50 protein-coding genes and 1 CRISPR repeat array (2 of these 51 running past the window's edge) are annotated in these 57,671 nt (G+C 42.1%); of the genes, 40 read left to right on the plus strand and 10 right to left on the minus strand.

All coding sequences use genetic code 11. The features are described 5' to 3' along the window. The 6 genes from ade to IGI54_RS15040 all read left to right on the plus strand — a co-directional run. On the plus strand, positions 1–1,488 hold the 3' portion of the coding sequence (gene ade, locus IGI54_RS15015; RefSeq protein WP_430621697.1) for an adenine deaminase. The gene continues 252 nt to the left of window position 1, outside the view; only the last 1,488 of its 1,740 coding nucleotides appear in the window; the start codon falls outside the window, past its left edge; its stop codon occupies positions 1,486–1,488. A gap of 319 nt (positions 1,489–1,807) precedes the next feature. Next, positions 1,808–5,803 carry a type II CRISPR RNA-guided endonuclease Cas9 gene (gene cas9 / locus IGI54_RS15020; protein ID WP_430621698.1) on the plus strand — a complete coding sequence of 1,332 codons (3,996 nt, stop codon included), beginning with the start codon at positions 1,808–1,810 and terminating at the stop codon, positions 5,801–5,803. 2 nt (positions 5,804–5,805) lie between these two features. Then, positions 5,806–6,672, plus strand: a complete 867-nt coding sequence (gene cas1 / locus IGI54_RS15025; RefSeq protein ID WP_430621699.1) for a type II CRISPR-associated endonuclease Cas1 — start codon at positions 5,806–5,808, stop codon at positions 6,670–6,672. Further along, positions 6,669–7,010 (plus strand): CRISPR-associated endonuclease Cas2, encoded by a 342-nt coding sequence (gene cas2 / locus IGI54_RS15030; RefSeq protein WP_071862058.1) that lies wholly within the window; start codon positions 6,669–6,671, stop codon positions 7,008–7,010. The genes cas1 and cas2 overlap by 4 nt, the downstream gene beginning before the upstream one ends. Continuing rightward, complete coding sequence (gene csn2 / locus IGI54_RS15035; protein ID WP_430621700.1) at positions 7,000–7,662, plus strand: type II-A CRISPR-associated protein Csn2; 663 nt, start codon at positions 7,000–7,002, stop codon at positions 7,660–7,662. Before cas2 ends, csn2 begins: the two co-directional genes overlap by 11 nt. A gap of 119 nt (positions 7,663–7,781) precedes the next feature. After that, positions 7,782–9,268: a CRISPR direct-repeat array (repeat unit 36 nt; unit sequence GTTTTAGAGCTATGTTGTTTTGAATGCCTCCAAAAC). A gap of 198 nt (positions 9,269–9,466) precedes the next feature. Further along, positions 9,467–9,997 carry a 5' nucleotidase, NT5C type gene (locus tag IGI54_RS15040; protein ID WP_379947109.1) on the plus strand — a complete coding sequence of 177 codons (531 nt, stop codon included), beginning with the start codon at positions 9,467–9,469 and terminating at the stop codon, positions 9,995–9,997. 61 nt (positions 9,998–10,058) lie between these two features. On the opposite strand, the gene IGI54_RS15045 is transcribed toward IGI54_RS15040, so the two are convergent. Continuing rightward, positions 10,059–11,819, minus strand: a complete 1,761-nt coding sequence (locus IGI54_RS15045) for a Na/Pi cotransporter family protein (RefSeq protein WP_430621701.1) — start codon at positions 11,817–11,819, stop codon at positions 10,059–10,061. A gap of 333 nt (positions 11,820–12,152) precedes the next feature. Here IGI54_RS15045 and IGI54_RS15050 point away from each other — a divergent pair, with 333 nt between their 5' ends. From IGI54_RS15050 to IGI54_RS15090, 9 genes are all read left to right on the plus strand, one after another. Then, entirely contained in the window at positions 12,153–13,553 is a 1,401-nt protein-coding gene (locus IGI54_RS15050; RefSeq protein WP_430621702.1) for a glutamate decarboxylase, read from the plus strand. A gap of 19 nt (positions 13,554–13,572) precedes the next feature. Further along, positions 13,573–13,890, plus strand: a complete 318-nt coding sequence (locus tag IGI54_RS15055) for a sulfur reduction protein DsrE (RefSeq protein ID WP_430621703.1) — start codon at positions 13,573–13,575, stop codon at positions 13,888–13,890. A 637-nt stretch (positions 13,891–14,527) separates the two neighbouring features. After that, a complete protein-coding gene (locus tag IGI54_RS15060; protein WP_430621704.1) occupies positions 14,528–16,453 on the plus strand; it encodes a BglG family transcription antiterminator in 1,926 nt (641 codons plus the stop codon). Positions 16,454–16,457: 4 nt separating this feature from the next. After that, a complete protein-coding gene (locus IGI54_RS15065) occupies positions 16,458–16,784 on the plus strand; it encodes a PTS lactose/cellobiose transporter subunit IIA (RefSeq protein WP_430621705.1) in 327 nt (108 codons plus the stop codon). 28 nt (positions 16,785–16,812) lie between these two features. Continuing rightward, complete coding sequence (locus IGI54_RS15070) at positions 16,813–17,151, plus strand: PTS sugar transporter subunit IIB (protein WP_311901369.1); 339 nt, start codon at positions 16,813–16,815, stop codon at positions 17,149–17,151. 15 nt (positions 17,152–17,166) lie between these two features. Beyond that, positions 17,167–18,516 (plus strand): PTS sugar transporter subunit IIC, encoded by a 1,350-nt coding sequence (locus tag IGI54_RS15075; protein ID WP_311901368.1) that lies wholly within the window; start codon positions 17,167–17,169, stop codon positions 18,514–18,516. Positions 18,517–18,590: 74 nt separating this feature from the next. After that, complete coding sequence (locus tag IGI54_RS15080; protein WP_430621706.1) at positions 18,591–19,673, plus strand: aminopeptidase P family protein; 1,083 nt, start codon at positions 18,591–18,593, stop codon at positions 19,671–19,673. After that, positions 19,657–20,703, plus strand: coding sequence for a M42 family metallopeptidase (locus tag IGI54_RS15085; RefSeq protein ID WP_430621707.1), 1,047 nt, complete (start codon positions 19,657–19,659; stop codon positions 20,701–20,703). The genes IGI54_RS15080 and IGI54_RS15085 overlap by 17 nt, the downstream gene beginning before the upstream one ends. Further along, entirely contained in the window at positions 20,690–21,874 is a 1,185-nt protein-coding gene (locus IGI54_RS15090) for a MalY/PatB family protein (protein ID WP_430621708.1), read from the plus strand. The genes IGI54_RS15085 and IGI54_RS15090 overlap by 14 nt, the downstream gene beginning before the upstream one ends. A 30-nt stretch (positions 21,875–21,904) precedes the next feature. On the opposite strand, the gene IGI54_RS15095 is transcribed toward IGI54_RS15090, so the two are convergent. Then, positions 21,905–22,084: a hypothetical protein gene (locus IGI54_RS15095; protein ID WP_430621709.1), complete on the minus strand. Its 180-nt coding sequence runs from the start codon at positions 22,082–22,084 to the stop codon at positions 21,905–21,907. Between the two features lie 73 nt (positions 22,085–22,157). Here IGI54_RS15095 and IGI54_RS15100 point away from each other — a divergent pair, with 73 nt between their 5' ends. From IGI54_RS15100 to IGI54_RS15125, 6 genes are all read left to right on the plus strand, one after another. Further along, positions 22,158–22,325 carry a hypothetical protein gene (locus IGI54_RS15100; RefSeq protein WP_379947104.1) on the plus strand — a complete coding sequence of 56 codons (168 nt, stop codon included), beginning with the start codon at positions 22,158–22,160 and terminating at the stop codon, positions 22,323–22,325. A gap of 86 nt (positions 22,326–22,411) precedes the next feature. Beyond that, on the plus strand, positions 22,412–22,600 hold the full coding sequence (locus IGI54_RS15105; protein ID WP_071862051.1) for a CsbD family protein: 189 nt from the start codon (positions 22,412–22,414) through the stop codon (positions 22,598–22,600). A gap of 72 nt (positions 22,601–22,672) precedes the next feature. Then, positions 22,673–23,272 carry a short chain dehydrogenase gene (locus IGI54_RS15110; RefSeq protein WP_216430367.1) on the plus strand — a complete coding sequence of 200 codons (600 nt, stop codon included), beginning with the start codon at positions 22,673–22,675 and terminating at the stop codon, positions 23,270–23,272. Positions 23,273–23,405: 133 nt separating this feature from the next. Continuing rightward, entirely contained in the window at positions 23,406–23,783 is a 378-nt protein-coding gene (locus IGI54_RS15115; RefSeq protein WP_430621710.1) for a hypothetical protein, read from the plus strand. Between the two features lie 87 nt (positions 23,784–23,870). Then, positions 23,871–24,779: an AraC family transcriptional regulator gene (locus IGI54_RS15120; RefSeq protein ID WP_430621711.1), complete on the plus strand. Its 909-nt coding sequence runs from the start codon at positions 23,871–23,873 to the stop codon at positions 24,777–24,779. Between the two features lie 38 nt (positions 24,780–24,817). Continuing rightward, entirely contained in the window at positions 24,818–25,612 is a 795-nt protein-coding gene (locus IGI54_RS15125) for a Cof-type HAD-IIB family hydrolase (protein ID WP_430621712.1), read from the plus strand. A 31-nt stretch (positions 25,613–25,643) separates the two neighbouring features. Here the strand turns inward: IGI54_RS15125 and IGI54_RS15130 are convergent, their stop codons facing one another. Then, entirely contained in the window at positions 25,644–26,387 is a 744-nt protein-coding gene (locus IGI54_RS15130; protein ID WP_430621713.1) for an epoxyqueuosine reductase QueH, read from the minus strand. Between the two features lie 234 nt (positions 26,388–26,621). Here IGI54_RS15130 and IGI54_RS15135 point away from each other — a divergent pair, with 234 nt between their 5' ends. From IGI54_RS15135 to IGI54_RS15170, 8 genes are all read left to right on the plus strand, one after another. After that, entirely contained in the window at positions 26,622–27,353 is a 732-nt protein-coding gene (locus IGI54_RS15135) for a GntR family transcriptional regulator, LSA1692 subfamily (protein WP_071862045.1), read from the plus strand. Between the two features lie 11 nt (positions 27,354–27,364). Beyond that, a complete protein-coding gene (locus IGI54_RS15140; protein WP_430621714.1) occupies positions 27,365–28,669 on the plus strand; it encodes a Sapep family Mn(2+)-dependent dipeptidase in 1,305 nt (434 codons plus the stop codon). A 178-nt stretch (positions 28,670–28,847) separates the two neighbouring features. Beyond that, the gene (locus IGI54_RS15145) at positions 28,848–29,801 is read left to right on the plus strand and encodes a N(4)-(beta-N-acetylglucosaminyl)-L-asparaginase (RefSeq protein WP_430621715.1); all 954 of its coding nucleotides are present in this window, start codon (positions 28,848–28,850) and stop codon (positions 29,799–29,801) included. Positions 29,802–29,835: 34 nt separating this feature from the next. After that, positions 29,836–30,165: a PTS sugar transporter subunit IIB gene (locus IGI54_RS15150; protein WP_071862042.1), complete on the plus strand. Its 330-nt coding sequence runs from the start codon at positions 29,836–29,838 to the stop codon at positions 30,163–30,165. 26 nt (positions 30,166–30,191) lie between these two features. Beyond that, the gene (gene celB, locus IGI54_RS15155; RefSeq protein ID WP_071862041.1) at positions 30,192–31,547 is read left to right on the plus strand and encodes a PTS cellobiose transporter subunit IIC; all 1,356 of its coding nucleotides are present in this window, start codon (positions 30,192–30,194) and stop codon (positions 31,545–31,547) included. Between the two features lie 19 nt (positions 31,548–31,566). Beyond that, a complete protein-coding gene (locus tag IGI54_RS15160) occupies positions 31,567–31,890 on the plus strand; it encodes a PTS lactose/cellobiose transporter subunit IIA (protein WP_430621716.1) in 324 nt (107 codons plus the stop codon). A gap of 160 nt (positions 31,891–32,050) precedes the next feature. Then, a complete protein-coding gene (locus IGI54_RS15165) occupies positions 32,051–32,860 on the plus strand; it encodes an N-formylglutamate amidohydrolase (protein WP_430621717.1) in 810 nt (269 codons plus the stop codon). A 22-nt stretch (positions 32,861–32,882) separates the two neighbouring features. Then, positions 32,883–33,593, plus strand: coding sequence for a class I SAM-dependent methyltransferase (locus tag IGI54_RS15170; protein WP_430621718.1), 711 nt, complete (start codon positions 32,883–32,885; stop codon positions 33,591–33,593). A gap of 31 nt (positions 33,594–33,624) precedes the next feature. Here IGI54_RS15170 and IGI54_RS15175 read toward each other — a convergent pair whose 3' ends face one another. Then, positions 33,625–34,167: a helix-turn-helix domain-containing protein gene (locus tag IGI54_RS15175; RefSeq protein ID WP_313631081.1), complete on the minus strand. Its 543-nt coding sequence runs from the start codon at positions 34,165–34,167 to the stop codon at positions 33,625–33,627. 177 nt (positions 34,168–34,344) lie between these two features. Here IGI54_RS15175 and IGI54_RS15180 point away from each other — a divergent pair, with 177 nt between their 5' ends. Together IGI54_RS15180 and hypD are read left to right on the plus strand one after the other, a co-directional pair. Further along, the gene (locus IGI54_RS15180) at positions 34,345–35,124 is read left to right on the plus strand and encodes a glycyl-radical enzyme activating protein (RefSeq protein WP_430621719.1); all 780 of its coding nucleotides are present in this window, start codon (positions 34,345–34,347) and stop codon (positions 35,122–35,124) included. Between the two features lie 39 nt (positions 35,125–35,163). Next, positions 35,164–37,566 (plus strand): trans-4-hydroxy-L-proline dehydratase, encoded by a 2,403-nt coding sequence (hypD, locus tag IGI54_RS15185; protein ID WP_430621720.1) that lies wholly within the window; start codon positions 35,164–35,166, stop codon positions 37,564–37,566. 127 nt (positions 37,567–37,693) lie between these two features. On the opposite strand, the gene abc-f is transcribed toward hypD, so the two are convergent. Further along, positions 37,694–39,196 (minus strand): ribosomal protection-like ABC-F family protein, encoded by a 1,503-nt coding sequence (abc-f, locus tag IGI54_RS15190; RefSeq protein WP_430621721.1) that lies wholly within the window; start codon positions 39,194–39,196, stop codon positions 37,694–37,696. Between the two features lie 482 nt (positions 39,197–39,678). Here abc-f and IGI54_RS15195 point away from each other — a divergent pair, with 482 nt between their 5' ends. From IGI54_RS15195 to IGI54_RS15220, 6 genes are all read left to right on the plus strand, one after another. Then, a complete protein-coding gene (locus IGI54_RS15195) occupies positions 39,679–41,427 on the plus strand; it encodes a glycoside hydrolase family 13 protein (protein ID WP_430621722.1) in 1,749 nt (582 codons plus the stop codon). Between the two features lie 71 nt (positions 41,428–41,498). Beyond that, positions 41,499–41,870: a DUF1304 domain-containing protein gene (locus IGI54_RS15200; protein ID WP_071862032.1), complete on the plus strand. Its 372-nt coding sequence runs from the start codon at positions 41,499–41,501 to the stop codon at positions 41,868–41,870. A gap of 249 nt (positions 41,871–42,119) precedes the next feature. Continuing rightward, positions 42,120–44,747 carry a pyruvate, phosphate dikinase gene (gene ppdK, locus IGI54_RS15205; RefSeq protein ID WP_430621723.1) on the plus strand — a complete coding sequence of 876 codons (2,628 nt, stop codon included), beginning with the start codon at positions 42,120–42,122 and terminating at the stop codon, positions 44,745–44,747. 615 nt (positions 44,748–45,362) lie between these two features. Next, entirely contained in the window at positions 45,363–46,781 is a 1,419-nt protein-coding gene (gene pepV, locus IGI54_RS15210) for a dipeptidase PepV (RefSeq protein WP_430621724.1), read from the plus strand. A gap of 85 nt (positions 46,782–46,866) precedes the next feature. Next, positions 46,867–48,786 carry an OPT/YSL family transporter gene (locus tag IGI54_RS15215; RefSeq protein WP_216430349.1) on the plus strand — a complete coding sequence of 640 codons (1,920 nt, stop codon included), beginning with the start codon at positions 46,867–46,869 and terminating at the stop codon, positions 48,784–48,786. After that, positions 48,779–49,141: a PqqD family protein gene (locus IGI54_RS15220; protein ID WP_430621725.1), complete on the plus strand. Its 363-nt coding sequence runs from the start codon at positions 48,779–48,781 to the stop codon at positions 49,139–49,141. The genes IGI54_RS15215 and IGI54_RS15220 overlap by 8 nt, the downstream gene beginning before the upstream one ends. Before the next feature lie 124 nt (positions 49,142–49,265). Here IGI54_RS15220 and IGI54_RS15225 read toward each other — a convergent pair whose 3' ends face one another. Together IGI54_RS15225 and IGI54_RS15230 are read right to left on the minus strand one after the other, a co-directional pair. Continuing rightward, complete coding sequence (locus IGI54_RS15225) at positions 49,266–49,940, minus strand: response regulator (protein ID WP_430621726.1); 675 nt, start codon at positions 49,938–49,940, stop codon at positions 49,266–49,268. Continuing rightward, positions 49,937–51,475 (minus strand): Spo0B domain-containing protein, encoded by a 1,539-nt coding sequence (locus IGI54_RS15230; RefSeq protein ID WP_430621727.1) that lies wholly within the window; start codon positions 51,473–51,475, stop codon positions 49,937–49,939. The genes IGI54_RS15225 and IGI54_RS15230 overlap by 4 nt, the downstream gene beginning before the upstream one ends. Before the next feature lie 261 nt (positions 51,476–51,736). On the opposite strand from IGI54_RS15230, the gene IGI54_RS15235 reads away from it, so the two are divergent. Both IGI54_RS15235 and IGI54_RS15240 read left to right on the plus strand, forming a co-directional pair. Continuing rightward, positions 51,737–53,005: a 2-hydroxycarboxylate transporter family protein gene (locus IGI54_RS15235; protein ID WP_313631092.1), complete on the plus strand. Its 1,269-nt coding sequence runs from the start codon at positions 51,737–51,739 to the stop codon at positions 53,003–53,005. 20 nt (positions 53,006–53,025) lie between these two features. Next, positions 53,026–54,195, plus strand: a complete 1,170-nt coding sequence (locus IGI54_RS15240) for an NAD(P)-dependent malic enzyme (RefSeq protein ID WP_430621728.1) — start codon at positions 53,026–53,028, stop codon at positions 54,193–54,195. Positions 54,196–54,243: 48 nt separating this feature from the next. On the opposite strand, the gene IGI54_RS15245 is transcribed toward IGI54_RS15240, so the two are convergent. The 3 genes from IGI54_RS15245 to IGI54_RS15255 form a co-directional block, all read right to left on the minus strand. Further along, positions 54,244–54,570: a hypothetical protein gene (locus tag IGI54_RS15245; protein WP_430621729.1), complete on the minus strand. Its 327-nt coding sequence runs from the start codon at positions 54,568–54,570 to the stop codon at positions 54,244–54,246. 104 nt (positions 54,571–54,674) lie between these two features. Next, complete coding sequence (locus IGI54_RS15250) at positions 54,675–55,037, minus strand: hypothetical protein (RefSeq protein WP_216430343.1); 363 nt, start codon at positions 55,035–55,037, stop codon at positions 54,675–54,677. A gap of 67 nt (positions 55,038–55,104) precedes the next feature. Then, positions 55,105–55,392, minus strand: coding sequence for a zinc ribbon domain-containing protein (locus IGI54_RS15255; RefSeq protein ID WP_071862022.1), 288 nt, complete (start codon positions 55,390–55,392; stop codon positions 55,105–55,107). 160 nt (positions 55,393–55,552) lie between these two features. Between IGI54_RS15255 and IGI54_RS15260 the strand changes: the two genes are divergently transcribed. Further along, a protein-coding gene (locus tag IGI54_RS15260; protein WP_430621730.1) for a Xaa-Pro dipeptidyl-peptidase crosses the window boundary here: on the plus strand, positions 55,553–57,671 show its 5' portion. Its footprint extends 272 nt past the window's final position; 2,119 of the gene's 2,391 nt are visible here — the first part of the coding sequence; its start codon is at positions 55,553–55,555; its stop codon lies beyond the right edge, outside the window.

A 57,671-nucleotide genomic window follows, 5' to 3' on the forward strand; every position in this document is an offset into this window, starting at 1 on the left:
ACCCCAGAGGAATTCGGTCGTTTATTAGTACCCCATGGAACGACGACAGTCTTGGCCGATCCTCACGAGATCGTGAATGTCCTTGGCTTGAAAGGCTTGGATTATATGTTGGAGGCAGCAAAAGAAACGGTGCTGGATATTCGTTATATGATGCCTTCTTGCGTACCGGCGACTAATATGGAAAATGCAGGAGCGGTAGTGGAAGCCGTGGATATGCTGTCGGCTTTCGATCAAGGTGAAGTCGATGGCTTAGCAGAATTTATGAATTTTCCCGGCGTGATCCATGGCGATGAAGCGGTATTGGATAAATTATTAGCTGCTAAAGAGCGGGACATGCGGATCGATGGACATTCTCCGATGGTCTTTGCTAAAGAGCTGAATGCTTATGCGGCGGCGGGGATCAGCAACGATCACGAGTGCTCGACAGTAGCAGAATTAAAGGACCGTATTTCTCGGGGAATGTATGTATTTCTACGTGAAGGCTCGGTTACTCAAAATTTACGGACCTTGTTGAAGGGCGTGACGCCGATGAATTATCAGCGCTGCGTGCTGTCGGCGGATGATCTGCAGGCCAAAACAATTTTAGAGACGGGCCACCTTGATAACAGTATTCGCATTTCCATTGAAGAGGGTGTTTCACCGATACAAGCGATCCAAATGGCAACGATCAATGCCGCGCAATGCTGTCAATTGACTGATCGTGGGGCGGTTGCGCCTGGTTTACGGGCTGATTTAGTTATATTTTCTGATCTGTCTAAGCCTGAGATCGAAACGACCTATATTGCAGGTCAGCGAGTCGCTGAAACTGGCAGCTATCTTCCTGAAGTGAAGCGGGTCGCAACGAAAAATGTTCAATCTAGTGTCCACATCGATGCCTTTAATCAAGAACAATTAGGCTTGACCTTGACGAGCGCTAAAGCCCGTGCAATCCAAGTGATCCCACAAGAAGCTTTGACGAATGAAGCAATCGTTAATGTCCAACGTGATACCAACGATCAATTCGTCTTTGATCCGCAACAGGACGTCACTAAGATTGCGGTGGTGGAACGTCATCACAATACTGGCAATGTCTTTGTTGGATTATTGAAAGATTACGGCTTAAAAAAAGGAGCGATCGGCTTATCGATCGCTCATGATTCCCATAATTTAATCGTGACCGGGGCCAATGATGACGACATGGCGGCCGCCATCGCCGCCTTGAAGGAACAAGAAGGCGGTGTCGTACTGATCGAAGCCGGAAACGTTATCGGCAGAATGGCCTTACCGATCGCCGGTTTAATGAGCGATCTATCTGGTGAAGAAGTCGCGAAACAAGAAGCTGAGATCAATCGCTTGGCTCGTGAAGTCTTAGGTGTCTCAGAAAAAGTCGATCCTATCATGACCTTAGGTTTCATGTCACTGGCGGTGATTCCTAATTTGAAGATCACCGATATCGGTCTGGTGGATGTCAGTAAATTTGAGCTCGTGCCAGTGTCGGTGGCAGAATAAAAATAGCGGTGAAAAACTTCGTCTTGCACTTAAAAAATGTGAGATGAAGTTTTTTTTAGTGGTTAGAGCAAAGGAGGCTTATAATTGGTTTTATAAATATAAGAAATTTGTTACACTTTTAGTAAGCGGTTACGTTGTTGTTTAAAATTTAATTTTAAACACAAAAAAAGCGCCGAAACAGCGCCACTTTAAAAGTTGATTACGGACTAAGCCTTATTTTAACTCGCTATGTTGTTATGAATACTTCCAACAAATTCATTATAGCAAGAATTTTAAAAAAGGGAAAGTCTGAACTAAAAAATATTTGGGGAGGAAATAAATGAATAAAAATTACACCATTGGGTTGGATATTGGAACGGCATCGGTCGGATATGCAGTACAGTATGAAAACTATGACCTGGTAAAGAAAAAAATGAAAATTAAGGGCAATGGCACCAAAAAAGCAGTCAAAAAAAATTTTTGGGGTGTTCGTCTGTTTGATGCGGGAGATACCGCTGAGGGAACAAGACTGAAACGAACGACAAGACGCCGCTACACACGACGGCGGAATCGAATTCGCTATTTACAAGGAATTTTTCAAACAGAAATGGCGACGGTCGATCCAAATTTTTTCTACCGTTTAGATGATAGCTTTTTAGTTCCAGAGGAAAAACGAAATGAACGTCATCCGATCTTTGCGACATTGGAAGAAGAAGTTGCTTATCACCAACAGTTTCCAACTATTTATCATTTGCGGAAACATTTAGCTGATTCAACGGAGAAGGCTGATCTACGCCTTATTTATCTCGCATTGGCACATATAATTAAATACCGAGGCAACTTTTTGATTGAAGGCAAATTAAGTACTGAAAATTCTTCTGTGAAGGAGACCTTTAAAACATTTTTGCAGGCCTATAACCAAGCCTTTACAGTACAAGAAAATGGCAGTCTGATAAATCCTATCAACGAAACGATTGACATTGGTTCCCTTTTCCAAGAGCGGGCCTCTCGTCAGAGAAAAGCGGAAAACGTTTTAAAACTTTTCTCAAACGAAAAATCCTCCGGAACCTTTATGCAATTTTTAAAAATGATTGTGGGAAATCAAGGAAGTTTCAAAAAGGCATTTGGCTTAGAAGAAGATCTTAAATTGCAATTTTCCAAAGAAGAATACGAGGAACAACTAGAAAGTTTGTTAGCGATCGTGGGCGATGAGTACGGCGATGTTTTCGCTGCGGCTAAAAATGTTTACGACGCAGTAGAGTTGTCAGGGATCTTAACAGTGAAGGATCTGACGACGAAGGCAAAATTATCAGCGAGTTTGGTCAAAAGATATGAGGAGCACAAAGTCGATTTAGAGCAGCTGAAAAGCTTCGTCCGGGAAAAATTACCAGATAAATATTATGAAGTTTTTCGTGATAGCGAGAAGAACGGCTACGCGGGTTATATTGAGGGTGGGGTCACCCAGGCTGATTTTTATAAATACTTGAAAAAAATCCTCGATAAGGTAGAGGGCGCTGATTCGTTCTTAGCTAAAATAGAGCAAGAGGATTTTTTACGGAAACAACGTACCTTTGATAACGGGGTTATTCCTCATCAGATCCATTTAGAAGAGTTGTGCAGTATTATTCGCAAACAAAGCCGTTATTATCCATTTCTAGCGGAAAACCAAGAAAAAATTGAAAAGATTCTTACCTTCCGGATTCCTTACTATGTGGGACCGTTAGCAGACGGAGCAAGTCGCTTTGCTTGGTTAAGTCATAAAGAAGACGGTTCGATTACGCCGTGGAATTTTTCAGAAATGATTGATGAAGGAAAGTCAGCGACCGCCTTTATTGAAAGAATGACCAATTACGACAGCTATCTGCCGCAGGAAAAAGTCTTGCCAAAGCATAGTATGCTATATGAAAAATATATGGTTTTTAATGAATTGACAAAAGTTTCCTATATTGATGATCGTGGAGAGAGTCAATATTTTTCCAGCATTGAAAAACGTGAAATCGTGGATGAGTTATTCAAAAAGAATCGTAAAGTGAAATATGCGCAACTGGAAAACTTTTTAAAGAATCAATACATGATTGAAACCGCGGAAATTAAAGGAATCGAAAAAAGCTTTAACGCGAGTTATGGAACCTATCATGATCTGTTGAAAATCGGTGTTAGTCAATCGATGCTAGAAGACCCAGCGAATGAAGAGATGTTTGAAGAAATCGTTAAAATATTGACCGTTTTTGAAGATCGAAAGATGATTCAAGAACAGCTAAGCCCATATGAAGATTATTTTGAAGCAGGTGTGTTGAAAAAGTTAATCCGACGTCACTATACGGGGTGGGGGCGCCTGTCTAAAAAATTATTGACGGGCATTCGTGAAAAGCAGTCGAAGAAAACGATCTTGGATTATTTGATGCGCGATGATGATATGCCGAGAAATAAAAATCGGAATCTGATGCAATTAATCAACGACGATAGTTTGTCCTTTAAGCAAAGTATTGCGCAGCAGCAGGCAGAGGATCAGTCAGAAGACTTACATGAAATCGTGAAAGAGCTGGCAGGCAGTCCAGCGATTAAGAAGGGGATTTTGCAAAGCCTGAAAATCGTCGATGAAATCGTGGAGATCATGGGGTACCCGCCGACCAATATCGTCATAGAAATGGCTCGAGAAAATCAAACAACGGATGCTGGTCGGAAAAAATCACGTAGACGTCAAAAAGTTCTTGAAGACGCGATGAAAGAGTTTGGCAGCACGCTTTTAAAAGAATACCCACTGGAAAATGTGAATTTACGCAATGACCGGCTCTTCTTGTATTATTTGCAAAATGGCAAGGATATGTATACAGGAAATGAGCTCGACATTCATCACTTGTCAAATTATGACATCGATCATATTATTCCGCAAAGTTTTATCAAAGATGATTCCATTGATAATATGGTTTTAGTCAGTTCATCAGACAATCGCGGGAAGTCCGATACCGTCCCGAGCAAAGAGGTTGTAGAGCGAATGATTGGCTACTGGGAAAAATTAAAACGCTCTGGACTGATTACCCAACGAAAATTTGATAATTTGACGAAAGCGTTAAATGGAGGCTTGACGGAGGCGGACAAGGCTCACTTTATCAAGCGTCAGCTAGTAGAAACGCGTCAAATCACAAAACATGTTGCCCGAATCTTACATCAAAAATACAATTCTGGTGATGAAACGGTGACGCGAATCATTACATTGAAATCGCCATTAACTAGTCAATTTCGTCAAATCTATCAGCTCTATAAAATTCGTGAAGTCAATGAGTATCATCACGCTCACGATGCCTATCTGAATGGTGTAGTGGCGACGACGTTATTAAAGGTTTATCCAAGGTTGGAGCCGGAATTTGTTTACGGGGATTATCAAAAATTCGATCTCTTCAAAGAAAACAAGGCAACCGCTAAAAAGAATTTCTATAGTAATCTGATGCGCTTCTTCACGAGTGACCAACCGAAAGTAGATGAAAACGGAGAGATTCTCTGGGACCAGAAAAATATTTCAATGGTCAAAAAAGTGATGAACTATCGTCAAATGAACATTGTAAAGAAAACCGAGATCCAAACAGGCGGGTTTTCAAAAGAATCGATTCAGCCTAAAGGGGAGTCAGCAAAACTGATTGAAAGAAAAACCGGTTGGGATCCGAAGAAATATGGCGGTTTTGATAGTCCGAATATTGCCTATTCAGTTGTTATTACCTATGAAAAGGGGAAAACAAGGAAATTAGTTCAAGAGATTGTCGGAATTACGATTATGGAACGAAAACAATTCGAGACAGACGAAGTGGAATTTCTGGAGAAAAAAGGGTTCGTCAATCCCTCAATCGAAGTCAGATTGCCTAAATATGCGTTATATGAACTAGAAAACGGGCGTCGCCGCTTAATCGCCAGTGCGAGTGAAGCACAAAAGGGCAATCAGATGGTTTTACCGAATCATTTAATCGAACTGCTGTATCACGGAAAACACTGCAACGACTTAGATGGTAAGAGCTTGGCATACCTTACAGCTCATCGTGTCGATTTTCAAGAATTGTTTGAATACGTTAAACACTTTGCGGAGGTGTATACGTTAGCAGATAAAAATCTAACAAAACTCAGTGAACTATTTGAGCAGAACCAGGAAGCCGATATCAAGGTCATGGCTGAATCGTTTTTAAATCTAATGCAATTCAATGCGATGGGGGCGCCGGCAGATTTTAAATTCTTTGACACGACTATTCCTCGCAAACGGTATACCAGTATCAAAGAAATTTTAAAGGCAACGATTATCAGTCAATCAATTACCGGTTTGTATGAAACGCATCTGAAATTAGGTGAGTAACGATGGGCTGGCGAACGATCGTAGTAAATACCCATTCAAAATTGGCGTATAAAAATAATCATTTGGTTTATAAATCGGCTTCGCAAAATGAAATGATCCATCTTTCTGAAATCGATGTTTTATTATTAGAAACGACGGACATTTTAATTACGACGATGCTGATTAAACGCCTTGTAGACGAGAATATTTTGATTCTTTTTTGTGATGACAAGCGATTACCGATTGGAAAGCTACTGCCATTTTATGGTCGTCATGATAGCAGCTTACAATTAGGCCGGCAAATGAGCTGGACACTCGAACGAAAAGGGATCGTATGGACAGAAATCATCTCACAGAAGATTTTGAATCAATATCAATTTTTGTCAGAACTGGAATTTCAAGAAAAATCAGAGTCCTTGTTAACACTGCATAATAGTTTGGAGATTTTTGATCCCTCTAACCGGGAAGGGCACGCGGCTAGAATCTATTTCAATACGTTGTTCGGCAATGATTTTTCTCGCGATAAGGAAAATACTATCAATGCGGGGCTAAACTATGGCTATACGCTATTAATGAGTATCTTCGCGCGAGAAATCGTCAAATGCGGGTGTATGACCCAGTTTGGGCTGAAGCATGCCAATCAATTTAATGATTTCAATTTGGCTAGTGATTTGATGGAACCGTTTCGCCCGTTGGTTGATCAAATTGTTTATGAGCATCGAAACGCCGAGTTTAAAGTGATTAAACGATTTTTGTTTGAACTATTTACGAATCAATACACCTATAATTCCAAAGCGATGTTTTTGACGAATATCGCTAGTGATTATACAAAAAAAGTAATCAAGGTGTTGAACGAACAAACAGAAAGGATTCCGGAGTTTAGGATATGAGTTATCGTTATATGAGAATGATATTGATGTTTGACATGCCTACCGAGACAGCGGAAGAACGCAAAGCCTATCGTCATTTCCGAAAATTTCTATTGAGTGAAGGGTTCATTATGCACCAATTTTCAGTTTACAGTAAAATATTATTAAATGGTACGGCATCCAAAGCAATGGTGGCGAGATTGAAACAAAATAATCCTAAGAAAGGCTTGGTTACTTTGCTGACAGTGACCGAAAAACAGTTTTCACGGATGATTTATTTATGTGGGGAGTATGATGATTGTGTAGGGAATTCAGATGACAGAATTGTCTTTTTAGGTGATAATTATGATGAAGATTAATTTTGAGATGTTAGATCAGCCAATCGAATTAGCCGGTGCAACAATCTTAACGATTGAAGATACGAAAATTTTTGCCAGTCTAGCAAAACTTTTCTATCAATATCATGAGGAGTCAGAAATCCGACTATTTAATGATAATCAAAAATCATTAAAAGCGACGGAGCTTATGCTGATCACAGATGTATTAGGCTATGATATCAATGCGGCGTCAACGTTAAAACTTATTTATGCAGATCTAGAATTTCAATTGAACGAAAAGCCAGAAGTAAAATCCATGATTGATAAACTGACCGCAACGATTGGAGAAATGATTGGCTACGAATTGTTAGAGCATGAACTGGATTTAGAGTGTGACGAGATCACGATCATTGAGTTGTTTAAAGCATTAGGCATAAAAATTGAAACGACCAGTGATACAATCTTTGAAAAACTGGTTGAGATCATCCAAGTGTTCAAAAATTTAACCAAGAAGAAAATTTTAGTGTTAATTAATGTCTGTTCCTATTTAACAGTTGAAGAATTAACAGAGCTAAGTAATTATATTTCTCTTTATAACACCACGGTCCTTTTTTTAGAACCAAGAAAAGTTGAGGGATTCAAACAGTATGTTTTAGATGAAGATTATTTTCTCAGCGAAGTTTCGGAGGATTAAGTCTTGTCTCGTTCCTTGATAACAGAATAAGAAAAATAAATGAAGCATTCAAAGCTGAAATCTTGCTATGGATGAGTGGCGCGATTACGAAATCTTGAAAACCAAAACGGGTCTACGAGGTTTTAGAGCTATGTTGTTTTGAATGCCTCCAAAACGCAAAATCTTATACATTTTAGTCACTTTGCGTTTTAGAGCTATGTTGTTTTGAATGCCTCCAAAACAATAAAGACTGCTTCGCTCGTCATATATGTGTTTTAGAGCTATGTTGTTTTGAATGCCTCCAAAACCTGCTCTGACACGTCGTAGTCCCATTTGATGTTTTAGAGCTATGTTGTTTTGAATGCCTCCAAAACTCGAATGTGTGCGCTAATTGCGTGACTTCTGTTTTAGAGCTATGTTGTTTTGAATGCCTCCAAAACAAAAAGCGACTTGAATCCATATCGCTATAGGTTTTAGAGCTATGTTGTTTTGAATGCCTCCAAAACGCAGAAATTGAAACTTGAACCAGAGGTTGTGTTTTAGAGCTATGTTGTTTTGAATGCCTCCAAAACAATAATATTGCGTTTGATTTTTCAAGTACTGTTTTAGAGCTATGTTGTTTTGAATGCCTCCAAAACCGAAAACGAAAACACAATGCCCTATCATATGTTTTAGAGCTATGTTGTTTTGAATGCCTCCAAAACGATTCGTTTTCATTTTTGATTGAATCGACAGTTTTAGAGCTATGTTGTTTTGAATGCCTCCAAAACATTGTATTTAGATACGAAACCTCAATCGTTGTTTTAGAGCTATGTTGTTTTGAATGCCTCCAAAACCAAATGCCAGACGCTTTCATTTTGCGTCTGTTTTAGAGCTATGTTGTTTTGAATGCCTCCAAAACAAGCGACACCGCGAACGTTGACATACGTCGGTTTTAGAGCTATGTTGTTTTGAATGCCTCCAAAACCAAAACTTGCGCAATCGACAACGATGAGCAGTTTTAGAGCTATGTTGTTTTGAATGCCTCCAAAACTGTAGTGTCTCTGATAAGCTTAATCATAGCGTTTTAGAGCTATGTTGTTTTGAATGCCTCCAAAACGCTGAATAGCGACGGGACGAGACTTTAAACGTTTTAGAGCTATGTTGTTTTGAATGCCTCCAAAACTTGCCATCGATCGCCGGCATAGTCTGCAAGGTTTTAGAGCTATGTTGTTTTGAATGCCTCCAAAACTAAGATTTTCAAAGTCAAAGACATGTCATCGTTTTAGAGCTATGTTGTTTTGAATGCCTCCAAAACGGTGATCCTGAATCTCGTTAGCTGTCGTGAGTTTTAGAGCTATGTTGTTTTGAATGCCTCCAAAACAAGGTTCAAACGGAGCAATTAATTGCATGGGTTTTAGAGCTATGTTGTTTTGAATGCCTCCAAAACCATTCATGACCGGCTTGTTCCATTCCGAGAGTTTTAGAGCTATGTTGTTTTGAATGCCTCCAAAACTCTAAATTTAGTTCTAAACGGGTCATATTCGTTTTAGAGCTATGTTGTTTTGAATGCCTCCAAAACTCAAATCTTAATCCTTTAGAATCTTCTTCAGTTTTAGAGCTATGTTGTTTTGAATGCCTCCAAACCCCATTTCAATGTGACCGAACCACTAATTGCGTTTTAGAGCTATGTTGTTTTGAATGCTCATTAGTTTTAAAACCAGATATGAGAAATTGTTGACTAGCCAAACTCTATTATTCCCCCCATATTGACCTTCTCCCTCCGTTAAGCGAGAATAAACTTAAATAGAGTTATTGGAATTATTTTTTGAAAAGGAGTGTCGGTATGGCAAGAATTGCAGTGGACATGGATGAAGTGATCGCGGATTTTATCGCGAAGCAATTAGCACTTTTCAACCATGAGAATAAAACGACGTATACGAAAGCGGATTTAGCTGGTAAAAAATTACGGGAGATGCATCCGGAGCAAGCAGAATGGATTCGTGAGCTGGTAAGTGATCGCTCGTATTTTGCGGATCTGCCCGTGATTGAGGGAGCACGAGAGACCTTAAAAAAATTGGCTGAAAAGCATGAGATTTTTATTACGACAGCCGCGATGGAATTTCCTACATCATTTGACGCGAAGTATGCTTGGCTGAAAGAACATTTTGATTTTATTCCGGAGAGTCATTATGTTTTTTGCGGGGATAAATCGATTCTTTCGGCGGATTATTTGATTGACGATCATATGCGTCATTTGGAAAATTTCCAAGGTCAGGGGATTTTATTTGCATCGCAGCACAATCTTGACGAAACTTATCAGCCTAAAATGGCTAATTGGGCAGAGGTGTATTCGTATTTTCAGGAGAAGGAATAGTAGTTCCAGCAAAAAAATAAGCTCCGTCTTGTTTCGTAAAAGGAAACAAGGCGGAGTTTTTTTAATCGATTTCTGCGCCATCAAGGGTACTGGATGGGCTAGGATTGGCTTTTTGGTATTGGAAATTGGAAGTATCATACTTGAAGTTGTATTTATTTCCTAAGAAATATTTCGCGATATGCAACGTACGATCGCTGGAGCGTTCGAGGTTCGAGCTGATATCGATTAGTAGAACACCATCAGCGGCTCTTCCTTCGCCTTTGGTCATCAAGCGAATGTATTTTTTCCGTAGAAGTTCTACTAGCTGATTGATTTCTTCTTCGCGATCTAACATTTTTTGCGCCAACTCGATGTCGTCATTTTCTAAGACTTGCATCGCATCGCGAATATTTTTTAATACTTTGTCGAACAACAGCTCCAGGTGTTCATCGTGAAGTAAGAAGGTCTGACGGTTATTGCTAGTTTTGGTTTTATTTCGTTTATCTTTGGCCCGCTGCTTTTCTTCAAGGGCAATGGATTCTTCGACATAGCGAATGATATTCATAGAGTGATCGCCGATTCGTTCAAAGTCCTTCGTAAATTCCAGCAGCATTGCTTGCTCCTGACTTTCCAAGGGAGTCAGTTCGGTGGCGGAAATTTTTACGAGATATTCAGTTAATTCGATATCGCATTGGTTAATGGCATTTTCATATTGCAGCACATCTTCCCGCCATTCATCCTTTGTATCATTATAATACTTTCGGGCAGAACGGATGGAGGACAGGACATAGCTGCCCATTTGAATGACTTCGTTTTTGGCTTGTTCGATTGCCATGACCGATGAAGTATGGATGATCGGTTCGCTTAAAGTCACTGAGCGGATATTCAAATTTTTCTCGCTGCCTGGAATGATTTTTTTCACGATCATTTCGATCTGAGGAATAAACCAGAATTGGATCGCCAGATTGGAAATATTAAAGAGACCATGAGCAAAGGCGATCTGCATTGCTGGATTTAATCCTAATGAATCGGCGAACATCGTGACGACGCTGGTGAACGGCACGAGCAGTAGGGTAAAAATGACCGCTCCGACTAAGTTGAAGATGACGTGAGAAGTGGCGGTTCGCTTAGCTGCGATACTAGCGCCTAAGCAGGCGATAATGGCGGTAATCGTGGTTCCGATATTGTCCCCGAATAAAATCGGCAAAGCCGCGGTTAAGGTGATGCTTCCTTGCATATATAATTGCTGCAAAATTCCGATCGTTGCACTGGAGCTTTGCAGGACCATCGTTAATAAGGTCCCGATCCCAACACCTAGTACTGGATGGTGAGAGACGTTAATCATTACTTGGTTGAATTGCGGCAGATCTTTTAACGGATCCATAGCGGTACCCATTAATTTTAATCCGTAAAAAAGCGCGCCAAAACCAAATAAAATCTGACCGATGGATTGCAACGAAGTTCGTTTTGAAAAGAATAATAAAATCGCCCCCGTCCCGATGATCGGCAGAGCGTACTCGCTTAAGTTGAAACCAATGATGAAGGCGGTTACGGTGGTCCCAACATTGGCCCCCATAATGACACCGATGGCTTGACGCAAGGTCATGAAACCGGCGCTGACTAAGCCTACCGCTAAAACAGTTGTGCCTGAGCTACTTTGAATCAAACCGGTAACGATGATCCCGGCTAAAACGGCGCGAAAAGGCGTAGAGGTAAAACGGTTTAGAATTTCTCGTAAATGGTTCCCGGCTGCTTTTTGTAAGCCGTCACCTAAATATTTGATCCCAAAAAGGAAAATTCCCAAACCACCTAAGAAGGTGAAAAGCATTTCTTGATAAGACATGAGGCGTCCTCCGCTATATTTTTTTGCATACTACTATCAAAATAATGGATTCACAAGTAAAATAAAAGCTTTTTTTTAAAAAAGTCGAATTTTTTTTAGATTTTCTATTTCTTTTAAGTTCTGACGACAAAAAAACGAGGATTGTAAGGAGAAGGGAAGGAATTCTTTTGTATTTTTTAACGCTTTCAGCTACTCTTATAGTAGAAGCTTTCTCTACAGCTGAATCGCTTAACTGGTAGAGTGGTCGACATCATGAAGGGGTGATTTTCCCATGGCGAATAGAGCAAAGGCCGGTGAAAAGCAACTTCTTCAATCTAAATTAGGAGTGGTCGTATGCTTTATGGAAAGAAAAATCGTCGCGAGGCGGCTTATTTGGAACCGATCTTCGGCTCTAAAAATGAAGATGAAGTCCTACCTTCCTATCATTTAGGCGAGAATTCCATTGAACCGCGGATCGCCTATCAAATGATCAAGGATGATTTGATCGATGAGGGCAATTCACGGGAAAATTTGGCGACCTTTTGCCAGACCTTCATGGAACCGGAAGCCGTTCGATTAATGAGTGAAACGCTAGATAAAAATGTGATCGATAAATCGGAATACCCCCGAACTGCAGAGATGGAGAATCGCTGTGTCAATATTATCGCGGATCTGTGGCACGCATCGGAAAGTGAAAAATTTATCGGGACTTCGACGATCGGCTCATCTGAAGCCTGCATGCTAGGTGGAATGGCGATGAAATTCGCTTGGCGCAAGCAAGCGGAGAAGTTAGGCGTAGATATTCATAAAAAGAAACCGAATTTGATTATTTCTTCTGGTTATCAAGTCTGCTGGGAAAAATTTTGTGTTTATTGGGATATCGAGTTGCGGGAGATCCCAATGGACGCGGAAAATATGTCCTTGGATGTGGATCAGGCGATGGCGGCGGTGGATGAATATACCATCGGGATCGTGGGGATTCTTGGGATTACTTATACCGGACAGTACGACGACATCAAAAAACTGAATGACTTAGTTGAAAAACACAATCAAGAGACGGAATATAAAGTTTATATTCATGTAGACGCCGCGTCAGGAGGCTTATATACGCCTTTTGTCGAACCGGAACTGGAATGGGACTTCCAATTAAAAAATGTGATTTCTATCAATACTTCAGGTCATAAGTATGGCTTGGTCTACCCAGGAGTCGGCTGGGTCGTTTGGCGGGATGAGCAATTTTTGCCGAAGGAATTGGTCTTCAAGGTCAGCTATTTAGGTGGCGAGTTGCCAACGATGGCAATTAATTTTTCCCATAGTGCCGCACAATTGATTGGTCAATATTATAATTTCGTACGTTTCGGGTTTGAGGGCTACCAAAGTATCCACCAACGGACCCACGATGTGGCGCTGTATTTAGCCAAAGAATTGAAGGAATCGCGCTGTTTTGAGTTGATTAATGGCGGCGATCAGTTGCCTTTAGTTTGTTATAAATTGACCGCAGATGAAAATCGGGCATGGACCTTGTATGATTTGTCGGATCGTCTATTAATGAAGGGCTGGCAAGTGCCGTCGTATCCATTACCTAAAAATTTAGATAAGCAAGTGATTCAACGAATCGTTGTCCGCAGCGACTTTGGTATGAATATGGCCCATGATTTTATTGAAGATTTAAGGGTGGCCATCACGGAGCTGGACAACAGTCACTTAGTCTTCCATGAAGAGACAGAAATCAAAAATTACGGCTTTACGCACTAGAATAAAAGGAGGGATTTTTATGAAAATAGTGATCCATGTGGATGAGTTGGGAAAAATTTGCGAGGCACGCCACAACATTGAAAACCTACTATTGTCAGAGCCGGAGGCAAAGATCGTTTTATTGATGAACGGTGAAGCGATCCAAGGGTATCTATTGCCGCGAGTGATCAAATTTATGAAAGAGTACAGCAATATTTCTTATCAAGCCTGTCATCATTCGATGCGAAATTTTCATGTTCGTTCGAAGCAGCTGGCAGAAAGTGTCGAGGTGATCGATTCCGGGGTGATCCGCCTAGTCGAATTGCAAGAGCAAGGATATTCCTATATCAAATGCTAAAAAAAAGAGGTTGGGACAGAAGTGTTCAGCTTCAAGAAATAAGAAGGAATTTCCGAAAATTGCTCCTCAAATTTTTGTGAAATTTCGGCTTATTTCCGAAGAAGCTACTTCTGTCACACCGTTTATACGGAAATAGGAGCTGAGACAAATTAATGTCCCAGCTCCTTTTTTTTGTTTGCAAGTATCAGGTACTTTTTTTGTCTGAATAATTGCGAAAGGCGTAAAAGAAACAAATGACGCTAGAAAAATAAAGATAAAATTTGTGATCCCAAAGAACGGCCCACACTAAAAAAAGAATGCCAAAGAGGACAAAGACAACGACACTATTTGAGATTTTTTGCATCATACGATCGTCTCCTTTCAACTGAAACAGTTTTTATTTTTTAATAAAAAAATTAACTGATTTGATTATTTATAAGATAAGCATAGCATAAATTTAAGGGGAGGGAGGAAGAAGCAAAAAAGTATTTATTTGAACTAGGCTTTTTTATACAATAAGGATTAGATTGATGTTCTCAACGAGATAATTTCTACAGTTGGCGAGTATCTGCTTTTTTTTGCATTTTTTATAGGAAAAAGTTGCCATTTTAAGTAAAGGGCTTACATTGTATAGTTTACTTGTGAGCGGGAGGTAGTTATGCGACAAGAGAAAATCGTTGAATACTTATACGCGAAGAAGCGAGCGGTCGCACCACAGACTGTCGCCGCGGAGTTTCGAATATCTGAACGGACCTTAGTAAATGATATCAAATGGTTGAAAGAAATCGGCAATCAGGAAGGTTTCACAATTCAGCGCGTTCGCTCAGAAGGTTATCAATTAAAAATTAGTGATCGGCAGTTGTTTCATTCCTATTTGACACAGATCACACGCCAGGATCAAGTGGATCATTCAAATCCGCAAGAGAGAATCAAAAATATCGAGCTGCTCTTATTATTTCATGAAGACTATCTCACGATGCAGCAACTTGCTGAATGGCTGGAAGTCAGTCTTTCTACTATTAAAACAGATATCAAGCAGGTGGAAGTTTTTTGTGAAAGATATGAGCTGTTGTTATACAGTAAAGCGCATTATGGATTAAAGATTGTCGGAACGGAAAGTAAGAAACGGCAAGCGATTTTATATTTGATTCGCAATACGATCCATACACCGGTAGTGACAGAGAAATACAAAGAATTTGATTTTGTTTTTGACGAAACTGCATTACGCCATTTTTTGAAGGAGCGGCTTTTAAAGCACCAATTAAAAATCAGTGACATCGTATTTGAGAACATTGTTCAACACATTCGATTGCTGAGTTTTCGGATCTTGCAGAACAATACTTTAAATAGCGAAGAAGTGGCTGGGGCGTTTTCTAGTGATGATTATGACCTTTTCACAGAAGAATTAGTCAGCTATTTAGAAGCGACCTATCGAGTAAGCTTTTCTTTGGCAGAAAAAAATTACTTAGAAGAGCAGCTACGAGGAAAGTTTTCGGTTTTGAATAATCAGGCGAGCAATCAGCAATTGCAGGAGGCCATTCAAAAAGCGCTAGAGCTGGTAGATTATCGCTATCATACACGTTTTCAGCATGACGAGGAGCTTTCCAATGCCTTACTAATGCACGTAGCGCCATTATTGCAACGACTTTATACTGGTCATCAACTAGAAAATCCAATCATAGACGACATCTACACCCAATACGCCAATGTGTTTAATGTAGCGATGGTTTTTGTCAATGAATTGAATAAAGATTTGGAGACTGAAATCAGCAAGGATGAGATTGGCTACGTCGCTATTTATTTTGCAGCTAGTTTAGAAAAGCAATCCAATCAAATAATCAAGGACTACCAAAGGATTGCGGTAATTTGCTCGACAGGTGGAGGAGCGGCCTATTTGTTGAAAGTCAATCTAGATCGACTTTTTAGTAATGCGGAAGTTGCTACTTTTGCTTTAAATGAAATAGATCAGATTGATTCAAGTTTTGACTTAGTTATCTCAACGGTGCCTCTTCAACAGGAACAGTTTGATATGCCAGTCATTTTTACTAAAACGATTCTAAGCCAGGCAGAGATCACTAAGATTGAAAAAGACCTGCACTTATTGCGAGAATCGCAAAATCAAATTCATGATCTGAATCAATTCATTCTTAACTTGTTTGATCCACAATGGTTTCGAGTGATCGAGGAGCCAAGCGATTACTTAAAAATTTTGGAAAATGAATGCGCATACTTAGAAAAGAAAGCATGGAGTAAAACAGGTTTTACAGAAAGTGTCCTAACCAGAGAAAGACTGATGGATACGATCTATCAAAAAGGTGTGGCAGGTCCCCATCCGATGGAGCAGGTTGCTATTAAAGAAGTGATTGATGTAGTCGTACTAAAAAAACCATTGGATTATGCAAATAAACCCGTAAAAATCATTTTTTTGATCAATATCAAAAAGGACCATCTTAATCTTCACAAAGAAATCAGTCGCTTAATGATCAAAATGATGGATGATCCAGCTTTGGATAATCAGTTGATGAAAATTACGAATTTTCAAGAGTTTAAGAACTATCTGAAACGTTTAATGAAAGAAGGATAAAACAATGAACAATCAAGAAATGGATATTTTTAAAATAATTTCAGCGGCAGGAGATTCACGAGGGTCGGCTTTCGAGGCGTTAAGACTTGCTCGTAAGGGGGATTTTATTGAAGCGGATGCCAAAATGCAGGAAGCTAAAGAAAAAAGCATCGATGCTCACGATGTGCAGACCAAATTGATTACCAGCGAAATAAATGGCGAGAAGACTGAGACAAGCTTGTTGATGGTCCATGCACAGGATCATTTAATGACTAGCCTCTTGGCGAGAGATTTGATTGAAGAAATGATCGGTATGTTAAAGGAACAAAGTGAAGCGAAAGCTTTGCATTAAGATAAAAAGAATATAGGGGGATTTAATTATGAAAACGTTACTAGTTTGTGCAGGTGGCTTCTCAACAACGATGATGATGGAGTCAATGAAGAAAGTTGTGAAAGAATCTAACAGTCTTGAAGAAACGGATTATCCAATGGAAGCAATCGGAGTAGACAAATTGGACCGCTATATCAATGACTACGATGTGATTCTAGTTGGTCCGCAATTAAGCCATAAATATGACTTTATCAAAGGTGAAGCAGATAAAATCGATAAACCAACCGTGTTGTTGACTTCAGATATTTATGGATCGATGGATGGTGCTACTGTCATGAAGCAAGCGTTAGTTGCCTATCGCAAAAATCAAGCGTTAAAAATGAAATAGTTAGGAGAGAAAAAAATGGAAAATCCAAAGAAACAGAGTGGCTTTGAGAAAGTTGAAGCATTCATTCGGAAAACATTGGTTCCAATTGCTAACAAAGTTGACAGCAATCCCTACTTGACAGCGATTAAAAAAGGGATGGTTGTTATGACGCCGGTGCTTTTGCTAGGATCGATCGCGGCGATCTTCCCATCGATTCCAGAATTCATCAAAACGCAAGCGGTCGCAAATTGGTTTGAGAACTATGGCTATATTTTTGGCATTATTTCTAAAGTTTCGCTAGGTTTAGTTGGCTTATATGCAGTACTGGCAATTTCTTATTTCTTAAGTGAGCATTATAAGCTTTATACGGTTGGGTCCATGATGCTGTCAGCCATTGCATTCTTGATCGTGGCGATGGATGTCGATAAAGATGGTAATATTATCGCTGCCTATTTGGATTCAAAAGGGTTATTCACCGCTATTTTTGTAGCAATTATCTCGGTAAAAATTTATCAGTTCTTCACTAAACACAAATTAGTGATCAAGATGCCTGAAGGGGTACCGGATTTCGTTTCTAGTTCTTTCGAGCTGATCACACCAACAGCAACGATTGGCGTTTTGTTCATCGTGATCCGAGCGGTAACCGATAGTCTATCTGGTGGCGTATTACTGCCGCAAGTAATCATGAATGTTTTGGCACCGGCAATCGGCAGTCTTGATTCGTTATGGATTATCTACTTTGTTTTAGTTTTACGCTTAGTTTTCTGGTTCTTTGGGATTCACTCTGCAGTATTGTCACCGATCCTTTCACCCATCGCTGTGCAATACTTATCTGAAAATATCGCTGCTCATGAAGCAGGAAAACCATTGACTCATGTAATTACGAACGGAACCTTGTCTGCTTTTGCCAATTTCTCTGGCTCAGGAGTGACCATCGGTCTAGTTTTAGCGATGCTAATCAGCAAATCTTTACGTTATAAAAAAGTTGGCGCAGTGGCTTTGCTGCCTTCCTTGTTCGGGATCAATGAACCAGTACTCTTCGGGGTGCCTATTATTTTGAACCCTGTTCTGATGATCCCATTCATTTTCGGTGGGGCGTTTGTTGGTATGCTACCAATGATCTGTATGAAGCTTGGTTTATTGAACTTTCCGATTTTTGATCCGCCTTATGTTCCAGTCTTTATGGAAGGCTTCTTGACCGGCTTTGACTGGCGAGCAATCGTGATTCAAATAGTACAGGTCGCTTTATCATTTGGTTTGTATCTACCATTCTTCAAGGTTTTGGAAAAGCAAGAGTTAGAACGAGAAGCATTGAAAGAAGCGGAAAAAGAGCATTCTGTCATTTCTGATGACGACGAACAATATTTAACCGATATTGATTTCTAGCCAAAAAAGGACAGTTGCGACTGTCCTTTTTTCTTTAATCGAATAAGAACAATGAATTTATAGGAGTTGAGCAGATGAAAATAGAACAATTGCGTCAACGGCTAGCTGAAGAAAGATTAGCTGGGTTTTTGGTGACAGATAAAATCAATCGCCGCTATTTGTGTGGATTCACCGGATCGAATGGATTGCTATTAGTGACTGAAAATAAGTTGCGATTATTTGTTGATGGTCGTTATACCCAGCAAGCACAACAGCAAACGAGCAATGTAGAAATCCATGAGGTTCCGATAACGAGCAGTTTATTAGAAGTAATTCGACCATTTGTTTCCGGTTTAGCGTTGGGTTTCGAGGCTGCAACGATCTCTTATCAAACATTTATGGGGCTTCAAGAGTTAATGGGAGAAACGCAAGGAAAACTCATTGCAACAACTAATCTAGTGGAAATCTTGCGAATGACCAAGTCAGCCGAAGAGATCGCGGCAATCAAAAAGGCTGCAAAAATTGCAGATCTAACACTAGAAATGATTCTGCCAATGATTCGTAGTGGGATGACAGAGTTGGAACTAGCGAATGAAATCGATTATCGAAGCAAGCAACTTGGCAGTGAAGGTCCGGCTTTTGAAACGATTGTCGCCTCTGGTACGCGGACGGCTTTGCCTCATGCGCACGCCAGTCAGAAAAAAATCCAAGCCAATGAATTGATCATGATCGATTTTGGAGCGATATACCAAGGCTATTATTCAGATATAACCCGGACTTTTGCCTTTGGTGAAGTGTCAAAAAAAATAGAAGAAGCGTATCAAATGGTTTTAGCGGCTCAAAAACAAGCGATCCAAGCCGTTGCATTGGGCAAAACGTTAGCCACTATCGATCGTGTCGCGCGAGAATCGTTAGAAACTGTTAGTTTAGCTCAGTATTTTAGTCATAATTTGGGACATGGAATCGGACTTTCCTGTCATGAATATCCTTCGTTAGCCCCAAAAGAAGCGTTGCGGATCGAAAAACAAATGACCTTTACCATTGAACCAGGTGTTTATTTGCCTGAGACCGGTTTTGGTATTCGAATTGAAGACGATATTTTGGTCAATCAGACGGGGCAAGGGGAAATTTTGACTAAGTTTAATAAGGAGTGGATGACGATTGACTGCGACAGATGATTTATTGATAAGATTAGCTAATTTAGACGCACTGCCGGGACAAGAAGGACAGGTTCAAGCGGCATTAAAAGAGGAGATTTCGGGTCCAGTAACGAAAGATGCTTTCGGTAATCTTTATTTTGGTGAGCTGCAAACGAAAAAGCCCAAAATTGCCTTGTATGCTCACATGGATGAGGTGGGCTTTTTTGTCCATCGGATCACCGATGAGGGTTTTGTCTACTTTTATCCAATCGGTGGCTGGTGGGGGCATGTGATTTTGGGTCAACAAGTCAGAGCAACTTGTCGTAAAAACGGCACTGTGTTAGAAGGGATCGTAGGTACTTTGCCGAAAGCAAACCATAAAATGAACGAAGTGGTTCCGCTAAGTGAGATGTATATTGACTTTGGAGCCCACTCAAAAGCGGAATTAGAAACTATGGGATTACAAATTGGCGATATGATTTTGCCTAATACGCAAGCTAAGAAAAGCTTCAATCAACAAAAAATCATCGGTAAAGCTTTGGATGATCGCGTAGCCTGTACGGTAATGGCGCAAATAAAAAATCACATCGCAACGAATTCGATCGAAGTCATTGGTGTTGGTACAGTGCAAGAAGAAGCAGGAACTCGAGGGTCAAAAGTTGCCGCTGCTCGAGTCGAAGCGGATATCAATATTGTGATCGATGTTGCTAACGGAAAGGATACACCAAAAGCGGCAGACGTGCCCAATCGTATCCAAGGAAAGGGTCCTGGTCTAGTACTAGCAGATAAAACCGCTCTAGGAAACATCAAATTATTAGACTACTGTAAAGAAATAGCTGAAAAAAATCATATCCCTTGGCAGTATGATCTGCTTGGGGGCGGTGGGACAGATGCTGGATCAGTCCAATTATTTGCAGGCAAACCAACACTCGTTTTTTGTATTCCTGTCCGTTACTGCCATTCTTGGAATTCGATTGTTGAGATTTCGGATGTCGAAGCAACCATCGCTCTTTTATCCGTGGTTATTCGTTCATTAGATGAAGGAGGGATCACTCTTGAGCAATTTTAGAAAAACGCGTTCTCGCTATGGAACTTATTCGACCCAATGGGATTATGTCCAAGATCGTTTCGGTGAAAAAGAGCTCTTGCCGTTTTCGATTTCAGATACTGATTTTATGATTCCTGAGGGAACGATCAACGTGTTGGCTGAGTCGGTTAAGCGAGGATTTTTCGGCTACACCCGCTGGAATCATTTAGATTATAAAAAAAGTATTCAGCGTTGGTTTCAGCAGGAATTTACTTGTGGACTTGAAGCGGAATGGGTTGTTTATTCGCCTAGCGTGATTTATAGTCTGTCGGTTTGCATGCAATTATTGAGTCAGGCTGGAGAAAAAATCATGACCTTTACTCCTTGTTATGACGCATTTTTCAATTGCATCAGTGAGAATCAACGAGAATTGATCGCATTTTCACTAATCAATCATGAGGAACGCTTTTCGATTGATTTCGCAGCACTGGAAAAAGTATTTGCGACAGAAAGGCCCGCTATTTTTTTACTGTGTAATCCCCATAATCCGACAGGCAGAGTGTTTAGTGAAGAAGAGCTGACAAGTCTGATTCAATTATGCAATCAGTATCAAGTCGCGATTATTAGTGATGAGATTCATATGGATGTCCGACGACCAGGAAAGAAGCATTTGCCGATCTTAACATTTATCGATCAAATTGACGTGCCGGTTGTTTTGCTGTCATCGGCATCGAAAACGTTTAATTCACCCGGGCTAGGTGGTTCTTATGCATTATTTCCAGAAGTAGCGTTGCGGGAGAAATTTTTGCGTGTTTTAAAAGGACGTGACGGACTATCCTCTATTCCTTATCCAGCTTTATTAGCCACAATGGATTGCTATAACAACCAAAAAAAATGGGTAGAGGAGCTAAATCAAACGATAGATGAGAATTTATTGGAGCTAAAGAAAATCCTCGCTGAAGATCCGCGAATTCACTTTGAGATTCCTGAAGCGACCTATCTTGGCTGGATCGATATCAAAGAACTGCCTTTTTCAATGGATGATTTGCAGACTGTTTTAGTCAAACAAGAAAAAGTTGCGATCATGAAAGGGGAGACTTATGGCCCAGAAGGGAAGGACTATTTACGTTTCAATCTTGGTGCGCCGAGAGAGAAAATAGTTGATGGGGCCAATCGTTTGATGCGGGCAATTAGCTATTTGGACGAAAAATAAGAAACAGAGAAGCAGCCAGCGTTTCGCGGCCTACTTCTCTGCTTTTTCGTTCCATTTTTTTGGACTCCAAATATTGCCTTCTAGTGCGACTTGCAAACTTTCGTTGTCGTCTTCTAATTGCTCGATGTACTTGATCGCTTCTGCGATAACAAATTGGTTCTTCTCATCACTTATCGTAGCTAATTGTTCTTGCAGCCATGTGTTTCGCATTTACTTCACCTCACAGGCAGTGTAGCATAGAAGTAACGACAGATGGTGTGTGATGCTTGGGAGGGAAAATACAATGGAAATTAATGAAAGCGTTCTATTGGTAATAAAAATGGAGCTGGCTGCGGCTAAATGTGAGCTGGAACGGTTGGAAAACTTGACCTTTGCTAGTGATTTAAAAGAAGCGCGGATCGAGACATTGAGGCAGGAAATCCAACAAGCCGAGGAGCGGTTAAAATTGTAAGCAGATTCTTAGCCATCCTTTTTGCCCAATGGTAAACTAAATACAGGAACAATTTTCGATTATTTTATCAAACAGGAGGGTTTATTATGACAAACAACGATGAACTAAAAGGTAAAGTGAACGAAGCAAAAGGCAAAGTCACAGATGATGAAACGACTGAATTAAAAGGCAAGATTCAACAAGGTTTTGGCAAGGCAAAAGACAAAGCGAAAGAAACCGCAGATGACGTTGCTGGTAAAATCAACAAAAAAGCTGACGAAAACAAAAAAGATTAATCAAAAGACCTGCTTCGGCGGGTCTTTTTTGTTTTATAATAGAATAAAATGGTTATAGAGGAGCGAATGTGTGTGAGAATTTTAGTTGTAGGTGGGACAGGAACGATTGGTCAAGCGGTGGTCAGTAAATTAAGCAACGCCCATGAAGTCATTACGGCAGGCAGAACTAGCGGCGATGTACAAGTGGATCTAACTGCGACAGAAAGTATTGAAAGTCTTTTTAAAAAAGTGGGGCATGTGGATGCGATCGTTAATGCTTCCGGTGCTGCGACATTTAAATTAGTTGAGGACATGACACCAGAAGATAATTTAGTAGCGGTCCAGAGTAAATTATTGGGACAGATCAATCTGGCGCTGATCGGACAAAAGTATTTGCGTAATCATGGCAGCATCACTTTGACTACTGGCGTGATGAAGGATGATCCAATTCCCGGCGGAGCATCAGCGGCGCTGGCTAATGGTGGTGTAGCAGCTTTTGTTAAATCAGCCGCGATTGATTTTACACATGGGATTCGGATTAATTGCGTCAGTCCGAATGTCTTAGTGGAATCCTTTGAACAATATAAAGAGAGTTTCAGAGGCTTTACACCGGTTCCTGTTGAGCGAGTGGCGACAGCTTACGTTAAAAGTGTTGAAGGCAAGCAAACCGGTCAAGAATATCAAATCTATTAAAAAATTTTTTTCACTTTTGCAGTTAAGCTGCAAAAGTGAATTTTTTTTCGAAAAAAGTACGCATTCGATGAAAAACTTTCGTTAATAGTAATAGAAGTAAATTTTTTAATTTTTTTACAAGGAGGCGAAAAAAATGCTGCAACAGCCATTTACTCCGCGACAAATATTTCGTTTAAAACCAAAAACGTTGGAAAAGAGGATCACCGCTTATTACGCACTCAGCGGCGATCAAGACAATGTCATCAAGCTGGTGCGGGTGTTGCAGATCCGCCAAGTATTAGGAAAGGAAGAAGTCTCAAAACCGTGTGACGAATTGATTCGGAGACTTTATCTAAATGGCGCGACAGAGGCAATGAAGCGCTACTGCTATTATTTCTATGATTATTTTACGGAAGCGGAATGGAAGGAGATTCTTTCGCGTTTATTTGTGGTGCTGCCAAAATTGCAGAGGATCTATCAATTATTGGTGATCCTGGACTGTTATCAGGTCGAACAATTTGTAATTCCATAAATAAAATATAAAAATAGTTTCATTTTTTGAATGAATACGCTATACTTTCGTTAAATACTATTAAAATAGTTTCGAAAAGGAATAAAAATGTTTGCGAAACAATTAGCGTTAGATACCAATTTAAAAGAACTGATGGCCTTTTCCGATAGCTCCTTTCCCTTTGAATTCTGCTACGACGATTTTAATGACAAGGTGGGGCAAAGCTTGAATTATCATTGGCATGAGACCATCGAGCTGAATGTCATGCTAGAAGGAGAAATCGACTATCGCTTGAACGACCAGCGCTTTGCCTTGACGGCGGGGGATTGCATGGTGGTTTATTCCAACACGCTTCATGGTGCTGTCCTAAGTGAAAAAAATCCTGAAGCCCGCATGCTGACAATGGTTTTCTCAGCGGATTTATTAACCGGCGGCGTGGCAGGTGCTGTGCAGCAGAAGTATTTTCAAAGTTTAAGCGATACGGGATTTTTAGGGACCAAGCTAGTGAAAGATACGACGATCACAGAAAAATTGCGTCCGCTGCTGTTGGCTTTAGCAAAAGAGGAGCGTGAAAAAATCGGCTATGAACTACGAATCGTCGCCCAATTGAGTCTGATTTGGGATCAATTGTTCCATTATTTACTGGAACAAGATCAAACCTTGACTAAGCGGGCAATCAAGTATGAAGAAGAGATTAAGGCGATCATGGTATACATTCAAAAAAATTATATGAATCGTTTGACGATCCAGCGGTTGTGCGAAGCGACTGGCATCAGCCGCTCTGAATGTTTTCGCATTTTTGCCCGTTTTACGCAAAAAAAGCCAATGGAATATATCAACGATTACCGTATGTCACTGGCGGTGGCCATGATGCTGAACACCCAACAGACGGTGGATCGGATCGCCTTAGATTGCGGCTTCCAAAGCCCTAGCTATTTTGGCAAGCTCTTTAAAGAACGCTACAATCAAACACCTAAACAATTTCGGACCCAACAAAAGAGATTTGAGAATGAGTAAGTGAATAAAATTCCTAACTAGGAACAAGGAGGAAACAAATGATTAAGGCAGTCGCGGTAGATATGGATGGCACGTTTTTAAACCGTCAAAATGATTATGATCGTCCCCGTTTCGACAAAGTTTTCGCTAAAATGCAGGAACAAGGCGTGCGTTTCATTGTCGCTAGCGGGAACCAGTATTATCAATTACGTTCTTTTTTTAAGGGCTATCCTGATATCACCTATGTCTCGGAAAATGGCGCGCTAGTCTTTGACGACCAAGGCTTGCAGCAGGAACAGCATTTTTCAAAGGAATTAGCCGAAAAAATTACGACTTTCTTAATTGAAGGCGATCATGATCTGGAGTTTGTGGCATGCGGTATCAAGTCCTCCTATATGCTGACGAGCGCCAGCGAGATTTTTAAAAAATTCGCTCGTATTTATAGCTATGAGTTGGAAGAACTAGAAAGCTTTGATGAATTGCCGAATGACCCAATCGTGAAATTCGCGCTAGATGTCGAAGTGGCAAAGACGTATGAGATCGCTGAGCATTTAAACGACGCTTTTGCCGGTGAGATCACGGCGGTTACTAGCGGACACGGCAGTATCGACATTATTATTCCCGGAGTGACGAAAGGGCGCGCAATCAAACGCTTGTTAGATGAATGGGGGCTTGAGTCCAATCAGTTGGCTTCCTTTGGCGATGCCAATAATGATTTGGAAATGCTGGCGCTGACGGAAAATAGCTATGCTATGAAAGAATGTAGTCCAGAGGTATTGGCCACGGCGAAGCACCGTGCCCCTTCCCATGATGAATCGGGGGTGCTGCAGGTGCTAGAGGAACTATTGGGTTAGCTAGTTTGATTAATAGAAAAACGGAGACAGCTTATTTTGCTGTCTCCGTTTTTTGGTGTTCTTTCACAAATGCTTTGGCTTCTTTATTAATTGTTTTTAAGTCACAGCCCTGTTGTTTAGCGGCAAACACACAACCGCAGTAGCATTGGCGATAGACATCGTATTCTTTGCACATTTCAATCGAACGCTGATAACCAGAATTTTTCTTGAAATCGCTTGGTAGGTAGTTTGTGTTGTAGATTTTTTGGATATCCATGCCGATTTGATTGATTAATTGGCTATTTTTTTTCGGCGAGATCGTCAAGGCACTGCCAAAGTAATCATAGCCGCGTTCTACAGCTTCCTTTGCAGCTAAATCCAACCGCATATTGAAGCAAGCCGTACAGCGTTTGCCGCCTTCCGGTTCTTCCGTCAAGTTTTGCGACTGCATCAATTGGATGAATTCGTTGGGTTTGTAATCATCAACGATTAAATCCACGTGATTGCCGGTTGCGGCGTTAAAATCGTTGATAAATTTTTCTTGGACGAGTACGCGTCGTTGGTATTCACTTTCTGGATGGATATTGGAATTAGAGAAAAAGATCGTGACATCCGCGTGCTGGGTCAAAAATTCTAATGTATAGGTACTGCAGGGCGCACAGCAAGAATGGATCAGGATACGGGGCCGGACTGCGTCTTTTTCCCACGCCTGAATCATTTTGTGCAGCACGCGATCATAATTTATTTTTTGATTGCTCATTTTGTCAACGATTACCGTTGCATCTATTGTATTCATAAAATCACCTGAAGGTATTATAAGCGAAATGGGGATAGAAAGAAAGGTTTGGAAGGATTTGTTTCTCATTAGATCTGTCTGTTTTGTCAGTAAAAAAAATCTGAGAATGATTGAAATTCTTAAAATCATGCTTATAGTATATACTATAAGGTATATACCTAACGTAAATATGTTAGAATAAAGATGTTGAAGAAATGATTCAGTTATCAATCGAAAATTAAAAAAGGAGATCCCATGGAAGAAAAAAAAACGACCAAGGCAAAATTTGATCAGGTTTCTGCCGAGATCGAACAGCGGATTCATGACGGAGTCTATGTCAGCTCACAAAAATTGCCGTCAGAATACGATTTAGCCAAAGAATTTGGCTGCAGCCGGCTGACGATCCGCAAAGCCATCGACGATTTAATCAGTAAAAATATTATCGTCAAACGCCGCGGCAAAGGCAGCTATGTCATGACTCAACCAAAGATTCAAAGCGGCCGCTCGGGTCTGCAAGGCTTTACCGAAGCTGCCAAGGCTTATGGAAAAACGAGTCGAACGGAAGTTATTTCCTTTGAAAAAGTTGCGGAACCGGCGGAAGCAATTTTAAGCGCTTTACAATTGGAAGAAGATCAGCCGATTTATGAATTAGTCCGCCGCCGGATTCTTGATGAGGAACCGATGACAGTGGAAAAAATTTACCTCGCTGAAGAATATGTTGAAGGTTTGACAAAAGAAGATTTCAACGGCTCACTCTTTAAGCTACTGGAACAAAAAACAGAGATTGCCTATTCTCATCAAGAGGTCGAGGCGATTTTAGTCAAACCGGAGTTGTCAAAATTATTAGACGTGCCGATGGGAGACCCTTTGCTACAAGTATATTCAGTGACCTATGCCTTAGACGCAACGCCGATTTTTTATGATATTTCGTATTATCGTTCCGATCGTTATGTTTTTAAAACAACACTGACCCGCTACGGTCACTAGGAGGCTTTTTCATGGCAATTGATTTTAAACAAGTTATCGCAGAAAACAAGGAGCAATTTTATCACGATCTTGATCAAGTAATGCGCGTCCCAAGTGTCAAGGGGACACCGGCTGAACACGCCCCTTTTGGCGAAGGACCGAAAGAAGCTCTAGAGGTTGTGATGGGATTGGCGGAGAGCTATGGCTTCAAGACAGAGATCGTCAATGATGCGGTGGGTTTTGCGCAGTGGGGAGAAGCTGAAGAGTACATCGGGGTCGTCGGTCATTTAGATGTCGTGCCGGCTGGCGAGGGCTGGTCATTCCCTCCGTTTCAATTAAGCAAACAGGCGGAGCGTTTTTATGGTCGTGGCGTATTAGACAATAAAGGACCGATCATGGCTTGTTTATTTGGCTTGAAACTATTGAAAGACCTAGATATTCCGTTAAAGAAAACGATTCGGATTGTATTCGGCACCGATGAAGAAAGCGGCAGTTCAGATATCCCGCTGTATTTAAGTGAAGAAAAGCCGCCGATTTTCGGTTTTACACCAGACTGTAAATACCCGGTCGTCTATGGAGAACGAGGCATCGTCAATTATGAGATTTTGACTTCCTTTGCGGCCACTGAGCTGGAAATGTTAGGTGAGTTCATCGGTGATCAAGCCCGTGATCATGTGCCTGACGAGCTAGCGGTTACGATCAAGGGGGAAAAACTGCAGGTCACAGGAAAACGCGCACCTTCCAATGCGCCAGAGCTGGGAAAAAATGCGATTACCTTGTTAGCAGAAAAAATCACCAAAGAAAAATTAGTCAGCGGAAAGCTGAAGGAGTATTTTGCGTGGCTGGTTACCAGCTTAGCTGAAAAACATACTGGTGAGGGATTAGGCATCGATTTTTCTGACGCGGACAGTGGAAAATTGCAGGTCACGCCTTACGAACTTCGTAAAAAAAACAATCAGCTAGCATTGTCACTGGCAATTCGTTATCCCGTTTCTTATACCGAGGAGGAAGTAACGGAAGCTTTAAAAAAACATTTGCCAGCTGAAAGTGAGTTAAACATCGTGCGACGGATCAAGAGCAATCATTTTCCTAAAGAGAATGAGAATGTTCAGTTACTATCGAAGGTCTACGAAGATACGACTGGCTTAGACGGTACACCCGTCACCACGACCGGGGCTACCTACGCGCGCTTTGTACCTAACATCGTTGCTTTTGGTCCATCTTTTCCTGGGCAAAAGGGCATCGCCCACAACCAAGATGAATACATGGATGAAAAAGATTTATTATTGAATATGGAAATCTACATGCGGGGAATCTTGGCGTTAACTGAAAGATAACAAATGTAAGACTTAGCAGTGTTTGCTAGGTCTTTTTTATTTGACCAAAATCGCGTTCCTTTAGAAAACGCTTAAAAAAAATAAAAAAATTTCCCATATAGTATATACAAAACAGTATATACTATTTATAATGGTGACAGATTTTAGAAATGTAAACGGTAACGAGAGGGGTAAAGCAATGGCGTGGGGAGCAATTGCCACATGGCGTATGGCGCACGACGGCGTGATCGAAGCACTGCGATTATTAGAAAAGCAGCAATCAGCCGGCGATGCAGTAGAAACATTGATCAAAACAGTGGAGGATTATCCATATTATAAATCCGTAGGCTTTGGCGGTTTGCCAAATGCTGAAGGGATTCTTGAGATGGATGCTGCCTTTATGCATGGCGATACGTTCGAGATTGGCGCAGTCGCAGGTATCACGGATGTCAAAAATCCAATCTCCGTTGCGCGTAAGCTCAGTAAAGATAAGTTCAACAGCTTCCGCGTAGGCGAAGGTGCGACGAAATATTCGATGTTGGAAGGCTTTGAACGCAAAAGCATGTTAACAGAGCGAGCACATAAGATTTGGGAAAAACGTTTGAAGGAAATTCATGAGAACAATTTGAATCCTTACGATGGCCACGATACAGTCGGAGCTATCACGTTGGATCAAACAGGTACCATGACTGCTGGAACTTCCAGCTCTGGGTTGTTTATGAAAAAACCTGGCCGTGTAGGGGACTCACCATTATCTGGTTCAGGTTTTTATGTCGATAGCGAGATCGGCGGTGCCGCAGCGACCGGTCTTGGGGAAGATTTGATGAAAGGCTGTTTATCTTATGAGATCGTTCGCTTGATGGGTGAAGGCTTCACACCACAAGCCGCTTGTGATAAAGCGGTCTACGAATTCCACGATAAACTGACCGACCGCTACGGGAAAGCTGGGGCCTTCTCGTTGATTGCTATGAATACTCAAGGCGAATGGGGCGTGGCCACGAATGTTGAATTCACCTTCAGCGTCGGCAACGATCAAGCAGAAGCACAGATCTTTATCGCAAACATGGGCGCTAACCATACGACCGAGATTCAACCAATCACGCAAGAGTGGTTAGCAGCATATGAAAAACGGATCAAAGCACCAATAGAATAAAAAGAGTAAAAAAAAAAATAGGAGCGTGAAAACGATGAACAAAAAACAAATTTATCTATTCTGCGATGCAGGGATGTCAACCAGTATTATGGTCAATAAAATGATGGAAGTCGTGGATAAACATAATATGCCGCTACAAATTACTGCGTTTCCAGTAGCCCGTTCGCAGGAAGTGGTAGAGAAGGAAAAGCCGGTGGCTATCCTTTTAGGACCACAAGTGAAATTTTTATTGGAAAAAACAAAGGAGCGCTTCGCACCGCAAGGAATTCCAGTGGCTGTGATCGCACCAGAGATCTACGGAATGATGGACGGCGAAAAAGCGATGAAAGAAGTTTTAAAATTAATCAAACAAAATAAAAAATAGTTCATGAACGATTGGAGGAAAAAAAGATGCAAAAGTTTTTAAACTGGTTGGAAAAAATTCTGACTCCTTTAGCGAAAGTCATTGGCGAGAATAAATATTTGATTGCTATTCGAGATGGCTTTTTGATTTCTACGCCCTTATTGATCGTGGGTTCCTTCTTCTTACTGCTGGCGAATTTCCCGATACCTAATTGGAATGAAATGATTTCTCCAATCTTAGGAAAAAACTGGGAATCTTTAATGTCAGTTCCGGCTTCCGCAAGTTTTGATGTTATGACAATCTTAGCGGTCTTAGGGATCGCCTACAGCTTGGGACGCCAATTAGAAATCGATGCGATCCAATCAGCTGCCTTAGCACTTGTTTCTTTCTTTATTTTAACCCCATACACGACCCTATTTACACCAGAAAATAGTACACAAGTGTATGAAGTAACTAGCCTACCGTTAAAATGGATGGGTTCAAGCGGTTTGTTCTTAGGAATGATTATCGCGTTAGTCTCAACACGTATTTTCGCAGCAGTGATTCGTCGCGGTTGGACGATTAAAATGCCAGAAGGTGTGCCGCCGACCGTAGTAAAATCTTTTGAAGCTTTGATTCCAAGTTTTGTAGTTATCACTATCATGTTTGTTCTTAACTGGCTGGTTTCCTTAACATCAATGGGGAACTTGCAAGATGTCATCTTCAAATTCTTACAAACGCCATTATTAAGCTTAGGTAATACGTTAGGTGCCATGATCATCGCCTACTTGTTCTTGCATTTCTTCTGGTTCTTCGGGATCAACGGAAGCAGTGTTGTAGGTGCGGTCTTCAATCCAGTTTTACGGGCATTATCAGTGGAAAATATGCAAGCCTTCAAAGACGGGCATGAAATCCCGAATATCATCACTGGACAATTCCAAGATATGTTCGCGACTTTTGGCGGTGGTGGTTCAACCTTGTCATTAATCCTAGTGATGGTGATCTTCTGTAAGAGTCAACGGGTGAAAAAATTGTCCCAGCTGTCATTAGTTCCAAGTATTTTTGGGATCAATGAACCGATTATTTTTGGATTGCCGATCGTATTGAATCCAATCCTTTTAATTCCTTTCGCGCTAGTTCCTACTATCAATATCATTATTTCTTACTTTGCGATGGATTGGGGAATCGTCAATTATACAAATGGAATTCAATTGCCATGGACGACGCCACCGATCATCTCCGGCTTCTTAGTCAGCGGCTGGCAGGCATCGGTTTTACAAGCCTTATTGATTGTCTTAGGAATGGCTGTGTACTATCCGTTTATTAAAGTGTTAGACGATCAGTATATTCGTGAAGAAAAGGAAATGGAAGCATTGGAGACGGAAGAAATCGACTTTGACAGCTTCAACTTCGATGAAATCTAAGAACGAGAGGAACCAAAAAATGAACGACGAACAATTACAAGTAGTAATGGGCTTGATTATGAATGCTGGAAATGCAAAAGGTGAAGCAGTGGCAGCCTTAGCAGCAGCTAAAGAGAATAATTTTGATGAAGCGGAGGAGCGGATGAAGGCCGCAAACGAAGCATTAGTTGAGGCTCATAATACTCAGACTAGTCTGCTTACAGCGGAGGCTAGTGGAAATAATGCAGAAGTCACGTTATTGATGGTCCATAGTCAAGATCATTTAATGAACGCCATTTCTTACTTAGGTTTGACGCAAGAGTTAATTGAGATGTATAAACGTTTGACCGCGTTAGAAAAATAATGATTTAAAAAACAGGTAAGGATTTCCCCTTACCTGTTTTTTTTATAGCCAGTTTGAATCGTATGTTGGTAGCAAATCTGAGAAAGCCTTCGGTTACTTTTGCTAACCATAACATCTTTTTGTTACTATAGTGGCTAAGAAGTGTAGAAGGTGGGTTAAAATGAAGCCGTTCCTGATCCATAACAAAGAAAGAAATACTTATCCAATGGTTGTCAGTCTCCCCCATAGTGGAACTTGGCTCCCTGAGACAATGAAAAAAAATTTATATTCAGAGGCAGTCTTGGCGAATACAGATTGGTTTTTACCAAAATTGTACGAATTTCTAGTAGCTAAAGGGTGCACAGTTATTGAAAATCAGGTGAATCGTTATGTCGCGGACCCAAATCGCGGGAGTCAGATGCTCGGGCAGGATTACCAAACTAGTGTAGTTTATCAGTACAATACTTTTGGGCATAAATTATACAATCAGCAATTAGAGCCGCAAACCATCGAGGAGCGCTTAACAAACTATTATTGGCCCTATCATCAAGCGTTACAAGAGTTGATAAATACAAAAAGGCAATTTTATCAGAAGGTTTATCTTTTAGATCTTCATAGTTTTGCTGAATACCCCAACCAAGTGGGCATTAGACCGGCAGATCTAGTGGTGGGGAATCAGACAGACCAAAGCTCAAGCGCGGAATTTCGTCAATTAGTAACCTCGTTATTAGAAGCGGAAGACTATGCCGTTTCTAATAATCAGCCCTTTCGTGGCGGTTTTATTACTAAATTTTATGGGAATCAGCCGCACATTGAAGCGTTACAATTAGAGATTCGCTACCAAGAATATATTGAAGCACGCTCCTTCGGTGAAGAGGTGCTGACTAAGTATAATCCAGCCTTATTTCATTGTGCGCAGCGGCGTTTAGAAAAAGTATTTGAAAAACTATTAGAGAGCATTTCTAAAGAGAGGAGATCCTGTGGAGAGTGAGAGAAATAAGTTTACGCGAAAATTGTTATTAGAATCAGGAATAAAGGAAGGTTGGCGAATTTTAGACGTTGGTTGTGGTTCTGGTGAAGTCAGTTTGTTGGCTTCTGAGTTGATAAACGGTAAAGGTGAGATTATTGGGATAGACATTAATGCTGCATCGATTCAAATAGCTCAAACAAGAGCGGCTGAAGGGAACGTAACGAATGTCCAATTTGTCGCTATGCCTATTGAAAATGCTGCCAAGGAGCTTGGAACTTTTGATCTGATTATCGGGCGACGAATTTTGATGTACTTACCTAACCCATTTCAGGCTATTGAAACGTTAACAAAGATCTTAAAATCAAATGGCCGGATGGTTTTTCAAGAAAGCGATGCAATGGGTGCTGAAACTTCAGCAACCACTTTTCCTTTGCATACAAAAGCTCAACAATATGTTTGGCAAACAGTTGCTAGCGAGCAGGGAAATATTCATATTGGCTCAGAAATGTATTCGTTATTTACGAAAGCCGGTCTCAAGGTAAAAAATCTAGAAGCGGAAGCCGTTTTACAAACAGCGGAAACAGGAAGTGACCTTGCTTGGCTGCTACAAATGATGGAAGAACGAATAATCCAAGCCGGAATTGCGACTAAAAGAGAGTTAGAAATCCTCGAAAAGGCACTTACTGAAGAGATGGATAAGTCGAACGCGGTCTTTATCAGGGATATGAATTTTGGAATCTGTGTTTCAAACTAAAAAGTCGCTTGATCAATGATCAAGCGACTTTTTAGTAATCATTCGGATAATGGACCACGATAAATTTGACGATACTATTGGTTTCGTTGTCCCAATTATGGTTGATAGTGGAAAAATAATGCGCTGAATCCCCAGGATAAAGCTGATAGGTCTTTTCTTCGATCACTAAAGTCAGGATTCCTTCTATTATATAGACAAATTCTTCGCCTTGATGGGGATAAGTCGTAGGCAGCTCACGTTTTTCGTGAGGCATGATCTCAATCATTTTTGGCGCGATTTTTTTGTCTTGCGGGGTCCGGCTTAGTTGTTTGTAGATCATATTATTTAGCTGGTGGATCACCGGCTGATCATAGCCGCGAACAATGGGCTCGCTTTCACGTTCTTCTTCAAAGAAGTAATTGATCTTTACCTTGAATAAGTCAGCGATAGTGGCTAGATGCTCCACCGCGATGGTGGTGATACCGCGTTCAAATTGTGACAAGAAACCCGTAGACAGTCCGGTTGCTTCCGAAAGCTGTTTAAGGGTCATTCCCCGCTCATTCCGCAGAGCTTTCACCTTTTCACCAATATTCATCTGGATCCTCCTCAACATAAAGTAATTATTTCTTAGTATAACTGAAAAAAGGAAAATCACCAACAATCATTGAAATGAAATAGTTTACCGAAAATAAACTAATAGATTCATTATAATGAATAAAGCGGTTGCAACTTTTTAACGACGTCTCTATAATAGGAGGTAGGAGGGAAGCACGTGAAAAAGCCGACTATTTTTAACATTCAGAAATTTTCGACCCATGACGGTCCAGGGATTCGGACAACGATTTTTTTCAAAGGGTGTCCCATTAGATGTGAATGGTGTCACAATCCTGAAAGCCAAGTCTACGCTCCAGAGATCATGTTGAACAAATACGGAAAAGAAGAAACGATCGGGAAAGATTATTCCCTGCGCGAGCTGGTCAAAAAGATCCAAGCGGATCAAATTTTTTACGACCAATCGGGTGGTGGTGTGACCTTTTCTGGTGGAGAAGTAATGGCACAAGATATGGATTACGTAGTGGAGCTGGCGAAAGAGTGTCAGCGTCTAGGAATTTCCGTGGCGATCGATACTTGCGGCGTAGCGCCAACGGAGAATTATCGGCAGATCTTACCCTACGCAGATTTATTTTTATATGATCTAAAGTTCATAGATTCACATAATCATAAGCTTTATACTGGCGTTGGCAATCAATTGGTGTTAGAAAATCTCCGGTTCTTATCCCAGCAGCAAGCGGAGATCAATTTGCGTTTGATCTTATTAGATGATGTCAATGCGGCGGAAGTTGATGCAGAGGCGATCATTGAGTGGCTGGAGAAAGAAAAAATTCATGTCAGTGAAATATCGCTGCTACCATATCATGATTTTGGCCGCGATAAATATGAACGACTTAAAAGAGTCTGTACACAAAATTTTAAAAAGCCTTCAGAAGAACAGGTGGAAGCCTTGCAAAAAGTCTATCAAGACGCGGGTTATCAAGTCACGATCGGTGGATAAAACATAAGAAAACTCAATTCAATAAGGAGGAACAGATTGATGGTGGAATTAACAGTGGAACCAACGAGAAGAGGAAGCACAGAACGGATCAAGCGTTTACGAGAGATCAGCGACAAGGAATGTACACCAAGTATTTCCATGGAGCGGGCGGTTTTACTGACGGAAGCCTACAAAAAGTGGGAAGGCAAGGTTTCGGCGCCGGTTTTACGAGGAAAAGCTTTCAAGTACATCATGGAAAATCGGACGAATTATATTGAAAAAGGTTCGTTGGTTTTAGGGGAAAAAGGCGATAAGCCGTGGGCAGCGCCGACCTTCCCGGAATTGTGCTGTCATACATTGGAAGACTTTGATAATATGAACAACCGGGAAAAAGTGTTCTTCAAAGTCAGCGAGGAAGATCGCCGGATCCAAGAGGAAGTGATCATTCCTTATTGGCATGATCGGGCTATGATGACGCGGATGAACCGCTTATTGCCAAAGGAATGGCACCTGTTGTTTGAAGGCGGGCTGTATACAGAATTTTTGATGCAACGAGGGCCGGGCCACACGGTAGCGGATGGGAAAATGTATCAAAAGGGATTCGCCGATTTTAAAGCCGACATCCAGCAAGAGATCGACAATTTAGATTACAACAACGACATGGAAGCCTTGAATAAACGGGAAGAGCTGGAAGGCATGAAGCTAGTCTGTGAGGGCATGATCGTCTACGGCAAGCGCTACGCACAGGAATGTCGTGAGTTGGCGGAACAAGAAACGGATCTCCAGTGGAAGCAGGAATTATTGGAATTAGCCGAGGTCTGTGATGTGGTTCCAGAACATGCGCCGCAAACCTTCCGTCAAGCGATCCAAATGTATTGGTTCACTCACATTGGGATCACCGTTGAGATGAACAACTGGGATGCTTATTCCCCAGGAAAGTTAGATCAGCATTTAGAGCCTTTCTATGAAAAGGACATTGAAGCGGGCCGCTTGACGCGGGAAGAAGCACGGGAGTTATTAGAAAATCTTTGGATTCAATTCAACAATCAGCCGGCGCCGCCAAAAGTCGGGATCACCTTGAAGGAAAGCGGCACTTATACGGATTTTTGTAATTTGAATACGGGAGCGTTGCGGCCCGATGGCACGAGCGGGGTCAGCGATGTTAGCTATTTGATCTTGGAAGTCATGGATGAAATGAAGCTATTACAGCCAAGCTCGAATGTTCAAATCTCCCGCAAGTCACCGGAAAAATTCTTGCGTGAAGCCTTGAAAGTCTCTCGTAAAGGCTGGGGACAACCAGCGATGTATAATTCCGAAGCCATCTTGGCGGAATTGAGCTACCTTGGCAAGTCCGTCGATGACGCCCGGGAAAGCGGCATTTGCTCCGGCTGTGTCGAGGTCGGCGTGGCAGGTAAGGAAGCCTACGTGCTGACTGGTTATTTGAATATTCCTAAGGTATTTGAGCTGGCGATGAATCGCGGGTATGATCATTACACTGACAAGCAGATCGGGATCGATGTCGGGGATTTCACCCTAATGAATTCTTATGAAGAAGTCTTTGAAGCCTTCCACAAGGAATTGCAATACGTGGTGGATGTCAAAGTCGCCGGCAACAATATGATCGAGCGAATGTACATGGAATTTATGCCTGTGCCGCTACTTTCGGTGATGTCTGATGACTGTATCAAAGTCGGCAAAGACTACAACGCCGGCGGGGCCCGTTACAACACCAGCTACATCCAATGTGTCGGTATCGCGACAATCACTGATTCATTGGCGGCCATCAAACACAATGTCTTCGAAGAAAAGACTATGACGATGGCGGAATTATTAGCCGCCTGTGAAGCTGATTTTGAAGATTATGAAGAAATTTATGACCGGGTCTACAATGAAACACCGAAATACGGCAATGACGATGAATACGCTGATTCACTGTTAAGAAACGTAGCAGAATCCTTGCAAGCGGTGATCGCCGGCCGGCCAACGCCAAAAGGCTCGAAAACGGTCGTTGAGTTTTTACCAACCACCTGTCATGTCTATTTTGGTCAAGTGATGGAAGCTTCACCCAACGGCCGCCACAAAGGAATTCCGTTGCCAGATGGAATCTCGCCAGAAAAAGGTGCCGATCGCAATGGACCGACCGCTGTCATTAAATCGGCGTCTAAGATCGACCAAACCAAAACCGGCGGCGCTCTGCTGAATCAGAAATTCACGCCAAGCGTCGTGGCTGGCGAAGCTGGAATCACCAACATGGCATCATTAGTGCGAAGCTACTTCGCCCTAGATGGTCACCATATCCAATTCAATGTGATCGATCGAGAAACGTTGGTGAAAGCTCAGCAACACCCGAAAGAATACGAGAACTTGATCGTACGGGTGGCGGGCTACAGTGATTACTTTAATAATTTAGAAAAAGCTCTGCAAGACGAAATCATCTCAAGAACCGAGCAAGCTTTCGGATAAAAAGATAAAACAAGCCTGCTTCAGAAAGTATTTTCTGAAGCAGGCTTGTTTATGTTGCCCTTATAAAGAAAGGATCAAATGTTCACACGAATAAATCGCTTTACAGCAGGTATAGCTATGTCTGGCATCACAAAGTCGTTCTATCTAGCAAAATCTGTTCCGCTTGGATATTCTCTAAAAAGGTCTGATCGTGCTCTACTAATAGCATCGTCGGTTTGACACTTAATAAAAGCTCTTCCAATTGTTTCTGATTGAAGACATCCAGATAATTTAACGGCTCGTCCCAAATGTAAAGTTCGGCAGTCTGAGCTAAGGATTTTGCCAGTTCGACTTTTTTCCGTTGCCCCATACTCATTTCTTCGATCCGATTTTGAAAGACATTGCGTTCCATGCCAAGTTTCCGCAAATTATTCAAAAAAGAAGAGTAATCAAGCTGATTTTCTTCGGCAAAGTCTTGCAAGGTCCCGTGATTGTTCTCATAATTTTGCCGCACATAACTGATCTTAACATTCGGTCTCAAGAGCTCTCCACTGGCTTCGCCGGCAAAGGTCCCTAGTAAATAATGCAGCATGCTTGATTTACCAATCCCGTTTGGACCGGTCAAAGCCGTAATTTTTCCACGAGCTAATTCAAAGGACAGTGGAACAAAGAGCGGCGATTGCTCCGGATAACTCAGCGAGAGGTTTTCAACTTTCAACAACTGTCCATGATGACTCTCGTGATAGTTCATCGTCAAGCGATCAACGTCCTCTAAATCCTTTAACAGGCCTTCCTTCGCTTCGATTTGATCGTACATTCGATTTTCAATATTTTTCGAACGCTTCATGGTTCGGGCCGCTCGGGCGCCGATCGCTCCAGTGTCAAATACGCCGCCGCTGCCTTTTTCAGAGGGTTTGCCGTATTTGTCAGTTTCTCGTGAGCGGGACCATTCGGCCTTTTCAGCGGCGGTCTTTTTCAAACGCCCGACTTCCTTTTTGATTTTCTGATTTTGGGCGAGTTCAAATTCATCCCGCAAGTTTTTTTGTTCTTCGTAAGTCGCAAAATTTCCTTGATAAAGCACTAGCTGGCTTTTTTCAATCGCCAGCGTATGATCGGTAACTTGATTCAAAAATTGCCGGTCATGACTGACGACGATGAAGCCGTCCTTGCGCTGCAAATAATCTGCGACATGCTGGCGTCCTTTTATATCTAAATGATTGGTCGGTTCGTCGATCAAAGGGAAAAAGTCGGCTTGGGTGAATAATAATGCCAGCAAAACCTTCGTTTGTTCTCCACCGGAAAGTGTTTGATACGGCTGCCAAAGGACTTGCGGGTCTAGTTGGATCAGGTTCATTTCCCGCTCCAATTCCCATATTTCAAACTCCGCCACTTCTAAGAGGGCATAATAAGTCAGCTGTTCATGATCCGCGACTGTCGCGGGAAAGTAGACTGGTCGCAGCGGAAATTGAATTTCTCCTTGATAGAGGTAGTTGCCTAATAATAGCTGGAGCAAGGTGGTTTTGCCACGACCGTTGCGACCGACTAAGCCTAATTTCCAGCTGCTGTCGATCGTCAGATTGGCGTCATCAAAAAGCAAGGTCAACTGCTTATCAAAGCCAAAAGTAAGATGGGTCAGTTTAATAGTTCCCATAAAAAAATTCCTCCTTTACTTGTCGATCATTCAAGTAAGAATGCGGCAAATTTTCAGGAGGAAAGGAGAGTCAAGTCCTTTAGGCTCATTCCTCATAGCGGGAAAGCAGACAAAAAAGAGACTACACCCTTGAAAGGCTAAGCCAATCCTGAAAATCTGCCCACTGATCCCTTGAAAAAAGATCGGTTTGCAGTTTCCAACATTCGCTTAGATTTTCAATGGCATAATCCCTCGTTTCATTTATGATTAATTTTATTAAACCAGATTTTTTTAGTCATGTCAAAAAAATACGGACGCAGCCGCTTCCCCAAACATGCTACGCCCTGGAGTGATCCTCGATAAACGAGGTGAAGAAAATATCTCTTCTCCTATTATAGTAGCATATTTAAAAAGAAAATTGGGGTTGAAACACTTGCGAGGCTACAATTGGAGTAGGCGGAGTGCTTTTGATACAATAGTAGAAATAAGTTGGAGGTGAGGATTTGAATCATGCAGCGATTTACCATCGTCCAGAAAGCGAATTCGCCTATTTATACAAAAAGGATCTCATGCGGATTCGTCTGCAGACGGCACGCAACGAGATAAAATCCGTGGGCTTGATCAGCGGTGATTTTTATACGTTTGGTGCAGAAAAATGGTACAAAAAGCAGCAAGCGATGAGGAAGGCGTATACGACGGACACTCATGATTATTGGGAGATCGAGGTAACGGCAACCCATCGTCGATTGGCGTATGCTTTTTGCATTACCGATTTTCAAGGGAATTCGGTTTTTTTTACGGATCAAGGGATTTTTGAGCACGAGGAATACCGTTTGAACCGTGACAATTTATACTTTCGCATGCCCTATTTTCAAGAGATTGATCGGTTTAAAATCCCTGATTGGGTGCCCCAAACGGTCTGGTATCAGATTTTTCCTGAACGTTTCTATAATGGCGATCCTTCCAACGACCCGGAAGCTGTCTTAGCTTGGGGCAGTGAAGCACCGACACGGGAAAACTTTTTTGGCGGTGATCTTCAGGGCGTGATCGATAAGCTGGATTATTTGGAGGATTTAGGGATCACCGGTATCTATTTGTGTCCGATTTTTACCGCCCCCTCCAATCACAAGTACGATACAGTAGATTATTATGAAGTCGATCCGCATTTTGGCAACAAGCAGGTCTTCCGGGAATTAGTCGAAAAGGCCCACGAACGAGGCATGCGGGTGATGCTGGATGCCGTCTTCAATCATTTAGGGGCTAGTTCTCACCAATGGCAAGATGTTATCTTGCACGGGGCCGACTCGGCTTACGCAGATTGGTTCCACATTGATTCCTTCCCGCCCCGGTACACTCCGATCCCTGGCTCGGAGCAAGCAGAAAATTTGAATTACGATACCTTTAGTTTTGTACCCAATATGCCGAAGCTAAATACGGAAAATCCGGAAGTTCAAAAGTTTCTTTTAGCGATCGCGACTTATTGGATTCGTGAATTTGATATTGACGGCTGGCGTTTAGATGTTGCTAATGAAGTCGATCATCACTTTTGGAAAGAATTTCGTCAGGCGGTCTTGCAGCAAAAAGAAGATTTGTATATTTTAGGGGAGATCTGGCACAGTTCCCAACGCTGGCTGGAAGGGGACGAATTCCACGCCGTGATGAATTATGCCTTTACTGACAGTATCAAAGCTTTCTTTGTGGAAGAGTCCATCACGATCTCGCAAATGATTTTTGGCATGAATCGCCAGCAGCTTTTGTATCGTGATCAGACCAATGAAGTCAGCTTTAATCTGCTGGATTCCCACGATACCCCTCGGCTGTTGACCCTTTGTCAAGGGAACAAGGAGCTGTTGCGGAGCGCGTTGACTTTTATGTTTATCCAAAAAGGCACTCCTTGTATTTTTTACGGCACAGAAGCCGGACTTGAAGGAGAAATGGACCCAGGCTGTCGTGTCTGTATGGATTGGGAAGACCCGGATCAAGAGCTGTATACGTTCACCAAGCAATTGATCGCTTTGCGAAAACAATTTTCGGAAGTTTTTAGTCTGGGAACGATGGAATGGCATTACGATGACGACAAAAAAACCTTCTCCTTGACCCGTCAATATAAAGAAAAAACGATTGTTGCTACCTTTAATGAAGGAGAAAAATTGATTTTCGCAAAACAAGGCCGCCGTTTATTTGGACAAAATTATCACGAGAACGGGAATTACCAGCTAAACAAACATGGCTTTGTGATCGAAGAATTGTAGTAAGCATTTTTAATTAGAAATAGCGGGGAAGATGATATAGTAGATAAATCAACTATAAAGGGGTCATTTGAATGCTAGCTATCATTCTATTGCTTTCAGGAATCATCGGCCTGTTGCATCTAATCATCATGGGCTTAGAAATGTTTTCACCAGCGGAGAAACAAGCAGATATTTTCAAGATGCCGCTGTCCTTTGTCAAATTGCCGAATGCGCAAATCGCTTTGAAAAATATGGGAATCTATAATGGCTGCCTGGGCTTGTCCTTATTAGCCAGCCTGATTTTATTCAGTGGACAACAACAATTTAAGGTGCTGATGGTGCTGCAATTTTTTGTTTTGATCGTCGGTTTATACGGTGGGAAAACAGTCACCAAGTCGATCTATCTGATCCAAGCATTGCCTGCCGCGATCACACTTCTTTTGATTTTGACACAATTCGTTTAATCAAGCGCCATAGACAGAGAGCTGTAACAAAATATTGTTACAGCTCTTTTTTTGCGTTCCACTTGATTCTTCAGCTAGGTAGCAAAAGTTTTTGTTTAAAACTTTCATCTACCCTATATGTATCCTAATAATTCCTTATAGCAATCATTAATTCGTTTTTAAATCTATATAAACATCTTATTGACTTTATATAAACGTCGTATTAAACTGTAATAGACTTAAATAAAACTTTTTTAAAAGGAGAGGCATATGAATCGTTGGGTTTACTTATTTTCAGAAGGATCAAAAGAGCAAAAGGATCTGCTTGGCGGCAAAGGGGCGAACCTAGCCGAGATGACGAAATTAGGACTGCCAGTTCCAACAGGCTTCACGGTTACAACGGAAGCCTGTTTGTATTATTTGAATCATGGGGATCAGTTGACCGATGAGCTGAAGACACAAGTAATGACCGCAGTCGAGCAACTATCTGCTAAAACGGGGAAAAAATTTGGAGATCTGAAAAATCCTTTATTAGTTTCTGTTCGGAGCGGATCGAAATTTTCGATGCCAGGGATGATGGATACCGTTTTGAATCTAGGCTTAAACGACCAAACGGTGGCGGCTTTAGCTAGCAACAGTCAAAATGAGCGTTTCGCTTATGATTGTTATCGCCGCTTATTGCAAATGTTTGGCAATGTCGTGATGGGACTGGATAATAGTACCTTTGAAGGCCGGATCACCGCCTTGAAAAAGGTTAACGGCTTGTCCTTTGATAATGAGTTGACCGCCGACCATTGGAAACAAATTGTAAGCGAGTACAAAGAGCTTTATCGAAAAAACTTGCAGCGAGAGTTTCCCCAAGACCCAATCGAGCAATTGTATTTAGCCATTGAAGCGGTCTTTGGCAGCTGGAACAATGCGCGGGCGAAAACGTATCGTCGTCTGCATGGAATCAGCGACGATCTCGGAACTGCAGTCAATATCCAAGAAATGGTCTTTGGTAATTTTGGTGAGACGTCTGGGACAGGGGTAGTCTTTTCTCGCAATCCTTCCTTAGGCGACCCTGGTTTGTTCGGCGAATATTTAATCAATGCTCAAGGGGAAGATGTAGTAGCCGGTGTGCGGACACCAAAACCGATCCAAGTATTAGCTGAAGACATGCCAGAACAATTCAATCAGTTAAAAGCGATCTGTGAAAACTTAGAAACGCATTATCAAGACATGCAGGATGTGGAATTTACCATTGAAAGAGAAAAATTATTTATTTTGCAGACGCGTAGCGGCAAACGTACGTCAAAAGCTGCATTGACGATTTTATTAGACTTCTTTAAAGAAGGGATCATCAGTGAGGATGCCTTGGTCAGCCGGATTGAAGGGAAAGATCTGGAAGCGGCCTTGCATCCGAATTTTGCTGAAACAGCGTTAAAAAACCGTGTCTCTTTCTTGTCAGGTTTAGCAGCAAGCCCAGGAGCGGCAACAGGAGCGGCTTATTTTTCAGCCGATGCGGCGACTGAAGCAAAAGCGAGAGGAGAAAGAGTGGTGTTGGTTCGTGAAGAAACGTCGCCGGAGGATATCGAAGGGATCGCGGTCAGCGAAGCCGTGATTACCAGCCGCGGCGGAATGACTTCCCATGCGGCAGTAGTGGCTCGCGGAATGGGCATCTGCTCCGTAGTAGGCTGTGAACGCTTAATCGTCATGGAAGAGGAAAACCAAGCAACGGTTGCCGACGAAACGATCGAAGAAGGGACGATTCTCTCCGTCGATGGATCAAGCGGCAAGGTGTATTTCGGTGAGATCCCAATGGAAGAGGTCGGACACACAGTGGCACTAGATGAGCTTCATACGATTTGGGATCGTCACGCCGATATCAAGGTCCGTGCCAATGCTGAAACACCAAACGATATCGAAACAGGGATGGCTTTGGGAGCGGTCGGGATCGGATTAGCCCGCACAGAGCACATGTTCTTTGAAAAGACTCGCTTATTGCAATTTCGTCGCCTGATCCTAGCTGACAGCTTGGCTGAACGATTAGCGGTTCTAAAGGAATTGAAGACGGTGCAAAAACAAGACTTCAAATATATGTATCAAGCAGCGGGAGGAAAACCGACAACAATTCGTCTACTAGATCCGCCGCTGCATGAATTTTTACCTAGAAACGCTGAAGAATGTCGTGAGGTCGCTAAAGAATTAGGCAAAACCTTCAATGAAGTCAAACGTAAGACTGACAATCTGGCCGAAGTCAATCCTATGCTGGGCTTCCGAGGACTTCGTTTAGGGGTGGCCTATCCAGAAATTTATCAAATGCAGGCAGAAGCGATCATTGAAGCGGCTTGCGAAGTGACGGAAGAACAGGAGTTTAGCATTCAGCCGGAAATCATGATTCCTTTCACCATTGACGCGGGAGAATTTGCCCATGTACGGCAAGCGATAAAAGAGGCGATCCAAAAGAATTTAAGAGACAATCAGCGGACCTTGGATTATCAGATTGGGACGATGATTGAAATTCCAAGAGCTTGTTTTGTGGCGGATCAAATCGCACAGCATGCTGATTTCTTTAGTTTCGGTACTAATGATTTGACCCAGATGGCACTGGGGTTATCCCGAGATGATTCACCTAGAATTGTCACGCAATACCTTGAGGCGGGGATTTTTGAAGATGATCCATTCCAAGTGTTGGACAAAGCAGGAGTAGGCGCCTTGATGAAACTGGCGATCGAAGGGGGGAGAAAAGTTAACCCGCAATTAAAGATTGGGATTTGCGGAGAAGCTGCGGCCCATCCGAAATCCATCGATTTTTTAAATGAGCTAGGGATCGATTACATTTCTTGCTCGCCGTTTAGAATCCCGCAGGCGAAGATGACACTGGCCAAGGCTACAGTTGAAATCGTGGGAGGGTAGCGATAAAAAAACACTTAAATGAATATTTGATTAAAATAAGATATGATTTTGGAAAAAGATAGTCTTTTGGTAGGCTATCTTTTTTTTGTTATTGTAGTGAAGCACCAAAAATTTAATATTAATGATAGATAACAAACAAATGAGAAATAAGTCCGTTAAATGAATAGAATATAATTTGTAAACGAATACAACCTCAGATATACTTTTTGTAGGATTTAAATATGTCATGTCATAAAAAGAAGAACTATTTTGGCTCAGCTTGAATAACAATTTTTTTTTAGTGAATACCCAAATTTTTATGAAAAATCACTCATTAATTTTAAATGACAGTTTTTTCACAATGACTTATGAATAAAAATACGGTATAATGCTACCTTGGGAGGTGAAACAAACTGCGGAATTAGGAATCATAGAATAACACTTTCATCATGCAAAAGCGGTTTTTTAGTGAAGTGGTGGAGGGAGTCAAATTTTCATATAAATGCGAAAAAGATTCACTGGCTTAAAAAGTTATTCGAAGCTGTCAAACATGGAAACTAAAGTTAGACATGACCTTTCTAATGAAACTAACAGGTTTAACAACTTGTTTAAAAAAAAGAAAGCAGGGATGAAACAATGACAATTGATTGGCAAAAAGAAGTAGAAGCACGCAAAGACGATTTACTAAAAGACTTAGGCGACTTGATCCGCATCAATAGTATCCGCGATATCGAGCATGGTACAAAAGAAGAGCCGCTTGGACCTGGTCCAGCAGCCGCTTTACGCAAAGTCTTGGAATTTGGTGACCGCGATGGTTTCGTAACTAAAAATATCGAAAACGTAGCAGGCCATATCGAATATGGTGACGGCGAAGAAATGTTCGGATTATTAGGACACGTTGACGTTGTTCCAGTTGATGACAACTGGGATACTGATCCATTTGAACCAGTTATCAAAGATGGCAAATTATTTGCACGTGGTTCAGCCGACGATAAAGGACCTTCAATCGCCGCTTACTACGCAATGCGGATCATTAAAGATCTAGAATTACCAATTTCTAAAAAAATCCGTTTCATCTTCGGTACTGACGAAGAGAGCGAATGGGTCGGCATCCACCGTTACATGGAAGTGGAAGAAATGCCTAAAGTTGGTTTTTCTCCAGATGCTCAATTCCCAATCATCAATGGTGAAAAAGGTATCTTATCTTACGAAGTGACTTTCGCAAACAAAGCCGACGCTGAAGCTGGCGATTTTGAACTAGTAAGCTTCAAATCAGGTCAACGTACGAACATGGTTCCTGGGGATGCGACAGCTGTGATTAAAGTCAACGCTGAAGCAAAAGCAGCTGATTTAAAAGCGGCTTTTGATGCCTTCGTCGAAAAAGCTGGCGTGAAGGGCGAATTTGCTGAAAACAACGGCGAAATCACTCTAACAGTCATCGGTAAAGCAGCGCACGCGCAAGAACCAAAATTCGGCGTGAACTCTGCAACTTTCTTAGCGGCATTCTTAGTAGATTATAAATTAGATGGCAATGGCGCCAACTATATTCAAACAATCGCTGAATATATGCACTTAGATTATAACGGTAAAAAATTAAATGCTTACACGAAACATGACGTGATGGGTGAAACAACGTCATCAGCGAACTTGTTCGACTACACTTCAACGGGCGATAAAAAAATCACCATCAATGTTCGCCATCCAGAAGGCATCACGAAAGATGATATCTTAGCGAACATGGAAGAAGTTCTGAAGGCTGCGGATGTTTCAATCGCGATCATCGGTGACGTGAAAACACCGCATTATGTTCCAGCAACTGATCCATTAGTGAAAACATTATTGGACGTTTACGAAGAACATACTGGTCTAGAAGGCCATGAAGAATCAATCGGTGGCGGTACTTACGGCCGAATCCTAGAAAACGGTGTCGCTTATGGCGCAATGTTCCCAGGTGAAGAAAACGTAATGCACCAACCAAATGAATTTATGCCAATTGATAGCTTGTTCAGAGCAGCAGCTATTTATGCTGACGCTATTTATCGTTTAGTTAAGTAGCCAGCGTTTTAGGAGTAGGAGAGTTTGGTTGTCAGACTCTCCACTCACTTTTGGGTAATCGAAAGTAAGAAAGGAATTTCAAAACATGAAAAAACTGTCGAAAGACGCTTTTGGTGGAGTTAACGGCCGCGATTACGTACCTTACGTAGCAGAAAAGCCTAAAAAAGCAGGCTCACCAATTATTATGATCTTAGGTATTTTATTAGCTGCTTTATTCGCCGCATCAACTGCTTATTCAGGAATGAAGGCTGGTCTAACGGTAGCTGCCGGTATTCCAGGAGCAATTATTGGTTCAGGGCTAGTCGCTCTGTTTGTAAAACCTAAAACAATTTTAGGTAAGAACTTATTGCAATTAATGTCGAGTGGTGGGGAATCAGTTGCCTCAGGGATGATCTTCGTGTTACCAGCCGTGATCTTAGTCGGCGGTAAAGTGAATTTCATCGAAGGTGTAGGGATTGGTGTTGGTGCCGTTCTTTTAGGTGTCGGTGTCTTCTCATTGGTTCAAGATTACATGTTAATCGACGAACACGGTAAACTGGTTTATCCAGAAGCGATGGCGATTTCAGAAACATTAGTTGCTTCTGATACTGGTGGCGATTCATTGAAATACATGGGGATCGGTTTTGGTATCGGTGGTATTTTAACAGCCTTAACGGGTTCTGTTTTCGGAATCATGAACAACGTTATCAGCTATGTCAATGAAAGCTTCTACAAATGGAAATTTGAAACAGAAGTAAACCCATTATTAGCGGGTATTGGTTTCATCGTTGGGATGGATGTTTCTGTTTTGATGTTCGCAGGTTCAATCTTAGCGAACTTCGCAATTGCTCCATTATTAGGTTACTTCATGGGAATGGCTGGCAACGGCGCTCATGTTTGGGACAACGCAAGTCAATTATTAAATACAGCTGATTTTGCTGTGATCTCTGGATCATACGTGAAATATATCGGTGCTGGGATGATGATTTCTGGTGGATTGATTGGCGCAATCAAATTGATCCCAACAATCATCACATCTATCTCTGCAACGATGAAGGGTCGTAAAGAAGGTAATGAAGGCGAAGGCGGCGGTATGCTTCCATTGATCGTCGGTGCTGTTATGGCGATTGTTATGGGCTTCATCATTACTGGAAATGTGATGATGGCTCTTGTCGGCGGTATCTTATCAATCATCTTAAGCTTGCTATTCGTTATCGTTGCGGGTCGTTTGACTGGTACGATCGGTACATCGAACTTGCCAGTATCTGGTATGACGATCGCTTCAATGGTTATCTTGACGTTAGTCTTCGTTATGATGGGCTGGACAACAGCTGAAAATACACAACAATTATTATTGTTTGGTACTTTTATCGTATTAGCAATCTCAGTAGCTGGTGGGTATGCACAATCACAAAAAGTTACTTTCGTAATGGGCGGAAACTTCAACGAAGGCCGTCGTTACTTCTTAATTTCTAACATTGTAGGTGTGGTAATCGTTACTGGTATGATGGTAATCTTGTCACCACAACTTGCGATCACTGGTTCAAATCCTCCATTTGGTTTGCCACAAGCGAACTTGATGGCAACATTGACTTCAGGGATCACGTCTGGTTCACTTCCATGGCACATGGTCATTGCCGGTATCGCAATGGGCGTCGTTTTACACTTTATGAAAGTGCCAATCATGACTTTCGCGATCGGTTTCTATTTGCCAATCTCAACGACTTCAATCATCTTAGTTGGTGCCTTGATCCGTCGCTTGATTGACGAATTGAACAAAAAAGAAACAGAAGAAGTAGCAGAAGAACGTATCACTTTAGGTGTCAGCTTGTCTTCTGGTTTAATCGCTGGTGGTTCAATCATCGGTTTAATCGGAATTATCTTACAAGTATCTGGCGTCGTAACACCTGGTACGCCAACTGGCTTCTTAGGTTCAAACGGTTCAGCAATTTTACTATTAGTCATCTTAGTCGTAGCGATTGTCGTTCCACTTTTAAGCGTAAAGAAAGTGAAACATAATGACTAATCAGCAACCTGCTGTCAATCCGGAAACACAAGAGCTGTTAGCACGTGTTTATCGCATCAAAGAAGGTTTGCGTTATGAAGTACGTGATGGTGTGGTTTTTGTCATTACGGAACAAAATGCCTGGATTCAACGAGTCTTACGCAAGATTCATTATAAGATCCCGGAAACTTCTGAGATGGAGTTAGATAAATACGGCAGCTTCATCCTTCAACAAATCGATGGCAAGAAAACCGTCGCAGAAATTGGTGAAAATCTTGGCGCAGCCATTGAAGAAGCCAATGATCAACTTTATGATCGCCTGCTGATTTATTTGCATCATTTAGAGAAGAATGAAAAATATATCGAATTAGTATAATAAGAAACCGCACTGGACGATAAGTCTGGTGCGGCTTTTTTAATTTAGAAAAAAGTGCTTTAAACTAACTAAACCAAGCACCTAAGAAATCGTCTGTAGCTAACGATACTCCTAGGTGCTTGGTTTAAGTTTTCATTGAATAGATTTTGTAAGGCCGGCCGACTTTGGTATAAATGACTTCACTAGTTAAAAGCTGGCGATCTTCCAGATGCTGAATATATTTTCGCACTGAGACGTGGGAAAGGTTACTGGCGTCTGCTAGTTCTTGGATAGTGAAATCGCGTTTCAAACTTGCTGCCGCGTTTTTGATTCGTTCCAAGGTTTCTGGTGAGAGCCCTTTTTCTAATTTTGCTGAGGGGTCTGATGGCGTATCGGCCGGTTTTTTTAGGAGCTGATCGATCTGTTCTTGGGGCAGATTGGCCTGTTGTAAGGTTTGTTTACGTTTGAAAAAAAGACCTAAGCTTTCTTGGAAACGCTGATTCGTAAAAGGCTTGACGAGATAATCCACCACGCCAAGATGCAAGCCCTCTTTGACGGCCGGGGCTTCATTGGCGGCGGTGATCAAGATCACTTCGAGCATTTGCTGCTGCCGTCGTAGTTGGGCTAGTAGTTCTAAGCCGTTGCCATCTTTTAAATGAATATCCAAAAGAATCAGATCAATCGGTTTTTCTTTTAATAATTCCTTTGCGTCGGTAATGGAGCTGGTAGAATAGATTTGTTGGAACTGGCCCGCCTGTTCTAAATAATTGCGGTGGATGAATTCCACCATCGGATCGTCTTCTACGATTAATACGTTCATGTTTTCACCTCGTGATAGCTGGTTTTTAATTGTAAGGTTAGCAGCTCTGCTTGGACTTCAATGGTTAAGTCCGCTTGTCGGTCCTGAAGCATTTGCTGGAAGAAATTGGTCGTCAAATGTTCTTGTAGCTGTAGTTGTTCTGTCTCCGCTAAATAAATCAGATAACTCGTAGTTAACTGGTCGGCTTCATAATGGATCGTCATAGGCAGCTCTTTGCCAAGGGAAAACTGCAGCAGACTGTGATGCAGGTAGCGATAAAGATCAATGATCCCCTTCGTTTCCTCTGTATTTTGATTGGCGGGAATCTCTGGGGTGATCTCAATCATCAGTTGCGTTTTACGTTCCGCAAATTTTAGTCGCTCACCAATTAAGAAACCGGCGATCTGCGGGTTTTGCACCAGAAAAGATAAGCGATGAGAAAATTCTTTCTCGGGACTTAAAATATCGTCTAAATAAATCTTCAGCTCATCGTAAGCTTGCAGATCCGCCAAGCCATAAATCACATGAAGCTTATTCATGAATTCGTGGGATTGTGATTGTAAAGCGCTGGCATAAGCTGTTGTATTAGCCAGCTGATCCATAACGAACAAGGACTCCGTCGCGTTCCGAAGAAAGATGATCCAACCGATTTGTTTTTGATTGACGATGATCGGCGCGGCGGAAAAGAGATAGTCTTGACCATTTTGTCGATACAGTTGTTCAGCGGTGCGGGAAAAATCCAACTGTTTTTCGTCAAGGATCAACTGGTTCAACGATTGACCAACTAAGGCTGCTTGACTGCCAGTGAGCCGCTGAAACAATTCACTGGCGGCGATGTTAGCTAAATTGATTCGTTTTTTTAAATCTACTACGGCTACGACATCCTTAGTCTCGTCCAGCATGGCATTGCGCTCTTCAAACAAGCGGGAGATTTCTTGCGGTTCAAGGCTGTGAAGCTGCCGTTTTAAATAATAGGCCAGAGCCGAAGCCGCCGCGATCCCGCTGGCGATACTTAATAATAAGGCAATCGTATAGCCTTCTCGAGAATTTTTAATCAAGCTGCTAAGCGACTGGACTCTGATTCCTAGCGCGACCACCCCGATTTGTTTTTCTGGCTGTTCTATCGAAAAAACAGGGACAAAGCCGCGTAGCGATTCCCCTAAAGTGCCGTGACTGACGGAGAGATGATTTTTACCTTCGAGAGCGGGGGCTTCATCACCGCCTTTGAAATGTTTGCCGATCATGGCTTCATCAGGATGGGTCAGGCGGATCGCCTGCATATTCATAACTACCGCGAAATCCAGCCGGTGAATCTTGGCGACTTCTACGGTATATTTTTCCAGCTCTTCACTAGGTTTGTTTTCTGCTAAAGCAGACTGGACTTGCGGCTCGATCGCCAGCTGCTGGCCAAGATCTAATAAAAGTTGGGATTCCGTCTTTCGCATATAGCGGGAATTTTGATAAAGAATCAGGCCATACAACAGGGAGGTTACGACTAGCAGTACCACGACAAAGGCGACCGATAATAAACTCCATAAACGCCAGCTTTTCTTCACCTCGATCCCTCCTTTTTTTAAAGTATAGCATAGCCTTCGCTAATAATTGTCAGCGCTTTTTTACTTTATTTAATTGAACTACTTAAATTAATTAAATAATCTTCAATGTTGAAAGCGCAGCCATTATGATGAGGGTGTTCAAGAAAGACAAACGTTAACCAAGCTAAATCTTAGGAGGAAAAAACAATGGAGAAACACTTGGAAACAAACACGGCTCGATCGGCCGAAAAAGAAAAGGGTAGTCCGCTGTTAGCCAAATGGATGGAGATCAAAGTTGGTTCAGTACCGTTGCCCGTGTATCTTAGTTTATCGGCTGTGATCGTGGCTACTGGATTGTTACAGCAACTGCCGGTAAATATGCTAGGCGGCTTCGCGGTGATCTTGACTTTAGGCTGGCTGTTAGGAACCATCGGCGCGAACATTCCCTTTTTAAAAAATTTTGGTGGACCTGCTATTTTATCTCTATTAGTGCCTTCTATCATGGTCTTTTTCAATTTAGTTAATCAAAATATTTTAGATTCAGCAGATATGTTGATGAAGCAAGCCAATTTTCTATATTTCTACATTGCTTGTCTTGTCTGCGGTAGTATTTTAGGAATGAACCGCAAGATTTTAGTTCAAGGCTTGATGCGGATGATCATTCCCATGATGATCGGCATGATCTGTGCGATGGGTGTTGGAACGTTGGTAGGGGTGCTATTGGGACTGGATTGGCAGCATACCTTGTTCTTCATCGTAACGCCCGTCTTAGCCGGCGGGATCGGCGAAGGGATCTTGCCATTATCGCTAGGTTATAGTGCGATCACCGGCTTAGGCAGCGATCAGCTGGTCGCGCAATTGATTCCAGCGACGATTATTGGGAATTTCTTTGCGATCATGTGTACGGCTTTATTATCTCGCTGGGGTGAGAAACGTCCGGATTTATCTGGCGGCGGTCAATTAGTCAAAATGAAACAAGGAGACGATATGGCGGATGCCTTGAAAGATGATTCTGGTGCTTTTGATGTCAAGAAAATGGGAGCGGGGGTCTTAACGGCCTGTACCTTGTTCATCGCCGGCGGACTGTTACAGCATTTAACCGGATTTCCCGGACCTGTTCTAATGATCGTCGTTGCGGCGCTGTTAAAATACATCAACATCGTACCGAAAGAAACGCAGCAAGGCTCGAAACAATTGTATAAATTTATTTCTGGCAACTTCACCTTTCCATTGATGGCAGGCTTGGGCTTGCTTTATATCCCATTGAAAGATGTCGTAGGAGCATTGTCGATTCAATATTTCTTAGTCGTCATTAGTGTCGTATTCACCGTGATTGCGACTGGTTTCGTGGTTTCTCGGTTCATGAATATGTATCCCATCGAAGCGGCGATCATTTCCGCTTGCCAAAGTGGTATGGGCGGAACTGGCGATGTGGCGATCTTAAGTACCGCCAACCGTATGAACTTGATGCCCTTTGCTCAAGTTGCGACACGCTTAGGTGGCGCCATTACCGTTATTACTATGACCGCGATTTTACGGATGATTTTTTAAACATAAGGAGGAAAATAAACATGTCAGAAGATGTAAAAGAAATTGCCTTACAACAAGCGAAGCAATACGGAGGAAAGCTAGAGGTCGTACCGAAAGTCACGATCGATGACCGCCGCGAATTAAGTATCGCCTATACCCCTGGAGTGGCGACGGTCTCATCTGCCATCGCCCAAGATAAAAAATTAGCCTATGAAATGACTACGAAAAAAAATACCGTGGCAGTCGTCAGTGATGGCTCGGCGGTATTAGGTCTAGGAAATATTGGCCCGGAAGCGGCGATGCCGGTAATGGAAGGGAAGGCGGCCTTGTTTAAACGCTTTGCCAATGTGGATTCGATCCCGATCGTTTTGGATACGCAAGATACCGAAGCAATCATCGCCACCGTCAAAGCCATCGCCCCAACCTTTGGCGGGATCAATTTAGAAGATATTAGTGCGCCACGCTGTTTTGAGATCGAACAGCGCTTGATCGAAGAGTGTGACATTCCGATTTTTCATGACGACCAACACGGCACCGCCATTGTAGTTTTGGCGGCGGCCTTCAATAGTTTGAAATTGATCGGAAAGACGTTAGCCGAGGTGAAGATCGTGGTGAATGGCGGCGGTTCTGCTGGTCTTTCTGTAACGAAAAAATTCTTGGCGGCAGGTGCGAAGGATATCGTTGTGGTAGATAAGGCAGGGATCATCAATGAAGCCGAGGCGGAAAATTTGGCACCGCATCACGCGGCGATTGCCAAAGTCACGAACCGCCAACATTTATCTGGCGATCTCCAAACAGCTTTAAAAGATGCGGATATTTTTATCGGTGTTTCGGCCCCTGGTGCATTAAAACAGGAGTGGGTCAAAGAAATGGCAGAAAAACCTGTAATCTTCGCGATGGCGAATCCGACACCGGAAATTTTCCCAGACGAAGCATTAGCAGGTGGGGCGTATATCGTCGGCACCGGCCGGAGTGATTTTCCAAATCAGATCAATAATGTCTTGGCCTTTCCGGGAATTTTCCGTGGGGCACTGGATGCACGGGCACGAAAAATCACCGTCGATATGCAAATTGCGGCAGCCAAAGGCATTGCTAGTCTAATTTCGGAGGCAGAGCTGAGTACCACCAATATCATCCCTGACGCTTTTCAACCAGGAGTTGCTAAAGTCGTGGCAGCGGCCGTGAGTGAAGCCGTATTGACCACCGTTTAAAATCAATTAAAGCCGGTCCTGTCAATTGAGGATCGGCTTTTGCTGGTTCTATTTAAGCGAAGCCAAGATAGCTTGCTTGATTTTATCTATATTTCCCGTCACGATGTCTTGGCTGGCGATCATTAGGCCAATTTCTTTGAGTGCTTCTGGAAGATAGCGAGCATCCAGCTCATTAAAGATAACGATATCGGCAGTGACAGGCGGGTGTTGGGCACTGTCATAGCTGATAAATTGAAGTGCTATTTCTGGTTGCAAGGCGGAAATTAGTTCCGTTTGAAATTTTTTGGCACCAAATCCATTTAACGAAGCGAACGAGCCAAAAGGGCTACCGCCATCGTTTAGATTGATTGAATAGATCCAGACTGCTTTTTTCATGATGCTAACTCCTTTAGTAAGTATGATTAAAAGATATAAATAAAAATGACAATTAGAAGCCAATCCTTTTTAATGAGGATCGGCTTTTATTTATATAGAAGAAATTAAATCATTCGCGGATCAAGCTTGGTCCCGCTGACTAAAAAATCTTTTCCTGTTAGCTGCAATTCTTCGCTGATTAGAACAGCCAGTTTTTCGGCCGAAATTAAGGTATTGACGCGATAAAGCTTAGAGCCATAGTTGGTCCATTCACCAATGTACAGCAGTCCGCCGACTCCGCGAATATCCGGCTTGCCATGATAAAATAAAACCATATAATCTTGAATTCGCTGGCCGTCCACCGTACGAAGCAAATCTTTTCCGTTTCGTTCAATCGGGCGACCGACCTTTTCGTATAAGGCTAAAGACTCTCTGCCCCAAATATCCCGTGGTGCTTCTTCAGGTTCTGCTTTATGCTTGAAAAACATCTACATCCACTCCAATGGTAAAGGCTTTCATTGGAAGAATTATCTCACTAGCTCTGACTTTTGTCTATCAACTATTCTCGTTATACTTTTTCCAGCGTTTCAATTCAGGAAAGAAGCCGTACATCATTTTAGCCGCTTCTTCTTTTGTTTGCCCATGTTCTGTTAACAGACCGGATTGATCCATATGCTTCAGGCTGATAGCGATCATTTCTTCCATCGTGTGATCGTCGGTGAAGGCACCGTGTTTATAGCAATATAAGCAATAGTCCGTATTTTTTGCGCCATCATGTTCCGTGCCGTAAAGCCCCTCCGTAAGCGGCATCCCGCAACTTTGGCAAAATACTGTCTCTTCCATAAAAAATCCCCCTTCAAGGCAAGCGTTTTCATTGAACTTTAACCGAACTTGCCGAATGTTTTTGTTATAATTATTTTATCAGAAAAAAAGGATGTTCGTCTAACTTTTCCCAACTGTTAGTAGGGCCTATTTTTTCGGTTCAAAAAAAGGAGAGATATCTATGAAAATAAATCAATTTGGTCTTAAACGCGTCTCTTTAGACGAAGCTAAAAAAGAATTGCGGCAAGTGGGCTTTTTAACGATGGATTCAGAACGAGACGGTACAAAACTGTATTTTGAGTTTTTACGTAAAAGCTTTTTGACTGTGACAGATGACAGCGGCTTTATCAGCAAGCTGGGGAATTTTTTAGCAGATTCAACAACCGATTTAGCGGCTTTCTATCAAGGGAGCGGTCCGCTGACAAAGGAAGTTTTCTATACGGTCGGTCTGCAGTTATTGGACTTTGAACCAACGATCGACTTTGATGAGAAAAAAGTTTTGACGGAAGTCGACCGAATCGGCGTTCCTATGATTGACGGCGATTTTTCCACTCGCGAGACAGTGATCGAAGCGTGGTATTTATTATTGACCAGCCACACGAAAAACGGCTTGAGTTATTTAGACAAGTTAGCTGCTGAAGGTTTTTATTTAGACAAAGAAGTCAGTAAACCCTTCTTCTTTAACGGCAAAGCGCAGGCGGTCTTTGATACGTCTCGTTTGATTCGCGAAGTTGTTTATGTGGAAGCACCGTTAGATACCGATCAAGATGGTCAGCGTGATTTATTGAAATTAGAAATTTTGCGTCCGGTGGAAACGGAAGACGGCTTACAAGTAGCGACTTTATTTACGGCGAGTCCTTACAGCCAAGGCGTCAACGGGCCAGCCGGCGAGGAATTGACTTATGATGTCAATGTGCCGTTAGAACGCAAAGAGCCAACCGAAACCACCTATGAAGAGATTCAATACCAAGCTCAGTCCATCGAATTGCCAGCTGAACGAGCAGTCAAGGGCAAGGCGACCCATGCGACGGAAACCTTTACGAAGGAAAACAATCACAGCTTGAATGATTTCTTCTTAGCGCGCGGCTTTGCGGTAGTTTATGGCGCTGGGATCGGTACGCGCGACTCTGACGGAATCCAAACTTGCGGCTCGGTGGAGCAGACGACGGCGATGGTTGCCTATATCGAATGGTTGACGGGCAATCGCCGTGCCTTCACGAACCGAACCGACAATATTCGCATCAAAGCTTGGTGGAGCAACGGTAAAGTCGCCATGACGGGAAAATCTTATTTAGGTACTTTGGCGACTGCCTGTGCTACGCGGCAAGTTGAAGGCTTAGAAACGATTATTTCCGAAGCGGCGATCTCTGATTGGTATCAATATTATCGTGACAACGGACTAGTAATTGCGCCAGGTGGATTCCCTGGAGAAGACGCGGACGTACTCGCAATCGAAACCTTCAGTAAAATGCGTAACGCCGGTGACTACCTCCATAGCAAAAAATTCTTTTTAGATTACTTGAAGCAAATGGCAGACTTGCAAGACCGCAAGACCGGCAATTACAATACCTTTTGGGATGAGCGGAATTATTTGCCATTCATTAAAGACATCAAGTGTGATGTGGTGATGGTCCATGGTTTGAATGACTGGAATGTGAAACCCCGGCAAGTTGCTGATTTGTGGGATGCTTTGAAGGAGGTACCGGTGGCGAAGAAATTGATTCTGCATCAAGGACAACACATTTATATCAATAATATGCCATCATTGGATTTCCAAGACATGATGAATTTATGGTTGAGTCATAAGCTTTACGGCGTGGAGAACAATGCCAAAGAGCTTCTGCCAGACATCGTGTACCAAAAAAATACCGAAGTCGAAACCTGGGAGACTTTGAAGGATTGGGCACCTGCTAGTGAGCAAGTCTTTTATTTAAATCAGACTGCGTTGACTGAAACAGCTGGGTCAGGCCAAGTGACTATCAATGATCAATTACCAAAAGAACAATACGAAGGCTACACTAAAAATATCGCGTTATGGGAAAAAGAATTGAAGGAAACGGGACCGATGGACGGTCATCGTTATTTAGCTAAAACAGAGGCTCTAGCCAAAGACCTGTTCTTAAACGGCCGCCCAAAAGTCAAAATCAAAGTCGCATCGAGTGTTGATCTAGGCATGTTGAGCTTTGAATTGATCGACTTCGGCCAAGCAAAACGGTTGAAGCCTGTACCAGATACCTTGGCGTTACACGGCTTACCATTAGGCCGAAATTGGCGTGAAGACAATTTAGTTGAATTTAAAC

The sequence above is a fragment of the Enterococcus sp. DIV0800 genome, from assembly GCF_050559735.1.
In the GTDB taxonomy this organism is placed as follows: Bacteria; Bacillota; Bacilli; order Lactobacillales; family Enterococcaceae; genus Enterococcus_A; species Enterococcus_A devriesei.

Bases quoted from the DNA above. Each gene is read 5' to 3' on its own strand.
- cas9 (WP_430621698.1), top strand. From the start codon at position 1,808: ATGAATAAAAATTACACCATTGGGTTGGATATTGGAACGGCATCGGTC.
- cas1 (WP_430621699.1), top strand. From the start codon at position 5,806: ATGGGCTGGCGAACGATCGTAGTAAATACCCATTCAAAATTGGCGTAT.
- cas2 (WP_071862058.1), top strand. From the start codon at position 6,669: ATGAGTTATCGTTATATGAGAATGATATTGATGTTTGACATGCCTACC.
- csn2 (WP_430621700.1), top strand. From the start codon at position 7,000: ATGAAGATTAATTTTGAGATGTTAGATCAGCCAATCGAATTAGCCGGT.
- IGI54_RS15040 (WP_379947109.1), top strand. From the start codon at position 9,467: ATGGCAAGAATTGCAGTGGACATGGATGAAGTGATCGCGGATTTTATC.
- IGI54_RS15045 (WP_430621701.1), bottom strand. From the start codon at position 11,819: ATGTCTTATCAAGAAATGCTTTTCACCTTCTTAGGTGGTTTGGGAATT.
- IGI54_RS15050 (WP_430621702.1), top strand. From the start codon at position 12,153: ATGCTTTATGGAAAGAAAAATCGTCGCGAGGCGGCTTATTTGGAACCG.
- IGI54_RS15055 (WP_430621703.1), top strand. From the start codon at position 13,573: ATGAAAATAGTGATCCATGTGGATGAGTTGGGAAAAATTTGCGAGGCA.
- IGI54_RS15060 (WP_430621704.1), top strand. From the start codon at position 14,528: ATGCGACAAGAGAAAATCGTTGAATACTTATACGCGAAGAAGCGAGCG.
- IGI54_RS15065 (WP_430621705.1), top strand. From the start codon at position 16,458: ATGAACAATCAAGAAATGGATATTTTTAAAATAATTTCAGCGGCAGGA.
- IGI54_RS15070 (WP_311901369.1), top strand. From the start codon at position 16,813: ATGAAAACGTTACTAGTTTGTGCAGGTGGCTTCTCAACAACGATGATG.
- IGI54_RS15075 (WP_311901368.1), top strand. From the start codon at position 17,167: ATGGAAAATCCAAAGAAACAGAGTGGCTTTGAGAAAGTTGAAGCATTC.
- IGI54_RS15080 (WP_430621706.1), top strand. From the start codon at position 18,591: ATGAAAATAGAACAATTGCGTCAACGGCTAGCTGAAGAAAGATTAGCT.
- IGI54_RS15095 (WP_430621709.1), bottom strand. From the start codon at position 22,084: ATGCGAAACACATGGCTGCAAGAACAATTAGCTACGATAAGTGATGAG.
- IGI54_RS15100 (WP_379947104.1), top strand. From the start codon at position 22,158: ATGGAAATTAATGAAAGCGTTCTATTGGTAATAAAAATGGAGCTGGCT.
- IGI54_RS15105 (WP_071862051.1), top strand. From the start codon at position 22,412: ATGACAAACAACGATGAACTAAAAGGTAAAGTGAACGAAGCAAAAGGC.
- IGI54_RS15115 (WP_430621710.1), top strand. From the start codon at position 23,406: ATGCTGCAACAGCCATTTACTCCGCGACAAATATTTCGTTTAAAACCA.
- IGI54_RS15120 (WP_430621711.1), top strand. From the start codon at position 23,871: ATGTTTGCGAAACAATTAGCGTTAGATACCAATTTAAAAGAACTGATG.
- IGI54_RS15125 (WP_430621712.1), top strand. From the start codon at position 24,818: ATGATTAAGGCAGTCGCGGTAGATATGGATGGCACGTTTTTAAACCGT.
- IGI54_RS15130 (WP_430621713.1), bottom strand. From the start codon at position 26,387: ATGAATACAATAGATGCAACGGTAATCGTTGACAAAATGAGCAATCAA.
- IGI54_RS15135 (WP_071862045.1), top strand. From the start codon at position 26,622: ATGGAAGAAAAAAAAACGACCAAGGCAAAATTTGATCAGGTTTCTGCC.
- IGI54_RS15140 (WP_430621714.1), top strand. From the start codon at position 27,365: ATGGCAATTGATTTTAAACAAGTTATCGCAGAAAACAAGGAGCAATTT.
- IGI54_RS15145 (WP_430621715.1), top strand. From the start codon at position 28,848: ATGGCGTGGGGAGCAATTGCCACATGGCGTATGGCGCACGACGGCGTG.
- IGI54_RS15150 (WP_071862042.1), top strand. From the start codon at position 29,836: ATGAACAAAAAACAAATTTATCTATTCTGCGATGCAGGGATGTCAACC.
- celB (WP_071862041.1), top strand. From the start codon at position 30,192: ATGCAAAAGTTTTTAAACTGGTTGGAAAAAATTCTGACTCCTTTAGCG.
- IGI54_RS15160 (WP_430621716.1), top strand. From the start codon at position 31,567: ATGAACGACGAACAATTACAAGTAGTAATGGGCTTGATTATGAATGCT.
- IGI54_RS15165 (WP_430621717.1), top strand. From the start codon at position 32,051: ATGAAGCCGTTCCTGATCCATAACAAAGAAAGAAATACTTATCCAATG.
- IGI54_RS15175 (WP_313631081.1), bottom strand. From the start codon at position 34,167: ATGAATATTGGTGAAAAGGTGAAAGCTCTGCGGAATGAGCGGGGAATG.
- hypD (WP_430621720.1), top strand. From the start codon at position 35,164: ATGGTGGAATTAACAGTGGAACCAACGAGAAGAGGAAGCACAGAACGG.
- abc-f (WP_430621721.1), bottom strand. From the start codon at position 39,196: ATGGGAACTATTAAACTGACCCATCTTACTTTTGGCTTTGATAAGCAG.
- IGI54_RS15200 (WP_071862032.1), top strand. From the start codon at position 41,499: ATGCTAGCTATCATTCTATTGCTTTCAGGAATCATCGGCCTGTTGCAT.
- ppdK (WP_430621723.1), top strand. From the start codon at position 42,120: ATGAATCGTTGGGTTTACTTATTTTCAGAAGGATCAAAAGAGCAAAAG.
- pepV (WP_430621724.1), top strand. From the start codon at position 45,363: ATGACAATTGATTGGCAAAAAGAAGTAGAAGCACGCAAAGACGATTTA.
- IGI54_RS15215 (WP_216430349.1), top strand. From the start codon at position 46,867: ATGAAAAAACTGTCGAAAGACGCTTTTGGTGGAGTTAACGGCCGCGAT.
- IGI54_RS15220 (WP_430621725.1), top strand. From the start codon at position 48,779: ATGACTAATCAGCAACCTGCTGTCAATCCGGAAACACAAGAGCTGTTA.
- IGI54_RS15225 (WP_430621726.1), bottom strand. From the start codon at position 49,940: ATGAACGTATTAATCGTAGAAGACGATCCGATGGTGGAATTCATCCAC.
- IGI54_RS15235 (WP_313631092.1), top strand. From the start codon at position 51,737: ATGGAGATCAAAGTTGGTTCAGTACCGTTGCCCGTGTATCTTAGTTTA.
- IGI54_RS15240 (WP_430621728.1), top strand. From the start codon at position 53,026: ATGTCAGAAGATGTAAAAGAAATTGCCTTACAACAAGCGAAGCAATAC.
- IGI54_RS15245 (WP_430621729.1), bottom strand. From the start codon at position 54,570: ATGAAAAAAGCAGTCTGGATCTATTCAATCAATCTAAACGATGGCGGT.
- IGI54_RS15250 (WP_216430343.1), bottom strand. From the start codon at position 55,037: ATGTTTTTCAAGCATAAAGCAGAACCTGAAGAAGCACCACGGGATATT.
- IGI54_RS15255 (WP_071862022.1), bottom strand. From the start codon at position 55,392: ATGGAAGAGACAGTATTTTGCCAAAGTTGCGGGATGCCGCTTACGGAG.